Origin of the sequence: Leucobacter triazinivorans (assembly GCF_004208635.1) — a bacterium.
In the GTDB taxonomy this organism is placed as follows: domain Bacteria; phylum Actinomycetota; class Actinomycetes; order Actinomycetales; family Microbacteriaceae; genus Leucobacter; species Leucobacter triazinivorans.
On sequence record NZ_CP035806.1, the window covers coordinates 2,577,165 to 2,634,835 of the forward strand.

Sequence of the window (57,671 nt, forward strand, 5' to 3'; positions counted from 1 at the left end):
GGGGGCGCGAAGAATGCGGGGCTGCTGGCGGCCCGGATCCTCGGCACCGGCGATCCCGAACTCTCCGCGCGTCTCGATGCCTACGCCCGGGAGCTCACCGACATGGTCGATGAGAAGAACACGGCGCTGCAGGCGCGCATCGCCACGGACCGGTAGGTGACGGCCGCGGGCGGGCACGACGCGGCATCGGAGGCGCGGGATCCCCGGGCCGCGGCGGGGAGCCGCCGGTATCGTCGCGCGCTGATCGCCCTGTTCTGCGCGGGCCTCGCGACCTTCGCGCAGATGTACTCGCCGCAGGGGCTGCTGCCCGCCATCGCGACGGAGTTCGGGATCGGAGCGGGGGCCTCGTCGTGGGCCGTGGGCGCCACGACGATCGGTGTGGCGCTGGGCGTGCTGCCGTGGGCGCGCCTCTCGGACCGTATCGGCCGGGTGCGGGCCATGCGCGTCGCAATGTCGGCGGCGATGCTGGTCGGACTGGCCGCGCCGTTCGCGCCGGGCTTCGAGCTCTTCATCGCCGCGCGTCTGCTCGAGGGCATCGCGCTCGCGGGGCTCCCCGCTGTCGCCGTCACGGCGATCGCCGAGACCGTGCGGCCCTTCGCGCTCGGCGGCGCGGTCGGCACCTACATCGCGGGCACCACCATCGGCGGGTTGGCGGGGCGCATCATCGCCGCCGAGGTGGGCGAGCCGTTCGGCTGGCGCTGGGGCATGGCCGCGGTGGCGATGCTCGCCGCGGTGGCCGTGCTCGTGTTCCTGGTGCGCATCCCGCCGACGGCGATGGCGCCGGCGGTGCCGCCGTCGCTGGTCGCCGCACTGTCGGCGAATCTGCGCAGCCCGGGGGTCATGGTGCTCGTGGCGCAGGCGTTCCTGCTGATGGGCGGCTTCGTCGCGGCGTACAACTACCTGGCGTTCCGGCTGCAGCACGATCCGTTCGAGCTGAGTCTGGCGCAGACGTCCTGGATCTTCCTCGCGTATCTCGCGGGAGCCGCTGCGTCGCGCTGGGTGTGGCCGGCGACGCGCCGTATTCCTCCGACGGCGGTGCTGCTCGGGTGCATCGGCATCATGCTCGGGGGGATCGCGCTCACGCTGCTCGCCTGGTTGCCCGCGGTGATCCTCGGTCTCGTGCTCTTCACCGGAGCCTTCTTCGCGGCGCACTCCATTGCGAGCGGCCTCGTCGAGCGCCGCGCGCGCCCCGATGGGCGGAGCCTCGCGCCCCCGCTCTACACGCTCGGCTACTACGCGGGTTCGAGCGTGCTGGGCTGGCTCGGGGGTGTGGCCTTCGGGTGGGGCGGGTGGATCGGCACCGTGCTGATGGTGGTCGGCTCGGCGGTCGCGGCCGGACTGCTGGCGTGGGCGTATGCGCGATCGGCGGGTGGGATCGCCGCGGCCGACTCGCGGTCGTGAGTGGGCCTGGCCCCGGCCCGCGGTCGTGAGTGGGCCCCCGGCCCCGACCCGGGTCCCGCCGGCGCCGGCTCTGCCCCCACATGTCTTCGCGCGTCAGAAGCTGCGGCCATTCTTGGGTTTTGGCGACAACTTGTGACGCGCGTTTGCGGGTGCAGGGGTGGGCGCGCGTCGGCGGGTGCAGGGGTGGGCGCGTTTGCGGGTGCAGGGGTGGGCGCGCTGCGGGTGCAGGGGTGGGCGCGCAGGTGCCGGGTGCCCTCAGAGGTTCGCGTGCATCTCCCACAACTGCCACGCGGCGCCGTACCAGCTGAACCCGCGGCTGCGGTCGCAGGCGAGCACCGAGAGCTGGGCGCGCGCGTCGTCGTCGCGCATCAGGCGCGTGTACTCGGCTGAGAACGCGCCGGCCGTGTCGGCTGCGACGCCGGCATCGAACACGATCTCGGCCGTCGCGGGATGGCCGGCGTGCAGCACGGGAACCGCGGCGCACAGCGCGCCGAGCAGCGCGTAGCCGGTGCCGGCGAATGCCTGCGGCTGCACGAGCAGTGCGGCGCCCGAGAGTACGGCGCCGAGATCGGCGAGTTCGCGAGCGCGCACGGGCAGCACCCGCTCGCGCAGCTCATCCGGCACCGCGGTGGCGCCGGTGTCGTCGCCATCGCGGTCGCGGGGGGAGACCCCGGGATCGAAACCCTCGAGCACCACGAGCGGCGGCAGCGAGGCGTCCAGGCGCATCGCGTCGAAGATCCACTCGAGTCGGCCGTGCTCGCCGCTCATCGCGGTGGTCACCGTGTAGCGCTCGGGCAGCCCCAGCGCGCTGCGTCGCTCCGCAGCATCGGGGCCCTCGCGCAGCTCGGCGGGCGGGGCGAGCTGGATCACCTGCACCGGGAGGTGCTCGCCGTATTGCTGCTGCAGCACCCGCGCGGTGGCGTGGGTGGGGGTGAGGATCACGTCGGCGAGCTTCACCGCGCGGCGGGTGAAGGCGCGGAAGAGTCGCGCCTGCGAGCTGCCGAGCACCGCGGGGGCCTCCCACGCGATGGCGTGGGGAATGGTCACCGAGGTCTGCGAGCCATCGTCCTCTCCGCGGGAGCGCAGGGGCATCATGGGGGTGAGCGCGTGCACGAATTCGCCGTCGAGCGGGCGGGCGGTGGTGCCGCTCTGCCAGACGAGGGGCAGCAGGTTGGCGCGGATCGGCAGGTGTTCGATGCGGATCAGCGGCGACTCGAACGCCGGCGCCTCGCTGCCGCGGCCCACCAGGAATCGGGCGCTGCAGCCACGCGGTGCGGTCGCGGCGATCGCGCGGGTGAGGTCTCGGGCGGCGGCTGATTGGAGATCGGCCTCCCAATCGGGAAACGGTTCGGCGATGAGTGTAAGCGTCGCCATATCGTCCCCCTTCGCAGTCGTGCTTCGGCGCCGCACCCGAATCCGGCCGAAGTTCTGCTGGCACTCATTGTATTGAGTTCGCGCACCAAAAGCCTGGGGGATCGATCCGCACGTTCGGCAACAGCTGATGCTGTGATGCAAATGTGATCTTTGGGTGCCGTCGTCGGATTCGGGATCGGTCCCGCCGTTCTGCGCGGCGACGCCGTTTCGACGGCCTTCGCGCAGATCGTCCAAGTACCCTGTTGCGTATGCGTGTATTGCTGACAGGTGGCGCCGGGTACATCGGATCGCACACCGCACTGGTGCTGGTGGAGCGCGGCCACGAGGTCGTCGTGCTCGACGACTTCTCGAACAGCAGTCCTGAGGCGGTGCGCCGGGTCGAGCAGCTCACGGGATCGCGGATCCCGGTGGTCGAGGCCGATCTGGCCGATCGCGCCGCCACCGCGGCGGCTCTCGACGGCGTCGGCTTCGACGCCGTGATCCACCTCGCCGGACTCAAGGCCGTCGGGGAGTCGGTGGCAGAACCCGCGCGCTACTACCGGGTCAACCTCGATTCGACGCTCGTGCTGCTCGACCTGATGCGCGAGCGCGGGGTGACCGAGCTGGTCTTCAGCTCGTCTGCCACGGTCTACGGCGATCCGCTGCGCTCGCCGATCGACGAGGCGCACCGCGCGGGTGTCGGGCTCACCAACCCCTACGGCTGGTCGAAGTTCATGAACGAGCAGATCATTCGCGACGTGCAGGCCTCGTGGCCCGAGCTGGGTGCGGTGCTGCTGCGCTATTTCAACCCGGTCGGGGCCCACCCGTCGGGCCGGATCGGCGAGGATCCCGCGGGGATCCCGAACAACCTCATGCCGTTCATCGCGCAGGTCGCGGTGGGCAAGCGCGAGCGGCTCAGCGTCTTCGGCAATGCGTATCCGACCGTCGACGGCACCGGGGTGCGCGACTACATCCACGTCATGGATCTCGCCGAAGGCCACGTGGCCGCGCTCGAGCGCCTCTCGGCGGGGGTCGAGACCTACAACCTCGGCTCGGGCACCGGATCGAGCGTGCTCGAGGTCGTGCGCGCGTTCGAGGGGGCCTCGGGCCGCCCGGTGCCCTACGTCGTCGCGCCGCCGCGCGCCGGCGACGTGGCCGAGGTGGTGGCCGATCCGGCGCGCGCCAACGAGCGGCTCGGGTGGCGCACGACGCGCAGCCTCGCAGACGCGTGCCGCGACGCGTGGGCGTGGCAGTCGGCGAATCCGGATGGCTATCGCGCATGAGCCTCGATCTCGAGCGGCCGCTCCGCAACCCGGACACGGGTTCTGCGCCGCTCATGAGCAAGCGCGCCCGGTGGCTCGTGGTGATCGGCTTCCTGCTGCCGGGCAGCGCGCAGGTGCTGGCCGGCAGCCGCAGGCTCGGCCGCTTCGGGCTCGCGGCGACGCTCGTGCTCATCCTGGGCGGCGTCGCGGCCCTGCTCGGGCTGCTGTTCGCGCGCGTGGCCACGCTCTCCGTGTTCACGAACGGCTTCGTGCTGCTGGCGCTGCAGATCCTGCTCATCGCCTACGCGCTGCTGTGGTTGGTTCTGGGGTTCGACACGCTGCGCCTCACGCGTCTCGTGCGCGTGCAGCCCGGCTGGCGCGTGCCGGTCGCGATCCTGTCGGTGCTGCTGACGCTGGTGCCGTCGGCCGGGGCGGCCTGGGCCGCCACCACGGTGGGGGCGGGGCGCAGCCTGCTGGGCGACCTGTTCCAGGGGGCGCCCGCGGTGGAGCCGGTCGACGGCCGCTACAACATCCTGCTGCTCGGCACCGATGCGGGGGCCGACCGCGAGGGCTTGCGGCCCGACAGCATCTCGCTCGTCAGCGTCGATGCCGAGACCGGGCAGTCGGTGATCATCGGACTGCCGCGGGAGCTGGTGCAGATGCCGTTCCCGGAGGACTCGCCGATGCTCGACGTGCACCCCAACGGGTTCTGCGTGGGGCCCAACGCGTTCGGGCCCTACGGCGGCTGCCTCACCGGGTATCTCAACGGCCTGCACGCCGAGCTCGAGCAGACGGCGGAGATCGTCGAGGCCGAGGGGCTGCCCGAGGAGTTCGCGCACCTCTACGACGGGATGTACGCCGATGCGCACTCGCGCGGGTCGTCGCCGGGCATCGAGGCGACGAAGGACGCGGTGACCGGGGCGACGGGGCTGGAGGTGCAGTTCTACGTGCTGGTGAACATGGACGCCTTCTCGAGCCTCATCGACGCCCTCGGCGGTGTCACGATCGACGTGCAGGAGCGCCTGCCGGTCGGGGGCCAGATCGACGAGTACACGGGCGAACTGGTCGGGGTGCAGCAGTGGATCGAGCCGGGCGAGCAGCAGCTGGACGGGTTCGCGGCGCAGTGGTACGCGCGCTCGCGCTACGGTTCGGCGAACGGCGACTACGACCGCATGCAGCGTCAGCGCGAGCTGCAGGCGGCGATCCTCGCGCAGATGAATCCGGCGAACGTGCTCACGAAGTTCCAAGACGTCGCCGCGGTGGGCGGCGAGCTGGTCGACACCGACATTCCGCAGTCGATGCTGGGCCGGTTCGTCGACCTCGCCACGAAGGCCCGCGAGCACGCGCCGGTCAACGTCGAGCTCGTGCCGCCGGCGGTCGATCCCGAGATGCCCGACTACGCCGCGATCCACCGGCTCGTCGCCGACGGGGTGGCGGCCGCGTCGCCGGTCGAGGAGGAGTAGCGCCCGCGGGTTGAGCGAGCGCAGCGCCCGCTGGTTGAGCGAGCGCAGCGTGTCGAAACCGCTCGGCGGAGCATCGACGACGATCCGGGCGCACCCTGGGTGAACCTCGGATGGCGCGTCGGTAAACTTGCGGCACTGTGGGAAGAGACGACGACGCGACGCCGCCCCCCGGAAGCGCGGAGGGGACGGATCGAGCGGCCCCTGCGACCACCCGTCGGGGCGGCCGCTGGGCCTGGGCTGCGGCGATCGCGGTGTTCTGGCTGCTCATGCTGCTCGGCGCCGTGCTGGCGGGCGGCGGGATCTGGGTGCGCCGCACGTTCGGGCTGATTTCGGTGGATCAGCTGCTGATGAACCTCCCCGGTGGCGAAGGCGCGGGCGGCGACGAGCTCGTCCGCGGCGCGGTCGTGGTGATCCTGCTGGTGCCGGCGGCGCTGGTGCTGGTGATGCTGCTGCTCGCCGAGAAGTCGCGGCGCGAGCTGCACCGCGGCGGCGTGCTGCGCGGGCGCGGTCGCTGGGTGCTGCGGGGCATCGCCGCGGTGCTCGCCGTGGCCGTGCCGGTCGGCGGGGTCGCCGTGTTCGGATCGACGATCGGGGCTGCGGAGTACGTGCAGGCGTACGCCCGCGAGGCCGCCGGAGGCACCACCCTGGCCGACTACTACGCGGTGCCGCGCCACGGCGTCGGCGCGAACGCGCAGGGCGGGCCCGGCATGCGCCACGACGGCGGATCCGACGGCGAGCGGCGCAACCTCGTGCTGATCTACCTCGAGTCGATCGAGGACGCGTTCTCCGACGAATCGCTCTTCGGCACGAACATGCTCGCACCGGTGGAGGAGGCCACGGACGGGTGGGACGCGTTGCCGGCACTGCGGCAGTACGACGGGGGCGGCTGGACGATGGCGGGCCTCGTGAGCACGCAGTGCGGGATCCCGCTGCGCACCGCCGGAGCCGTGTCCGATGTCACCGAGCTCAACCTGATCGGTCACGACGAGGGCGTCGACGAGTACCTGCCCGGGGCCACGTGCCTCGGCGACGTGCTGTCGCGCGAGGGCTACCGCAACGTCTACATGGGCGGCGCCGACGCCCGTTTCGCGGGCAAGGGCGCCTTCCTTGAGACGCACGGCACCGACGAGGTGTCCGCGCTGCAGGAGTGGCGTGAGCTCGGCGAGACCGAGATCCGCCCCGATTGGGGGCTCTCGGATCGTCGCCTCTTCGAGCGGGCGAGCGAGGAGGTGACCCGGCTGCACGAGCAGGGCCAGCCGTTCAGCCTCACCCTGCTGACCCTCGATACGCACGAGTCGCCGTTCCGCTACGACTACTGCCCCGACGATGCCGCGGAGCCCATGACCTCGATCACCGAGTGCTCGATGCGCGAGGTCGCGGGGTTCGTCGCTCATCTCGAGCAGACCGGCGTGCTCGAGGACACGGCCGTCGTGCTCATGGGAGATCATCTCAAGTTCGCAGCCGAGAGCAACGGCTTCTGGAACGAGCTGCGCACGCTCGAGGATCGCACGATCTTCAACCGCGTCTGGGTGCCGGACGGTGTCGACTTCGCCCGCGGCGACATCGATCAGTTCAGCATGTATCCCACGCTGATCGAGCTGGCGGGCATCGAACTCGAGGATCACCGGGCCGGCATCGGGGTGTCTGCGCTGGCCGATGCGGCAGACGTGCCCCCGGGCACGATCCTCGATCTCGACGAGCGCGAGTACCGCGCGGTGACGCAGTCGCGCGCGGCCGCCTTCTACCGCGACCTGTGGGGTGTCGGCGCCGCGGGCTAGACTGGGCGGGTTCTGATGCTGAAGGAGTGTGCGCATGCGCGTGACGGCCGTGCTCGTCGCCTACAACCGGCGTGATCTGCTGCGGGAGTCGCTCGCCGCGCTCGCGGCGCAGAGCCGACCCGTCGACCGCCTGGTGGTGGTCGACAACGCCTCGGACGACGGATCGGCGGAGGCGGCGGCCGAGCTGCTCGAGCACTGGGGCGAGCGGGCGCGGCTGCTCCGGCTGACCACCAACACCGGCGGCGCCGGCGGGTTCGCGGCGGGGATCGCGGCGGCCGTCGCCGAGGACGACACCGACTGGGTGTGGGTGATGGACGACGACACCGTGCCCGGGCCGGACGCGCTCGCCGAGGCGCTCGCCGTGCACGAGCGCTACGCCGCGACGGGGCAGGACGATCTTGCGGTGATGGGATCCCGCGTCGTCTGGACCGACGGGGCGGATCACCCCATGAACACGCCCAAGGCGAAGATCCGGGCGTCGGCCGACGAGCGGGCGCGTGCGGCCGAGGTCGGCTGCATGGAGATCCGCTCGATCTCGTTCGTCTCGGCCTTCCTGCGTGCCGCGCGCGTGCGCGAGATCGGCCTGCCGATCGCGGACTACTTCCTGTGGAACGACGACTTCGAGTACTCGGCACGACTGCTGCGCGGGGCGCGGGGCCTCTTCGTGCCCGGCTCGGTGGTCACGCACAAGACCGCGAAGCGCGGGTCGAGCGATCAGGATCCCGGCCCGCGGTTCTACTTCGAGGTGCGCAACAAGCTGTGGGTGTTCCGCCGCAGCCGGGCCCTGCACGGGTGGGAGAAGGCGCTGTACGCGGCTGCGACGGCGCGCCGCTGGCTGCGCACGTTTCTCGCCTCGAGCGACCGCGCGCAGCTGCGCGACTGCCTGCGGCGCGGCTGGTGCGACGGCTGGCTGCGCGCGCCGCGGCCCACGCGCATGGTGCTGCGTGACACGGGAGTGCCCGTCGACGTGATGGTCGAGGTCGAGCGCCTTTCGAAGCTGGAGCGCTAGTGGGGCAGGAGGACGCGGGGGCCGCGGGCGGATCGGGCGGTGCGGGGGCCGCGGGCGAGAGCGCCGATTTCTCCCTGCTGCTGCCCGTGTACGCGGGTGACGATCCCGCGTTTCTGCGGCTCGCCTTCGAGAGCTCGGTCGACGGGCAGACGCTGCGCCCGGCCGAGGCCGTGCTCGTGCAGGACGGGCCGGTGCCCGACGCGCTCGTCGCCGAGCTCGAGCGCATCGAGCGGCGCAGCCCGATCCCGGTCGTGATCGTGCGGCTGCCCGAGAATCGCGGTCTCACCGAGGCGCTCAACGCGGGGCTCGAGGCGTGCGCGCACCCCGTCGTGGCGCGCATGGACGCCGACGACGTGTCGCTGCCCGAGCGCTTCGCGCGGCAGTGGGAGCTGATGCAGCAGGGCTACGACCTCGTGGGCACGGGAATGGTCGAGTTCGAGTCGGATCCCGAGCAGCCGAGCGCCCGCCGCATCCCGCCCGTGGGGTCGGCGCGCATCAGGGACCACGCCCGCACCCACAACCCGTTCAACCACCCGACCATGATGTATCGCGTCGCCGCGCTGGATCGGGTGGGCCGCTATCGGCCGCTCGGCAAGATGGAGGACTATTGGCTCGGGGTGCGCCTGATCGACTCGGGAGCCCGGGTGGAGAACCTGGCCGAACCGCTGCTGGCGTATCGCGTGGGATCGGGCGCGTTCGCGCGGCGGGGCGGTTGGAACGAAGCGCGCACCGAGTGGCGGCTGCAGCGCGAGATGCTGCGCATCGGCTTCATCACCCGTGGCCAGTACCTGCGCAACGTGGTGATGAAGGGCGCGTACCGGCTCATGCCGGCCGGCGTCAAGCGGGTGCTCTTCCGCGGGCTCATCGGGGGCGGGCTGCCGGGGGACCGGGCCGGCGGGTGAGGTGTGCCGCTCTCGGCCGATGCCGCAGCTCCGACCCGATGCCTACTCGGATCGTGCGTAGACGGCAGCGACGCGCTCGTAGTCAGGGCTGCCCGGCTCGGAGAACTTGAATCCGGCCTCGAGTGAGTACCAGGCATAGCCGTTCTGGAACGGCATCGCACGAATCTCGAAGGCCTCGAACTGCCCGCGCGGGAGACCGGCGAGCAAACCCCACGGGCCCTCGGGGCCGCCGGAGCGCTGGTACGCCGAGAGGAACACGCCTCGGGTGAGCCCGATCGCCTCCGCGTTCTGCGAATGCGCCGCGGTGATGATGCCACGTTCGAACTCCTGGACGACCCCGCCGCCGTGGGCGGAGATCTCGCGCTGAGGGCCCGTCGGAGCGCCGAAACCGACCGGGTTGCGGTCGTACACCGTGCTCAACGGATGCAGAATCGGATACTCGGACGTGATTCCCTGCCCGCGCTGAGAGCGCTCGAGGGCCTCGACCGCTTCGCCGATGGGGCCGTCGAAGATGACCCGGCCGTGCTCAAGAACGATGCCTCGTTCGCACAGTCGGAGCACCTGGCCCGCGTTGTGGCTGACGACGAACATCGTCTTGCCTCGCTCGCGGAGCTGCATCATGCGCTCGCTGCACTTCTCGCGGAATGCGGCGTCACCGACGGAGAGCACCTCGTCGACGAGCAGCACATCGAACTCCGTGTGCACGGCGACGGCGAATCCGAGCCGCGCGTGCATGCCGGAAGAGTATCGCTTGACTTCGGTGTCGATGAACTCGCCGATCTCGGAGAACTCGAGTATCTCGTCGAATCGCGCGTCGGTCTCCTCGCGGGACATCCCCAGGATCGCTGCGTTGAGGTACACGTTCTGCCTGCCGGTGAGGTCGGGGTGGAAGCCCGCGCCCACCTCGATCAACCCGGCGATGCGACCCCGGGTGCGCACCCAGCCTCCGTCGGGGGCGAGCACGCCGGAGAGCAGCTTGAGGGTGGTCGACTTACCGGACCCATTGCTCCCCATGAGCGCGACAGACTGCCCATCGGGAACCTCGAAACTCACGCCGTCGACCGCATTGAAATCGGTCGTCAGTTCTTTTCGCTTCAGGGCCGCGATGAACGTTTCCTTGAACGAGTTCGTGTGCTTGATCTTGAACGTCTTCTTGGCGTCGGAGAAGACGATCGCGGGTTTCTGGGCGTTCTCGGGCTCGTGCGAGCGACTAGAGGTTCTGGGCAAAGGACCCCTCCAACCTTCTGAAAACCAGTTGCCCGATGAACAGCGTCAGCAGCGCCAGAACGGCCCCGACGAGAGTGAACGTCAGCAGCCCATCAGGCCGCGGAGACCCGTCTGCGAGCGGCAGCCAGAACGCGTCGTGGAACATCTCCACGGCGACGGTCATCGGATTCGACATGTAGATGTTGTAGAGCCATCCAGGCGTGTGCTCGTAGACCATCGTCCACGAATAGAGCACGGGAGACGCCCACGTAGCGAACATCAGAATGAGATCGACGAAGTTGCGGGCGTCGCGGTAGGCGACGTTGATCGCGCCGAAGAACAGTCCGAGGCCGAGCGAGAAGCACAGGATCACCGCCACCCCGACGATGAACGTGATGACTTGCAGCCATCCGATGGTCCAGCCGCAGAACAGCGCGACGACGAGCAGCAGGAGCGCCTGCGGCAGGAAGTGGATGAGGGCAACGCCGACCGCTGAGACCGGGAACAGGGCGCGGGGGAGATAGACCTTCTTGATGAGAGATGCGTTGTCGGTGATGGCGGTGGTGGTGTTTCTCAGCGCCTCGTTGAAGAGATTGACCGCCACGATGCCCGAGAACAGATAGACGGGGAAGAACTGGATCCCTCGGTTCTGACCCAAGACCAGGCCGATCACGAGGAAGTACATCAGGAACTGGGCGCCAGGCCGAACATACGACCATACCCAGCCGAGCACAGAGCCGTGATACCGGGTGGCGACACCCTTCTTGAGAAGCAGCGAGAGGAGATACCGGTACCTGAAGACCCCGAACAGACCCTTGCTCTTCCCCGGAGTCTCGAACTCCGGGTCGGTGAGCGCCGCTGAATATGACACGTCAGACAAGTCTACTGCGCTTCGCGTGGGGCCGAGACGGATGCCGGGCGGAGCTCCCCCTGAGCCCGCCACCAGGAGACGGCCTCCGCGAGAGTCCCGAGGTCGTCGGGTATCCACTCCGTTCCGGTGAAGAATTCACCCGCGACATAGTGGGCGAGCAGCACATCGGCGAGTGCCCCGTCGTGCCCCGCTCGCTCGATGCCGACGGTGTTCACCCCGGTGACGCGCGGGGGAGTCCCGTAGAGCTTGGCGAACGGCGGCACGTCTTTGGTGACCGGGGTCCCCATGCCCACCATCGCCCCCGTGGCGATCACTCGACGCTGATGCACCACCGCATTCATGCCGATGTTCACCCGATCTCCGATGACGCAGTGGCCGCCGATGCTGACTCCTGCGGACACCGTGGCGTCGTCGCCGAGCTGCACATCATGGGCGAGATATGCGCGATTGAGCACCCAACTCCGTGCCCCGACTGTGGTCGCGCGGTAGCTGCCCTGGTGGATCACGGCTCCCTCGCGGATCACCGCGTGCTCGCGAATGAGTACTCCGGAGTGCTCCAGATCACCTGCCCAGGCCGCATTCTGGCGCAGGTTGCCCATCTCGGGAGGCGCTCCGATCTGGGCTCCCGGGCCGATCCACACGTTGTCCTCGATCGTGGTGGGGCCGAGGATCACGGCACCGGGTCCGATGCAGACGTTCTCGCCGAGCACGACGCCCTCCCCGACGAATGCTGTGGGACTCACCTGGGTGCTCACGACAGGGCCAGGGTCTCGCCGCGCTTGCCGGACTCGATGGCGGTCTCTGCGACGCGAAGGGTCTCGAGCCCCTCGCGCAGGGTCACCGTGTCCGTGCGCGTGCCGAGGATCGCATCGCGGAATGCCTCGTGCTCTGACTTCAGCGGCTCGCGCTTCTCGAGCGCGAATCGGGTGACCTCGCCTTCGCTGACCCCTCTGAATGCGGTGATGGCGTCCCACTCGCCCTCGAACGTGCCGTTCTCGTAGAAGGTGAGATCTGCGGTGATGGTGTCGGCGATGAAGGCGCCGCGTTCGCCGGTCACGATGGTGAGGCGCTCCTTGAACGGGCTGAGCCAGTTCACCAGGTGGTTGACGATGATGCCGTTCTGCAGCTTGCCCGTCATCGCGATCATGTCCTCGTGCTCGCGGCCGCTGCGATAGGTGATCTGCGCGGAGACGGACGCGTAGTGAGACTGGGCGAGCCACGCAGTCAGATCGATGTCGTGACTGCCGAGGTCCTTGACCACGCCCACATCGGCGATGCGCGCAGGGAAGGGGCCCTGGCGCCGGGTCTGGATCTGGTAGACCTCGCCGAGATCTCCGTTGGCGATGCGATTCCGCAGACTCATGAGGGCCGGGTTGAATCGCTCCACGTGGCCGACGGCAGCGATGAGACCCGCGTCGTCGAATGTCTCGACGAGTCGGGTGGCTGCTTCGATATTGTGCGCCACGGGCTTTTCGATGAGCGTGTGCACGCCGGCCTCCGCGAGCGCCAGCCCGACTGCTTCGTGGAACTTGGTCGGCACCGCCACGACCGCCGCGTCGATGCCCGCTTCCATGAGTCCCTGCACTGAATCGTGCAGCGGAGTATCGTTGGCGACGCCGTGGGGGTCGCCCATCGCATCCGCCACGGCGACGAGCTCGATGCCTTCGGTCTCGCGAAGCACCCTCGCGTGATGGCGGCCCATCATGCCGAGTCCGATCAGTCCGTATCGAATGCTCACGGGTACTCCTTCGCGGCCAGCTGGTGCTGATCCGGTGATGTTGACACTTGCGGTTCTAGTGTACGAGTCAGGTGCGTCTAGCCCGTGGCGCAGCCGGTGACGCGGTAGAGCACCGCATCACCCTCTCGGTCGACCTCGGTCACTACTGGCGAGTCCTCGAGATCGGTGATGCCGAGGAACGGGATTGCGCGTGGCGTGTTCTCGAACACGTAGACGCTCCCGAAATCGAGCACGTACTCGGCTCCGAGCTCGTGCGTGATCGCGCAGGCCTCGGGGGTGCCCTCACCGAGCTGTTCGGTGAGCACGGAGATGCGCGGGTCGTAGTTTCCGCCGGTGTGCGGCACGAGCACCGGGATGCCGGTGAGCGCATATGCCAGGGCGCCGCCGTTCCACGGGTTGTTGATGATCACGGCGTCTTCGGGAAGGTGCTCCGGCAACCGTTCGATGAGGGCTCGTTCGTCGTCGCTGAGGAGCGGTGCGTCCGGGCCCGAGGCGTACTTCGTGCTGACGAATTGCACGCCCGCGAAGGCGCCCGCTCCTTGCGTCGACGCGAGCAGGAACACCAGTGCGAGCAGGCTGCAGGCCCGGAAGAAACGGCGAGGCCGCTGCGAGAGCGCGCCCCACCGCACGATGCCCGCGCGCAGCACCGCCCACGCGGCGCGGACCCCGAGGACGAGAAGCGGAAACGCTCCGACCCAGGCGAGCGCCGCGAGACGCCAGGGGTCGCTGTACCAGGGGGAGAGGATCGCAGTGCGCCACGCTGCAGCGGGAAACCCGTCTGCGATGACGTAGACGCCGAGCATGACTGCCGCCGAGAGCACCAGCCACCGGAGTCGGGGCCTTCTCCATGCGATGAGCAGGCCGATGAGCAGCACCACGGTGGCCGGCCAGACGTGGCCCTCCAGATGCGGAGACATTCCCAGAGCGTCGAGCGTCGACCCGAGCACGGTGTGTTTGCCATCCCACGGGTTGTCGCTCGTGCGGCCGATGCGCCAGGCCACCATCACGGCAACGATGAGCGCTGACGGCGCGAGAACGGCGACCGCGAGTCGAACCGGGCGCGACGCTCGCTGCCTCCGCAGCTGACCATCCCAGTTCTGGAACGGCCGCTCGCGGACCACGCGTACCACGAGCGCCACGATGGGGCCGATCAGCCAGAGGAGCAGGATGTGTATCGCGTTGGGGTGGGCGAGCGTCGCCGCCCCCAGCGCGCCGAGGAAGAGGAGCCAGGCGACGCCGGGGGTTGTGACCTCGCTTCTGCGGGCCTGCCCGAGACCGGCGACCTGCATGAACCCGACGAGGACGTAGGGCAAGAGTGCAATCGAGAGAAGGTTCGGGTAGAGAACCCCATAGCCGGCGAGCGCAAGCGGGAAGCTCGGGAGGGCGACCCCCAGCACACCGGCGCTGAGGGTGACGCTCCGGCTCGGCCCGGCAATGGCGCGACCGAAGGCCACCATCCCGATGGTCCAGACGACCGCGCAGACGGTGAATAGCACGGCGTTCGTCGCGAGCGGGATTGTGGTGCCGGTGATCTGCGCGACCAGTGCGGTGAGCCCGTGCCAGAGGGTCGGATAGAAGACGGCCTGGCCCGGTGACGAGAGATCCATGTCTAGCGGCGAGGCCGTACCGCTCTGCAGGATCTGCTGCACCGCGTTGAGATGGAAGTTGGCGTCATAGGTCTGGGAGACCGCGTCTGGCGCCTTCAGGGACATCACGAGCGTCGCCGCCAGCGCGCTACCGCCGATGGCCGCCGCGCCGATCGGGACCCACAGACGGTGCGCGCGAGCGGTCGGGCTGCTCGGGCGCGTTCGAGTAACCCCGAGTGCGGGACGCAGCAGCCGCAAGACTCCCGCGAGCAGAGCGGAGAGAACGATGGGAACCAGGGCCGTCCACGCGACCCCGATGAACGGTGCCGCGAGTGCGCTCAGAGCGAGCACTGCAAAGGCGGCAGGGATTGACACGATGGCCGTCGAGAAACCGCGCAGCCCCAATGCCAGCGCGATCGGTGCACCGAGAAGTGCGAGCAGACCCACCGCGGCAAGGACGGGCAGCAGAAGCGCGAGCCACTGCATCATGCGGATGGCTCCTCAGGTGTCGGATCGTCGAGACCCTTTGTGCTGCGCTCTTCGAGAATGCGGGCTTCCATGAGTGCGACTGCTCGAGCGAGATTGGTGACCCGAGCGTCCGAGCGCGCCTTGGCGCGCACTGTTGCCACCGCGAACAGCAGCGTCATGATGATGAACACGTACAGGAGGAGGTCGGTGCCGCGTCCCACTCCGAAGAAGTGCGCGATCGCGGTGAGCGAGTTCGGAAAGACGATCGCAAAGATCGCAGCGACAACGAACAGAAGTGCGAAGATCCGCTTGAGCGCGAGAGAGCGCTCTCCTGGCAAGAACTTGACGGCGAAGACTCCCGCTGCAACGACTCCGGCGATGAGGAGGAACTGAAAGACTGACATGCTTCTCCTTATCGGATGACGAGGTCGATCAGGATGTTGACCGAGTTCAGCAGAGACTGGCCCTTGGCTCTTGAGTAGTCCGTGTAGAGCACCTCGACGGGCTGTTCTGCATAGGGGAGGCCAGTGCGGCCGAGAAGCACGACGATCTCCGTGCCGTGCGCCATGCGGTCCTGTTTCAGCTTGATCCTGCGGAGTGCATCGGCGCGAATGACGCGCAGCCCGTTGTGGGCGTCGGTGAGTCTCGTGTGCGTCGCCCAGTTTGTGACCGTGACTGCGGTCTTCAGCACGATCTTCTTCAGGATGCCGGGCTTCGTGCGATCGTCGAGAAAACGGGAGCCGTAGACCACGGCGAGGTTCTCGTCTCGAGCGCGGCCGATCATGATCTCCGCGTCTTCGACGCGGTGCTGACCATCCGCGTCGAAAGTGACGACGTAGTCCGCATTTCGCTCGAGGGCGTACTCGAATCCGGTCTGCAGGGCCGCCCCTTGGCCCATATTGATGGGGTGCGTCACCACATGGGCGCCGGCCGCGCGGGCGACCGCGCCGGAACCGTCACTGGAGCCGTCATCGATGCAGACGACGTTCGTGAACACTGGCCGCAGCTGGCGCACCACGTCGCCGATGATCGAGGCTTCGTTGTAGAGCGGGATGACGACCCAGGTATCAAGGTGACCTTGAAGTGCCGAGGCCGACTCGGACGAAGCAGGCATCATGCGTCTATTCTGGCAGACGGTCGCTGCTTTCCCGCCGTTGGTCGTGCGGGCCCTATTGTTTAAGCTGAGGTGGAAGTTTAAGCCGAGGGGGAGTGAATTATGCGAAGCAGCAGCACGAGCGCGGGTCGCTCGGGGCGGTGGGGGTCGACCCTTCGTCGACCGAGAACTGCGGCGCTCGCCCTCTTCGCTGCCTTCGCGATCGCCTTCGCACCCATGGTCGCGCCCGCGCCAGCGCAGGCGAACCCGTCATCGGGTTTCGATCCGAGCAACATCATCTCGGACGCCAATTTCTACCACGGCACCGCGATGTCGGCCGCTCAGATTCAGGTCTTCCTCAACCAGCGCGTACCGCGTTGCACGATCGGGGACCCCGGGCGCGCTGCCGGATCGGTATGGGGAAGCACCCGGATCGCCAGTTCCTGCTTGCGAGACGCCCGCTTTACGACCTCGTCCCGCGCGTCGAACGCCTACTGCAGGGCATATCAGGGAGGGGCGAACGAGACTGCGGCCGCGATCATCGCGAAGGTGGGGCAGTCCTGCGGCATCAGCCCCAAGGTGCTGCTGGTGATGCTCGAGAAGGAGCAGAGTCTCGTCACCGACACCTGGCCGACGGTGCGGCAGTTCGACGTTGCCATGGGGTACGCGTGTCCCGATTCCGGACCGAACAACTCTGCGAACTGCGATCCTTCTCAGACCGGATTCTTCCAGCAGGTGTATCGAGCCGCATGGCAGCTTCAGGTGTACAAGGCGCACCCGAATAGCTACAACTACAAGCCGTTTCAGGCGAACAGGATCCAGTGGCACCCCAATGCGGGTTGTGGTACCTCGCTGGTGACAATCCAGAACTGGGCTACCGCGGCGCTCTACATCTACACTCCGTATCGTCCGAACCAGGCTGCGCTCAACGCGGGATGGGGCACGGGAGACAGCTGTTCGAGCTACGGAAACCGCAACTTCTACAACTTCTACAAGACGTGGTTCGGGAACACACAGTTGCCCTTCCCCGTCGACGGCGGAATCATGAGCTACTGGCAGGCCAACAAGTCTTGGCTGGGCAACCCCGCTGCAGCAGCTGTCACGGTCCCGGCGAACGGTGGGGGCCGTCTGCAACGTTTCGAGGGAGGGAACGTCTACGAGCCCCAGTCCGGGGCAGCCTCGGGTATGACTGCTTCGAGCCCGATTCTCAAGGCCTTCGCAGCCGCCGGTGGCATCGAGGGGAGCTGGGGGTGGCCCATTGCTCCCGCGATCAACCAGGGTGCGTCCGGGCTTACGACCATGCGCTTCCAGGGAGGCACCGTTGCAGAGACGAGAGGCGTCGGAGTATTCATCGTTCCAGAGTCGCTTCGAGCCGAGTGGGAGAAGTACGGAGGGTATTCGGGCAGTATTGGATACCCATCCGCAGCTGCGAAAACAACAGCGAGCGGTGCCGTTGCTCAGGACTTCGCGAGAGGAACGCTCGTCTCTGTGAGCGGCTCCGGGGCGCGTCGGGTGGACCCGGCCTTCCTTTCGGCGTGGCGCGCTGGCGGAGGAGCTGGCAGTGCGACTGGGGTGCCGATCGCAGACCCGGTCGTGAGCACAGCAAATGGTGGTGGGACAACGTACCGCCTGCAGTTTGGGACCATGTACCGCTCGAGCACCGGATCTGCGACAATTCCGGCGGGTGGGTTCAGGAACGCCTATGACGCCGTGGGAGGTGTCAGTGGCAGTCTGGGCTGGCCAAAGAGTGCACTCGACTGCAGCCTGTCCAACAGTGGATGCACGATGGAGTTCCAATTCGGTGGTGGTGTCTGGCGTCCCGGAGGTACTCTGATTCGGCTAGCCCCAAGTACATTTGCCGCGTGGAGGCCGCTTGCGGAAGAACTCGGGTTTCCAGACGGGCCGGCGTCTTCGGTCGGGACCGGCGATGAAGCCGGTACGATCGAGGCGTTCCCCGGAGGCAACATCTACTCCTCGAGATCCGGTGCGTTCGCGCTGCTGAACGGGCCAATCCTGGATGGGTATGTTGCTGCAGGCGGGCCCTCGCAGGCCTGGGGCTGGCCGGCTGGCGCGCACGTCTGCAACTCTGATGGCGCGAAGTGCGTCATGCCTTTCACCGGAGGTGTGGCCTCCTGGGTTTCGGGCGGCGGCCTGGCGTTTGTTGATGGAGAGCCGGGTAGTCGAAACGTGAGGATCAGTGGTTCGGATCGATTTGAGACTGCGGTCGCGATGTCGCAGCACGGCTACTCGACTTCAGCTGGAACTGTCATCGTCGCAAATGGCTTGGACTTCCCAGACGCATTGAGTGCCGGAGCGCTTGGTGCGAAGTGGAAGGCGCCGTTGCTGCTCACCCGCCCGGACACCCTCCCAGCGGCAACTGCGGCAGAGATTGAGAGGCTCCGCCCGAGCCGGATTGTTGTCATTGGCGGAACAGGGGCGGTGAGTGATGCAGTTGTGGCCAAGCTCGAGGAGTTCTCTGAGCGTGTCGACCGGGTGTCCGGTGCCGACCGCTACGCCACTTCTATCGAGATCGCGAAGGCCGGATGGGCCAACGGAACCGCAAGTGACTCCTTCCTCGTGACGGGAGCTGGCTTTCCTGATGCACTCGCCGCTGGTGCTGCAGCGGGGAAGTACGAGGGACCGGTGCTGCTGGTTCCTGGAGATGCTGAGAAGGCGTCGACGCCGATAATGTCTGAACTCTCGCGGCTTGGCACAACGACGGTTCACATCGTCGGCGGGACAGGCGCGGTCTCGTCTGGGATACAGAGCGCGGTTGGGCAGGGACGTGCAGTCGTGCGCTACGCGGGGGTGGACCGATTCGATACTTCGGCGCGGATCGCAAACGGGATTTTCCCAGACGGCACGCGAACTGACACATATTGGGCGAGCGGATACAGCTTCGCCGATGCTCTTGCGGGAGGGGCTCTTGTTGGTGCCAAAGGATCTCCGCTGCTCCTTACTCGGCAAGAATGCGTGCCGGGCAGTGTAGCCGAGGCCAATGCCCGTGTCGTCGGCGTCAACACGTTTCTGCTTGGCGGCTCGAGCGTACTCGGGAATGAGGTGCTCGCCGGCACCCGCTGCGCGCGATAATCTCGGTTCCCGCGGGGAGCATGTGCTGGCGCTCTTCCTGACGAGCGTGCTATTCGGCTCTCGAGCAACTTTCGAGATTTTGATCTCGTATGAACATGTCCATCGATGCGTTCGAGTCAGTTCGGGGCGATGCCTTGGTCGACGGTGAGTCACAGTTCCCGAGTGCGATCTCACGGCGTGCTCGGCTCGGGCACGGTATTCTCGTGGTTGCGTTGACCCAGCGCGCCCGTTTCAGAAAGGTCGCATATCCATGGCACCCGAGTTCATCCCTGCAGCGAAGCCCATCATCGGCGACGAGGAGCGCGCGGCCGTAGATCGCGTGCTGCGCTCCGGCATGATCGCTCAGGGCCCCGAGGTGAAGACCTTCGAGCAGGAGTTCGCCGAGCACTTCGTGCAGGGACGCACCACGGTCGCCGTCAACTCGGGGACCAGCGGTCAGCACCTCGGGCTCCTCGCCGCGGGCGTCGGCCCGGGCGATGAGGTCATCGTGCCGTCGTTCACCTTCGCTGCGACGGGCAACTCGGTCGCGCTCACCGGGGCGAAACCGGTGTTTGTCGACATCGAGCCCGACTTCTTCACGCTCGATCCCGAGGCGGTGCGCGCGGCGATCACGCCGCGCACCAAGGGGATCATGCCCGTGCACCTCTACGGGCACCCGTTCCTGGTCGACCAGATCGAGGCGATCGCGCAGGAGCACGGCCTCGCGATCTACGAGGACGCGGCGCAGGCGCACGGCGCGAGCTGGGACGGCCGTCCGGTCGGCACCCTCGGCGCGTTCGCCATGTTCAGCCTCTACCCGACCAAGAACATGACCTCGGGCGAGGGCGGCATGGTGACCTGCTCCACCGAGGAGATCGCCCGGCAGTTGCGCCTGCTGCGCAACCAGGGCATGGAGACGCAGTACGCGAACGAGGTTATCGGTTTCAACACCCGCATGACCGACATCCACGCGGCCATCGGCCGCGTGCAGCTGGCCAAGGTCGACGGCTGGACCGCGCGGCGCCAGCGGAACGCCGCTGCGTTGAACGCCGGGCTCGCCGAGATCGACGGTGTGCGGACGCCGAAGGTCCACGAGAACGCCGTCCACGTTTACCACCAGTACACCGTCCGCCTCGACGCGGGCGAGCGCGACCGTATCCACACCGCGCTGAAGGAGGAGCACAGCGTGGGCTCGGGGGTCTACTACCCGACCCCGAACCACCGCCTGCCGTCGCTCGCGCACTTCGCCCCGGGGCTCGACCTGCCCGAGACCGAGCGGGCCGCCCGCGAGGTGCTCTCGCTCCCGGTTCATCCGTCGCTCACCGAGGGCGACCTCGAACGCATCGTGACCGCCGTCGCCGCGGTCGTGCGCGCCGGACGGTGAGCCAGCGGCGACCCGTGAGTCCTTTCGCAACGCTGAAATCGCGCGCGCTCCAGGCGCTGACCATGGCACGACTCATGCAACGGGGTGTGCTGAAGCCGGAACCGACTCCGGTGGGCGGGCCCGATGAACGCGTATTCATCGGGCCAGCGAACAGCGCAGGGCAGGGCGATCAGTGGGCTCGAGCGCTCGAACTCGCACGCACCGGGACCCGTGCGACGAGCATGCAGATTGTCTCCGACGACGTGTTCCGGTTCCCGGCGGACCTGACGGTCCACGCGGGGTACGCGGCGTTCTCGAAGGCGTGGCAGCGGCGGCAGTTCGTGGCGCTCTCCGAGTACCGCGCGGTGCTGGTCGAATCGAACCGCGGGGTCCTCGGACGCTTCCGGGGAACCGACGCGCTCGAGCAGGCCGACCTGCTTCAGCGTGCGGGTACGCAGGTCGGGCTCATCTTCCACGGCAGCGATATCCGGGATCCTGGGACCCGGATCCGTGCCGACCGCGATTCCTACTTCGGCGCCGACGCAGAGTTCACCGCGACCATGTCCGGGGTCACGAAGCGCAGCCGGCGGCTCATCGAAGAATCCGGGCTCCCGGTCTTCGTCTCTACGGTGGATCTGCTGACCGAAGTGCCGCACGCAAGTTGGCTCCCGGTCGTCGTCAGCCCCGAGGACTGGGCCGGCGCGCCGGCTCCGCTCTCGCACGGCGGCGTGCCGCGGGTCGTGCACGTGCCGTCGAAGTCTCTGATCAAGGGCACCGACCTGATCGAACCGCTGCTGAACGAGCTGCACGCCTCCGGCATCGTCGACTACCGGCGGGTGACCGGCGTGCCGCACGCCGAGATGCCCGAACTCTACCGGGGCGCAGACATCGTGCTGGATCAGTTCCGCGCCGGTCCGTACGGAGTTGCGGCGTGCGAGGCGATGGCCGCAGGACGGATCGTGATCTCTCACGTTCCGGACCTCGACCGGCAACGGGTCGCGGAGCTCACCGGGCATCGCTTGCCGATCGTCCAGGCGCGGCACGACGACCTGCGCGACGTGCTGACCGCGGTACTGACCGACCCTGCTGAGGCACTCGCACGCGCGGCCGCAGGGCCAGAATACGTGCACCGCATCCACAACGGCGACCGCAGCGGTCGGGTGCTGGCCGATTGGCTCGACCGAGGAGAACGATGAAAAGTATCTGGACGACCCTGCGGAAACTGTTCACGGTCTTGCCCGAGGGCGCGAAGTCCTATTACGTCAGGTACTCCATCGCGACGGGGCTGCTCGCGATCCTCGACACGCTGGCGCTCGCGCTCATCGTGCTCGTGGTGACGCCGCTCGCCTCCGGGAAGCCGATCGAGCTCCCGCTGCTCGGCGTCATGCCGCAGAATGCCACGATCTGGATCGTGGTCGCGATCTGCGTGCTCTTCATCTTGAAGGGCGTCTTCGCCGTGGTCCTGCACTGGTTCGCGACTCGGCGCTTCGCGCGCTACGAGCTCTACGTCGGCGACCAGCTTTTCCGCGGATACACGCGCGCGAGCTGGGAGAAGCGCTCCCAGATGAGCACCGCCGAGGTGACGCGTGTGGTCGACAGCTCGATGGCGAACACGAACATCGGCTTCATCCTTCCGCTGTCGCAGATCCCAGGCAACGCGCTGACCTTCGTCTCGGCTCTCGCGGTGCTCGTCGTCGCGCAGCCGTTCACCGCGCTCATCGCGTTCGTTTACCTGTCGCTGGTCTCCGCGTTCATGTTGTTCGTCGTGTCGCGGCGTTCTCAGCGGGCCGGTCGGAACAACCGGAAGTACGCCTACCGGGCGGCGACGATCATGACCGAGATGGTCGACGCGCTCAAGGAGGTCGTGTTGCGCGACAAGCTCGACGAGATCGGTCGTGTGGTCTCGAAGAACCGCTCCGTCGCGACGCGCGCCCGTGCGAACATCTCGTTCCTGGGGATCGTACCCAAGTACGCCTTCGAATCGGCGCTCATCGGTGGGTTCCTTATCATCGGCGGCGCCGCGTACCTGCGAGGCGGCTTCTCCGAGGCCCTCGTCGCGATCTCGCTGTTCGCCGCGAGCGGCTTCCGCATGATGCCCGCGATGAACGCGGTGCAGGCGAGCTTCACCTCCGCCGCGGCGAACCAGGTTTACGCCCAGGACGTGATCCGGGAGCTCACCGATCTGCGGAGCGGCACCGGTATCCAAGAGGAGCATCAGGACGTCGCCGAACTCCCCACGGGACCACAGAGCCTCACCCTCGAGAACGTCCACTTCCGGTATCCGGGCGCCGCCGACGACGTGCTGTCGAACGTGAGTTTCAAGGTGCCCTTCGGCTCGAGCCTCGCGATCGTCGGTCCGTCGGGTTCCGGGAAGTCGACGCTCATCGATCTGCTGCTCGGTCTGAGCGTTCCGACGAGCGGGTCGATGCGGATCGATGGCGCGGAGTTGCGCGACGTCATGCGGCAGTGGCGGAATCGTGTTGGGTACGTTCCGCAGCGCGTCGCGCTGTTCGACGCCTCGATCGCGCAGAACGTCGCGCTCACCTGGGAGTCCGACTACGACTCCGAACGCGTCATACACGCGCTCCAGCGCGCGCACCTCGGAGAACTTGCCGACCGCGGCGCGGGCATCGAGGAGCGCGTGGGCGAGCGCGGCGCGTCCATTTCTGGCGGGCAGCAGCAGCGTCTCGGGATCGCCCGCGCACTGTACTCCGATCCCTTCGTCATGGTGATGGACGAGGCGACGAGCGCCCTCGACACCGCGACCGAGAACCGCGTCACGGAATCGATGCGCGAGCTGCAGGGCGAAGTGACCTTCATCACGGTCGCGCACCGACTCGCCACGATCCGCGAGTACGACCAGGTCTGCTATCTCGACCGGGGCGAGATCCTCGGCAACGGAACCTTCGAGGAGGTGGTCGAGCAGGTTCCGGAGTTCCGGCTCCAGGCCGAGCTCGCCGGACTGCTATGAACGCCGCATCGCGCAACGGCGCCAAGCCGACACTGCTCGTCCTGTCCTTCACCGAGATCGTGCACGACGCGCGGGTAAAGAAGCAGGCGCTGCTCTTCGCAGAGGACTTCGAGGTCGTGACCTGCGGGTACGGGGAGGCGGTCCGACCCGACATCGAGCACATCCGACTCGACCCCTCGGTGCCCGTTGCCGCGAAATACCTCGAGGCGGCTCTCGTGCGCAGCCGCCTCTACGGGGTAGCGTTCGCCACGGACTTCCGCTCACGGCGAGCGGCCGACCTGCTGCGCGGGCGCCGATTCGACACGGTGATCGCGAACGAGCTCGAGACGCTGCCGCTGGCCTACCGGCTCGTCGTGCCCGAGCGCGTGCTCCTCGACCTGCACGAGTTCTACCCGGGTCTGCACGACGACATCCCCGTCTGGGTGCAGGTGCGCAAGCCCTACCAGGAGTGGCTACTGCGGCGCGGAACGCGGGCCGGCGCGGCCACGACGGTCTCCGACACGATTGCCGAGCGCTACCGCTCGGAGTTCGGGATCCCCTGTGGAGTGGTGCGCAATGCGGCTCCCTATCGAGAGGACCTCGCGCCCGGCGCCGTCGGCGACACCATCCGGCTCGTGCACGCCGGAGTCACAGCCGCGAACCGGCGCCCGGAGGTGATGATGCGGGCGGCTGCGCGATCGCGAACCGACCTTACCCTCGATCTTTATATGACCCAACAGGACACCCCGTTCGGGCGGGAGTTGCAGGCCTTGGCGGCAGAGCTGGGGCCGCGGATTACCCTGCACCCGCCGGTACCGCACGCTGAGTTGGTGGAGACGCTGAACCGCTACGATGCTGGTCTCCACGTGCTGCCGCCGACGAATACGAACATTGAGCTCGCTTTGCCGAACAAGTTCTTCGATTCGGTGCAGGCGCGGCTCGGCATGGTGATCGGGCCGACGGCCGACATGGCGAAGCTGCTCCGCGAATACAACCTCGGCTCCGTGGCGGAGGGCTTCGACGAGGACGCCGTGGTCGCGGCGCTTGACGCGCTCGAACCCTCTACGGTCGCCGCGTGGAAGGCAAACGCCGACGTGCACGCGCGCGAGCTCAGTGCGCAGGCGCAACAGCGTGCGTGGCTGGAATTGGTCGCCGGCCTGCTGGCCGCCTGATCAGAGGTACCAACAGCGGTATCGGACCGACCCGCGTATCAGTCCCAGGTTCGTTCCGATACCGGCGTACGCGGCGTTTCGGCGCGACTCGTCGCGAGCGGCCAGGATCAGTTTCACGGTGTTTGTTGCGAGGACGATCGGCGCGAGGAACCGGCTGCGGCGGGGCATGCCCTGCGAGCGGAACTTCGCGTAGAGCTGCGTGCGGCTGAGCCCCCACCCCATGCGCTGGTGCATGATCTCCCGCCCCGTTGGGCGGGAGTAGTAGGAGAAGCGGGCCTCGGGGGCGAACACCACCCGGTGCCCGGCGAGCTGGGCGCGGTAGAAGAAGTCCACGTCCTCCGCCGCGCCGGCGAACGTCTCATCGAGCCCGCCGAGTGAGTCGAACACCGAGCGGGCGAAACCGGCCTGGCCACCGCCGACCGTGAATCGGCCCGGCCATGCGGCGTCGCTCAACGCGGAGATCTCTTCGAGTACCTCGCCGCTCTCGGCAGTACGCACGATTGTGCAGGCGACGATGTCGGCGCCTTCGCGGAACTTCGCGGCGAACGCGGCGGCCCAGCCCGGCTGCACCTCGTCGTCGGCTCCGCAGAGCATCACGTAGTCGCCGGTGCTGGCCCGCACACCGTCGTTCTGGGCGAAGACCGGGCCCTGGCCCCGGCCAGCGAAGATGTAGCGCACGCGTTCGTCTCGGTCGGCGTATGCCTCGATCACCGCTTTTGTGCCGTCGGTCGACATGTTGTCGGCGACGACGATCTCGCGGAGCACGTCTGAGTCCTGCGCGAGCAGAGCGTCAAGCTGGCGCGGGAGCGTGCGCTCACCGTTGAAGCACGGGATGACCGCCGAGAGCCGCGGAGCAGCGCTCATGATCGGGCTCGCTTCCGTCGCGTCTGTGAGCCGCTGAACTCGATGGCGGCCGCGGCCCGGCGCGCCGCGGCCCGCATGGAGACGTGCTGATCGGCCCACTCAGAGAGGCCTGGGCGGGACTCGGGAAGAACGGGACGCTCCGCGACCGTGCGCATCGCTTCGGCAATCGCCTCGGGACTGTAGTTGACAGCGGTGCCGACCGGCGCTGTCGAGCTCGCGGCGTCCAGGAACGCGCCAGTTGGACCGGGGCCGGCGAATATCACCGGGCATCCGCTCGCCAGCGAGGAGTACGCCTTCGTTGCGAAGGCGAACTCGTAGCCACCTTCGGGCAGCAGCGTCGCCAGCGAGGCCGCAGCGCCGGACAGTTCGCGCGCGAGCTCCGCCGGTTCAACCGGCTCGTCGAACACGATCGAGTCCGAAACGCCGAGCTCTTCGGCGCGCGCCGCGATCGCGGGGTGCTCGGTGCCGTGGCCGATGAAGCGGAGCAGGTACTCGGGGTGACTGCTCGAGAACTCGGCGAACGCATCGATCAGGACAATCGCTCCGTGCCACGCGGAAGCGCTGCCCGCGTAGACAAACTCGGTGCGGAGCGGCGCGGGGGAGTAGTGGAACTGGGCGGTGTCCGCCCCGCGGCCGGTGACATCGACGGGCTTCCGGATGCCCCAGGCCTTGATGCGGTCGGCGACTGATGTCGAGATGGTGATCACCCGGTCGGCGCCGCCGATCGCCCAGCGCTCCAGACGCTCGAGAACCCGCAGCACCAGCGATGATGATGTCGCGTGCGCGGCGGCGACCGACCAGAGATCGGCGGCGTCGTAGACGTAAGGGATTCCGCGCAGACGACAGATCGCGCGCACGACGGCCCCAGTGGTGGGCGGCGGTTCGACGACGACTACGTCGGGCCGCTTGCGGAAGAGAAGCCGGAATGCCAGGGGTACGTCGAAGCTGAGGTACTGCAGATACCCGCGTACGTAGCCGCTTCGGTCGCGGAGCACGGGGAACAGGCGCAGGGCCTCCGGGCGCTCGGGGACCACGTAGCCCTTCGGCGGTCGAACGGTGAGCACCGTCACGTCGTGGGAGCGATCCACCAGCTCGGCCGCGAGCGTGCTCAGGAAGAATGACGCGGCGGACGGCTCCGGAAGGTAGATCCGCGAGACGATCACGACCTGCAAACCGGGGCTCCTCACGACGCGAATCGGCTCTCGACTCGGTTCCGACGAGTCTACCCGGTGGCTCGGTGTGCGGCCGCCGACCGTTACCGCGAGCAGTCCACGGTACACTCGCGGCGTGACGAGTACCGCGAAACAGATCCTCTGCACCTCGCTGACCCCGATCGAGCGTGACGCCCGCGTGCTGCGGCAGATCAGTCTGCTGGCCGAGCTCGGAGAGGTTACCACGATCGGCTTCGGCGATGCACCCGCGGGCGCAACCCGGCACATTCGGGTGCCGGACGGTCTGTCGACTCTACCGCAGACCGCCGGCGGCGTCGCGAAGCTCGCTGTGCGCGCGCACCGGGCCGCCGAGTGCTCGGCCCCGGCCGCGCGATACGTGCTCGAGCAGGGCATCATCGGCCCCTGGGACCTCGTCGTCGCGAACGACGCGCGCGTGCTCGACCTCGCGTTCCGACTGGCCGGCGACGCGCCCGTCTGGGCCGATCTGCACGAGTGGGCGCCCGAGGAGCGGACGCACATCCTGTCCTGGCGCCTGCTCGTCGCGCCGCTCATGGTGCATCTCTGCGAGACGTACCTGCCGCGGGCCGCGCTCGTCACGACGGTGTCTCACGGGATCGTCGAGCTCTACCGCGAGCGCTTCGGCGTCGATGCGCGACTCATGACGAACGCCGGACCGTTCCGCGATATCCCCGTGCGAGCCGGGGACGCGGCGGACGAGACTATCCGATGCGTGCACAGCGGCGCGGCGATCCACGGCCGCGGGCTGGAGACCATGGTCGAGGCCTTCACGCAGCTGCCCGAGCGGTTCACCCTCGACCTCTACCTGGTGGCTGCCGGCGACGGCGGTGCGCACCTGCGCGAGCTGCAACGGATCGCCGGAGGCAGCGAACGGATCCGCTTCCGGGATCCCGTCGCGCCGGCGGAGCTGCCGTCGACCCTTTCGGCGTTTGATCTCGGCGTATTCTGGATCCCGCCGACGCACACTAACGCCCGCCTGACTCTCCCGAACAAGTTCTTCGACTACGTCCAGGCGAGGATCGGCATGGCGATCGGGCCGAGCGAGGAGATGGTGCGCGAGCTGGAGCGGTACGGGCTTGGGGCGGTCAGCGAGTCCTTCGAACTCGCAGACCTCGTGCGATCGGTCGCGTCGCTCTCCCGTGCGCAGATCGATGAGTGGAAGCGCGCAGCCGATCGTGCAGCCCACGAACTGAGCTTCGAGTCGCAGAGCGCCGGGATCCGGCAGCGGCTCGAAGGACTGCTCGCCGTCTGAGAACGGTCCCATCAATTCCGGCCGAGCGCCGGTAGACTCTTCACTCGTGAAGATCGTAGTAGTCGCAACCGGCAAGATCGGCCTCCCGCTCGCCACGCAGTACGCCTCCATGGGGCACGACGTGGTCGGCGTCGACGTCAACCAGGCGCTCATCGAGTGCATCAACCGCGGCGAGGAGCCGTTCCCCGGCGAGGCAGGCCTCGCCGAGAAGCTCGCCGAGCTCGTCCCTTCGGGCAAGCTTCGCGCGACCACGGACTACGCCGACGCCATCCCCGGCGCCGACGCGGTCGTGCTCGTGGTGCCGTTGCTCGTCGACGAGGAGACCTGGCAGCCCGACTTCAAGTGGATGGACGCCGCGACGCAGTCTTTGGCGGAGCACCTGACCCCGGGCACACTCATCTCGTACGAGACCACACTGCCCGTCGGCACCACTCGCACGCGCTGGAAGCCGCTCATCGAGCAGGTCTCGGGCCTCCGCGAGGGCACCGACTTCCACCTCGTCTTCTCGCCCGAGCGCGTGCTCACAGGCCGCGTGTACGCCGATCTCAAGAAGTACCCGAAGCTCGTCGGCGGCCTGAACGAGGCCGGGACGCGCAAGGCGATCGAGTTCTACGAGGCCGTGCTCACCTTCGATGAGCGTATCGACCTCCCCCGCCCGAACGGCGTCTGGGATATGGGCACGGCCGAGGCCGCCGAGATGGCGAAGCTCGCGGAGACCACCTACCGCGACGTCAACATCGGCCTCGCGAACCAGTTCGCGCGTTTCGCCGACACCGCGGGCATCGACGTCTACAAGGTCATCGAGGCCTGCAACTCGCAGCCCTTCAGCCACATCCACCGGCCAGGCATCGCCGTCGGCGGCCACTGCATCCCCGTCTATCCGCGCCTCTATCTGTCGACGGATCCCGACGCTGACATCGTGCGCACCGCCCGCAACTACAACGCGACGATGCCCGCCTACGTCGTGGATCGCGTGCAGCAGACCATCGGCGACCTGTCGGGCCAGCGCGTTGTCGTGCTCGGCGCCGCCTACCGCGGCGGCGTCAAGGAGACCGCGGTCTCGGGCGTCTTCCCGACCGTCGAGGAGCTCACCGCTCGCGGCGCGATCGTGACCGTGCACGACCCGCTGTTCTCGGATGAGGAACTCGCGGGCTACGGCTTCACCGCTCACTCCATCGGCGACCCGGTCGACGTGGCGATCCTGCAGGCCGACCACGCCGATTACCTGGCGCTCGGACCCGCCGACTTCCCTGGTATCAAGCTCTTCGCCGACGGACGCAATGCCACCGACGCTGCGAAGTGGACGGGCGTCCCGCGCGTCGTGATCGGCGCATAGAGCACCTCTGCCGGCGCATGTGCTCCGGCGCAGGCCTCGGTCTGGGGCCCAAGAAGGATTCCGGGCTTCGGATTCTTCTTCGGGCTACTGGAGATCGGCGATCACCTGCTCGAGGCGGGGTTCCAGCACACCGATGCCGCCGACCAAGGTAACTCGCTGTGAGCCCCTACCGTTCAGCAGCGCGTTCGTTGTCGGCGACGTGAGCGCTGTGGGGCGCGAGAGAAGCAGCGGCGAGCCAGTACGCCCAGCGAGGACACCGGCTGCGAGTCCGTCGGGGAAGTCCATTCCGGGGGCAATGTATGCGTATGCCGTCTTGCCGAAGTAGGTCAACCCAATCTGCTCCGCAGTGTCGAAGCGGTCGGACCCGACAATTGAGCGTGTCGGTTGCAGGCCGGCCGCGCGAAGCGCGGTCAGGGCCGGGCCACCGAGAGCGTCGACGGATCGCGCTTCGAGGTACGCCTTCGCGGTGCGTGCCGCGGCGGTGTCGTCGTAGAGCACGATCGCGCGCTTCGTCATGACCGCCGCCGGTACAGCAGCGATGGCGTCCGCGAAGTCTCGTCCCGTTGCCGCGAATGTATCACGCGGAGTCCCTCCAAGCTCAGCTTCGAGACGTTCCGCCACCGCGACGGAGGTCTCGTAGCGGTTCGAGCCCTGGGGTCGATGCGGGTCGAGCGAAACGCCAGGTGGCAGTTCCCCTGCGATTGCATCGGGAATCGCGCCGGTCCCACCCACAGGGAGCGCCTTGGTCGCGCCGAGCCGGGCAATCTCCGCGACGGTGTCGGGCGTAAGCCGGCCGTCGGGCTTGGCGAGCAGGATGGGAGCGTCCAACGCTGCGGCAAGCGGCCCGGCCGAGAGCGCATCGGCGAAGTCATCCCCTCGTGCGAGCACCACTGTGCTCGCACTTCCGTACGTTTGCCGGGAGACTGCGACAGCCGTAGCGTACCTGTCGACGCCCGCGACGCGAGTCGGGACGCGCGGGGTTCCCTGCTCCGCGATGCCGGCAATGCCGTTTGCGCCGGCCCCGACATATGCGATGCGCTGGGTGGTGGAAGGCGTGTCTGGGATCGAGATGAACGATGGAACGATGCTGGTACCGAAGTCACGAATGTCCGTGAGGATCGCGCCGGAACGAGAGACTCCGATCTGCTGAATCGTCGATGAGATGTACATCGCAAGATAATCCTGCGAGCCCTTCATCGACCGGATTGGGCCTTCAACCTGCTGCTTCCAGAGGACCGCGCCCGTGTCTGGATCCAGACCAAAGAGCCACCCTTGCGCCCCGGTCGTCGGGTCCGCGGCCACTATGAGCTGGCGACCGGACTCGTCAGCAGTGAGGTGGACCCCGTTGACCTTTGTGACTTGCACCGGAAGGGTCGTGCTCCAGACCACGGTCCCTGTCTCGTCGTCACCGTCGGCCTGCCAGCGCAGCACTCGCGCGCGTTCGTTTGGCAGCGCGGGCTGCGCCTCGCCGATTGTCGAGGTTCCGAGGAAGAGATCGGTGTCGCCTGGTTCGATGGCTGAGACTTGGTGGCGGCCTACTGGTGCCGTGAAGACTTCTGGGATCGAGCCTGGGGCTCGGGAGACGAGGCTCACGCCTCCTCCGTAGTTCCCGTAGGTGGGCCCCGTCGCAACGACGAGCTTGTCGAGCCCTGGACTGTAAGCGATCGCAGCAGGTCGCATTTGCCCTTTCCCCAACATCGCCACCTTGCTCACATTGAGTGAGGAGTCGAGCTCGTAGACCGAAGCAGATGGATAGATTGCCGAGTAGAGTTTGTCGCCGACGACGACCTGTGCCTTGGGTTCACCGGGGATGCGAACTTGCTGAACTGAGGGATCCCCGTGCACTTGGTAGCGCCAGTGGCCCCCCACCAAGAGACGATTCCCGAACTCGACGACACCCTGTGGAATTGCGTCGCGCAGTTCCTGGTCGGCGGGGATCAGCTTTCCGCCGGGCAGCACGCTGTCGGTGGACGGGTCAAAGATCCACAATTCGCTCGTGCCAGTCACCCCCTGGACCATGCCATCGATCACTTGGAGGGAGCGGGTCTCGCTGCCTGGCTCGGGAACCCCGCGCGCGACCGGCGTCGAAGCGGGGTCGTCGAGGTCAAGTGAGTATAGCGACGCCTCTGGGCGGACCGTAAACCATGCCCGCGCATTCGCTGTGTCGATGACGATCCGATCAATCGTCATGCCATCGACCGGCAGTAAGAGTCGTCGCGCCGGGGGCGAATCACTACCCGGAGGAGAACCCACAAATAGAGAGGCCTCGGCTTCCGAGCCGATGATGACGGTCGGGGCGGAACCGTCGGCAGGGCTCGTCGCCGCCGCTGAGTAAGCGATTGATCGTCCGTTGAGCGCCTGCGTGGCCTCGGACCACATGTGGAGCTGTTGCGAAGCCCGATCGAGTCGCCAGACCGCAGCGGGGTTGCCGAGCCCGATCGTAAGGCCCGTTGCGTCCGCGGCGAGGGAGCGGACGTAGCGAAATGACCTCCAACTTGTCGCGGGCGTGTAGTCGATCGCGTTGCCCGTTTTCAGGTCGACGCGGAACAGCTTGGCTCCAGCGGCGTCGTATGTTCCTGCCCAATACCAGCGGCCGTTGTCTGGCGCTGCAAGTACGGTGTCTTCGATGATGCTCATCACGATGGACGACTTTGGGAGGATCGCAGAAGCCGTGAATGTTGAGGTCTGCGTGTCGAAACCGAGCACCTGGGTTGACCGCTGGCTCGTCGGTGCACTGGTGCCGACCGCGAGCATCGTACCGCTGAGCGCCATGTCCCATGAACCCGTACCGAAGGGCAGATCGTGCGCTATCGTTGCTGCTTCGCCGGTTGGGTCGGCGGCGTAGAGCCGTGCAGGCGAGGCAGAACGGGTCGCGGCGTAGGCACGACCGGAGGCGGGGTCGATGGTCGTCGCGGTTACTGCGTCGGTCGTGACTGGCACGCCCGGAAGGGCCAAGCGGGCGTCGTTGGCTGCGACCGGTGTATCATCCGGTTCGATCATCCCCTCGAGCAGCGGATCGCCAGTTGGTGCTGCGGGCTGCGGGTCTTCTGGATCGGACGAGCCCGGCGCAGTCGACTCTGCCGGCGCATCTTGCGAGGGCTGCTCACCACGATTGAAGGCCGCAGCGGGAGTGAGAGTGCCGGCAAGTGCAGCGGCGGTGGCGAGGAGCGCGCCAACCGCGGCCAGGCGTGCCCTATGGCCTGGTGAACGGAGGCGTGATGCTACCAAGAGGAACTCCCTTCGAACTCCTCGCGGATCCGGTGGCCGCACCGCGGATTCGCATCAAAGTGCTCTAAGTGAAGTTCCCTTGAGTGCTGAACTTCATGGGCAATGTTTGGGCCGCAGTGCGGGCCGAAGAAGTCATCGAGCACTGGATGCCTCAGTTCGAGGCTCGCCGGTAGCGGGCGTCGTTCGGGAATCGCGGTTGCGGATTGAACTTCCGTCCGGCCCAGAGCGCGCGACGCATCTGCTTCTTGACGCCCTTCGCCACGTTCCCCTGGCGCATCTCTACGATCACGCGTCGCACATAGCTGATGTAGGAGAATCTGCCCTCGTAGTGGTAGCGGTATGAGGCTTGATTGCGGGTGCCCTTCGAGAACTTCCAGAGGTTGTCAGCATTGACCTGACGGTAATTCACCCCGGCGTTCACCCCCATGTCGTGCACCACCGTGCTGTCGAGGCAGATGATCCCGGGGCCGTAGGCGCGCGTGAGGCGCTTCGTGTACTCCTTGTCATCGAACCAGATGAAGTACTCGCCGAGCGGAAGCCCCGCTTCCTTGAGCGCCCAGCTCGGCACCAGCACGGAGACGAAGGTGCACTCTGTGACGAGCAGTGAGTTCAATCCGGCGAGGAATGTGCGCGGCCAGTCCCAAGTGGTGATGGGATTGTTCATCTCGCAGAGCGACCCGTCGACGAACTTCACGAGCGAGCACGCGAACGGCACCTCGTGCTCGAGCACCTTCGAGGCGCGATCGCGCTGGTCGAGCAGCGTCTCGAGAGCGCTGGGGTCCGGATAGCAGTCATCGTCCATGATCCAGACGTAATCGGCACCGAGGTTGACGCCCTTCGCCATTCCATGCTCGAACCCGCCGGCACCCCCGAGGTTCTCGGCGAGGTGCATGACGACGAGCCTCGGATCGTCGAGGCTGTCGAGATAGTCCTGAGTGCCGTCGCTCGAGTTGTTGTTGACGACGACGACCCATGCAGGCGCGTGCGACTGGGCGAACACCGACTCGAGGGTCTTGGGGAGTTTCGCTAAGCGGTTGAAGGTGACGATGACCGCGGCGACCTGAGCGGTCGGCCCATCCTGCGATAGCGAAGCCCCGACGATAGGAATCGGATGGGTGTTCGGATGCGTCTCGTGGAACGATTCGGCCATGGTGCGCTGTTCTCTCCCTGGGGTTACTTCGCTGTTGGCCCGGGGCCACCGGGTGTGAGCTGGGCTTCGATGATGTCGAGCATCTCGGCGACGCGAAGGCTGTCGCGACGGTACTCGTCGAGTTCGCGTTCGAGCTGGTCGATGCGGGCGTGCAACTCTGCGTTGGGCCTCGAGGGGAAGATATTCAGGACACGGCGGGCGAGTCGCTTCAGGCGCTGAATCATGAGTTCTCCTTGGGCTTCGTGGCGGTGCGGATATCTGGTGCCAATGAGAAGCGGACCCCGTACGGCGCTCGGCGCTTCTCTTCCGAGCGTGGCTTCAACTTGACGATCTCAGCGTCCAAACCGAAGTGAGCGGCGCGTTCGACGAACCAGGCCGGAGCGATCGCCCAGCCCATAGGGTCTCCGTGCGGTCGGTTGAGGTCCCGTCGCCCGTACAGCGTTGCGACGGCTGAGCCGCCTGACCGAAGCGCCATGCGCGCAATTCGGAACCCTTGGTTCAGCGCGTGCCGGCCGAGGCTCTCGAAGAGGTGGTTCCCGATGAGGTCGAACGGACCATCGATCCCGGCCTGCCTGGGGAGTGCGAGCGATTGGGTGCGGAAGAGGTTCACATGGTGCACCGAGAACCGGTCGCATCGCTGCTCGGCCGCTCGCTCGAGCGCGTAGGGCGAGTAATCCGCAGCGATGACCTTGCGCGAGGCATTCAAAGCCGCGAATTCCGCACCGAGCCGTCCCGTGCCGCAGCCGAGGTCTACGAGCCAAGGCGCTCGTAGGCTCTCGTGCTGCGCAAGGATCCATTCGGCGCCAGTGCGCCAGAGGGTGTCATCGTCCACACCGAGAAGCCGGTAGTGGTCGTTCCAGAAATCGCGGCTCTGGTGGAACGAACCGAACCAGTTCTGAAAACGCCGGACGGTATCGATCGGGGTCGCCAGACGATACCCCGGGATCGGCGTGCGCCAATTCTCGTCATAGTTGATCACGAGCCAGCTCTCTGGATCGGCCGGTGCCGGGAACTCGCGTCCTTGAATGGTGACGGTGGAGAACGGCAACATCTGGTCGGGTCGCATTCGTCCGCGTACATGGAACGGTTGATTGATGCACCCGTCCTCGCTGAAGAACGCTGCGAACACGTCGACGTAGTGATCGAGGGCGCCGAACTCGTCGCGGAAGTACAGTTGCATGTGGGTGGCGCTGTGGCGCACGATCTCGTATCCCAGGCTCTCGAGGATATGGCCGACCTCGAACCCCTCCCTGGCTACATCCACTGGGTTGGTGTGCTCCGAGAGATACGCGACGTCGGCGTCGTCATCATGGGGGAGCAACGACTGATCGCGCACTCCTCCGAGAAGTGTGCCTCCGACGACGAAGGGGCGAAGCCCGATTTGGGTGAGATGAGCGATCACTTCTTCAGTTCGATCGAGGATGCGAAGCTGAACGCCTGAATTGCCTCGCTCCAGAGTCTTTCCCAGCCTTCCCCACTTGTTTATGGCGAGCGGAATGCCGTCGGCGTCTCGTACTCGGGTGACTGTGTCGGCATCGCTGAATCGAGCCTGAACTTCTGCGATCCGCTCGCCTGTTCCTGAATCTCGAAGTGAGACTTCGGTAGCACCGACGAGATAGGGGACAATGGGGGCAGGCCAGGCGTATTCGCCCTTGCGCAGAGCCGGTGGGGCCAAGAGATCGATCGACCACACGCGATCCTCTCCGAAGAAGATATCGACCGAGCGCACGCGTTCGGAAAGCACGGGTATGCTGATCCCCGTCTTCGAGACCGTGATTGACATGCGCCCCTTGCCAGTGTGTGGACCGATTTCTTACCGGCCTATACTCTCATGCTGCGCGGTATCAAGCTGGAAGGCGCAGGGCGTGGGCCCCGGGACACGTGACACGGGAGAGCTTCGAAAGTACCCATAGACTGGTGCGCATGGATCTTCTCGTCGTCGGATCAGGTTTCTTCGGGCTCACCATCGCCGAGCGCGCCGCGAGCGCCGGCAAGCGAGTCGTCGTGATCGACCGCCGCCCGCACATCGGCGGCAACGCCTATTCCGAGGCCGAGCCCGAGACCGGGATCGAGGTGCACCGGTACGGTGCGCACCTCTTCCACACCTCCAACGAGACGGTGTGGGAGTACGTCAACCGGTTCACGACGTTCACGAACTACGTGCACAAGGTGTACTCGAACTTCAAGGGAGAGGTCTACCCGCTGCCGATCAACCTCGGCACCATCAACCAGTTCTTCCGCGCGGCATACGGGCCCGACGAGGCGCGGGCGCTGATCGCCCAGCAGGCCGAGGAGTTCGACACGAAGGCGGCGAAGAATCTCGAGGAGAAGGGCATCTCGCTCATCGGGCGCCCGCTCTACGAGGCCTTCATTCGCGACTACACGTCGAAGCAGTGGCAGACCCCCACGACCGAGCTGCCCGCCGAGGTGATCTCGCGGCTGCCGGTGCGGTACACCTACGACAACCGCTACTTCAACGACACGCACGAGGGCCTGCCGACCGACGGCTACACGGCGTGGCTCGAGCGGATGGCCGACCACCCCAACATCGAGGTGCGGCTCGACACCGACTTCTTTGACGAGTCGCAGCCCCTCAACAAGCGGGCCACGGTGGGCACGGTGCCCGTGGTGTACACGGGCCCGGTGGATCGATACTTCGACTACGCCGAGGGCGAGCTCGGCTGGCGCACCCTCGACTTCGAGCAGGAGGTGCTGCCGACCGGAGACTTCCAGGGCACGAGCGTCATGAACTACGCGGGATCCGACGTGCCCTACACGCGCATCCACGAGTTCCGCCACTTCCACCCCGAGCGCGAGTATCCGGCCGACAAGACGGTGATCATGCGGGAGTACTCCCGTTTCGCGTCGCGCGACGACGAGCCGTACTACCCGGTGAACACGCCGGAGGATCGCGAGCGACTGCTCAAGTACCGCGCGCTCACCGAGGCCGAGGATCGGGTGCTGTTCGGCGGGCGCCTCGGCACCTACCAGTACCTCGACATGCACATGGCGATCGGGTCGGCGCTGTCGATGTACAACAACAGGCTCGCCGAGCTGCTCTGAGGAGCTGCTCCGAGGAGCCTGGTCGCGCGGCCCCACGGTGGATTCTGCGACTGCGCGCAGAATGACGGACTGGCCGATCGTCGTCCTGCGCGAGCGTGCGAGTCGCAGGATCCACGCGCCCTGCGACCGCTCGTCGGGCTAGCGGCCCTCGAAGGTCCGCTTCCACTCCTCGACCGAGGCGATCCGGGGCAGCGCCGCACGGTATTCGCGCGCGAGTCGATCCCAGTTCTTCTCGATCTCGCGCGTGAGCGCGCGCGACTCGCGCAGCAGCCGGCGGAACTTCGCCCGGTCGTGCCGGTACCACATCTTCCCCGCTCCGTCGGCCGACCCCACGATCACGCTGCTGTGGTGCGGGATCTGCCACCACGTCGCGTCGAGCTTCGGGTACTCGAGCTCGGGCGCCTGCATGTCGCTCTCGTTGCTCGCGCGCAGCCAGTGCCGGGGGAGCATGCGGGCGGTGAAGAGCGCCAGGCGCAGGCCGGTGGGGCCCTTCGGCTCGTCGAGCAGCGGCAGCGCCCGCCCGCCGCGGGAGACGGGGGTGTCGGCGTCGCCGGCGCGGTACACGCGCGTCTCCGGGAAGTCGGCGGCCCGGGCGCGCGCCTGCGGCATGTCCGTCGCGATCTCGTCGTGCATGCCCCCGGGGCCGCGCAGCACCGAGCGCATGCCGTCGACCGCCAGCTGCACGGCGTAGTACTGCATGTTGAGCAGCTTCTTGATGTCCTGCCGGCCGCTGTTCTGCAGCAGCGTGCCGCCCGCGGGCCGATCCGAGTGCAGCAGACCCGCGACGATGCGATTGCGCGTGTGGAAGAACGCCTGCCAATCCTGCGAGTCGTCCTTGTCGATCCACGACACGTGCCACAGCGCCACACCCGGCAGCGACACCGTGCGGTAGCCGGCGGCCTTCGCGCGCAGCCCGTACTCGGCGTCGTCCCACTTGATGAACGCGGGCAGCGACAGGCCGATCTCGGCGATGACGCTCTTCGGGATCATGCACATCCACCAGCCGTTGTAGTCGGCGTCGAGGCGGGCGTGCATCCACTTGGTCTGGCGCAGATTGCGCGTTCGGAAGTCGTGGCGGTGCTGCTCCTCGAACGAGGGCCCCCACATGAACGGGCCGGGCCGCACCACCTCGGCCCAGGCGTGCAGCACGGGCTTGTCGAGCAGGTCGAACATGTGCCCGCCCACGAGCACCGGGGTGCGGCTGAAGCGGCCGAACTGCAGGGCGCGCAGGGCGCTCTCGGTCTCGAACTCGACGTCGTCGTCGAGCAGCAGCAGGAAGTCGGTGTGCTCGCGCTCGAGCGTCTCGGCCATCGAACGCGCGAAGCCGCCGGAGCCGCCGAGATTGCCCTGCTCGATCACCCGCAGCTTCTCGCCCAGGCGCTCGGCGACGGCGTCGAAACCGGCCTCGTCGCGCACCTGGCGCGTGCCCTGGTCGACCAGGAAGATGCGGTCGATGCCGTCGAGCAGCGCGGGGTCGTCGGCGATGTTCCCCAGCGTCGCCACGCAGTAGTCGGGCTTGTTGTAGGTGGTCATCCCGAGGCTCAGCTTGCCCGTGGCGACGGGATCGGCCTCGGTGTTCCACGATCCGCTCTCCAGGATCAGATCGTCGGTGCTCGCGATGAGATCGAACCAGTACCAGCCGCCGTCGCTGAATGCCGTGAGGGGCAGCTCGAAGACGCTCTCGGCGCTGCCGTCGACCCGGCGCGAATCGACGCGCTGCTGCACGCCCCGCGCATTGGAGCGGTAGACGATGATCGTGCCCGGTCCCTGCGTGCGCAGCGTCAGCGCGACCCGGTCCACCACCGTCCACCGCTGCCAGTACGAGGCCGGGAAGGCGTTGAAGTAGCTCGCGAACGAGACGCGCTGCCCCGAGCGCACGCGTGCGCTGCTGCGCGAGAGCACGTTGTCGATGTGCGCATTCTGGCTCAGGCGCACCGGCCGGCCGCGCACGGCCGTCCAGGTCTCGGCGTCGGCGTACAGCGGCAGCACATCGGGATCCTTGGCCAGCGGGAAGACGATGTTCTGAAGCGTGGTGGGCATCGAAGGCGCGCCTCTCTTGACGAACGGGGCCGGGATCCTCCGGCGCTTGCGACGCCCACAGTCTACCGACGGGGCACTCGGGGCTCGCCGATAGCGGCGGAGGTGTGCTTCGCCCGACCGACCGGGCGGATGCCCGACTCGTCAGTCCACGTCGAGGTCGTGGCTCACCCGCCACACGGCGAGGGTGAGCTCGGGCACCCCGGCGGCGATCTCGCGCAGCAGCTCGAACTCCACGCGATCCGCGTTGCGGCGGTGCTCCCGCGCGTCGGGACCGCCCGAGCGCGCGGCGAGCCGGGCGAGGCCGAACTCGGCCAGCCGGCCGCGATCCTCGAGCATCTCGTCGCGCAGGGCGAGCACCACCAGCTCGTCGACGTCGGGCACCTCCGCGACGGCGACGGCCGGATCCTCGCCGTCGCGCATGCGGTGCTCGAGAATCGTGTCGCGCTCGAGGCGCGCCTCGGACCGCAGGCGCTGCAGCCGCTCGGTCGTCATCAGCACGGCATCACCGACCGCTCCGTGCCGTGGGCACCGGGATGGGCCCGGTGTGGCGCGGGATCGGCACCCGCCTCCAGGGCAGCTTCGTCGGTTCGGCATCGAGCGAGGGGAGCTGGAAGTCGAAGCGCGACTTCACCGCGAGCAGGATGAGCAGCAGCCAGTTGCCCTCGATGAGCAGCCGGCTCTCGGTGAGCGACTGCACGAGCAGCGCCACCATCACGAGGAACGGCCACAGTGCGCTGGTGGCGTAGGGCAGCGGCTCTCCGAAGCCGCGACGGGGCGGATCCACCGCACGGAACCAGACGCGCCACATCGTGAGCACCACGATGGGCGCGAAGGCGAGCACGCCGATGATGCCGAGCTGCAGCCAGACGTCGAGCCACGCGTTGTGCGCGCTCATGACGGTCACGCCGGCCTTCTCGTCGAGCGATGCGAACGGCTCGACCCACGGGGCCCAGTAGCTCACCCAGCCCCAGCCGAACCACGGGCGCTGCTCGGCGAGCGCGATCACCGCGTCCCAGGTCTCGAGGCGGCCCGTCATATCGGCGCTCTTGCCGAGGAGTCCGAAGACGAAGTCGCGCGCGAAGAGCACCAGCGACACCGCGACCACCACCAGTGCGGTGCCGGTGAGGTACAGGGGCACCCGGCGTTCGGGGCCCAGCCGGCGTGCCCAGAGCGCGAGCACCAGGGCGACCATCGCCGCGAGCAGCGCCACCCACACCGTCGCGCCGCGGGTCAGCAGGATCGTGGCGAGGGCCGCACCCACCCAGAACCAGCCGGTGGTGGGGCGCACCAGTCCGGCCCGCAGCTGGATCCCGAACACGATCAGCCCCAGCAGTCCGATGAAGCCGAACAGCACGGAGCTGGCCACGATGCCCTGGATCGGCCCGCCGGTGAACAGCAGATCGCGGCTCCAGTAGAGCAGTTTGGGCACGGAGCCCGATTCCGGGGCCTCGGCGATGGGCTGCAGCACGGGCTCGCGCACCACGAGCGCCACCCAGAGCTCGAACAGGAACGAGACGCCGATCAGCCAGCGCAGGGCCGAGCCGAGGGTGCGCAGCACCTCGTGCCAGGTGAGCACGAAGGCGAGCACGACCGCGAGCAGCGTGGTCGCCAACTGGGCGACGACCCCGAGCACGCTCTCGAGGCGGTACTGCGACCACGCGATCGAGAGCACGGCGAGCGTCAAGAACCAGTAGACCGGCGAGGGGAGGCGGTACCAGCGGAAGCGCTCGGGCTTCAGCCGCACGAAGAGCACGACCCCCCACACCGTCAGCGCCGCGGCGACCGCGAGGAAGCCCCACCAGCCCAGCAGATTGCGCACCCCATTGCTGCCGAGCGTGACGATGAAGACGCAGATCGCGTACGCGCTCACGCCGAGTCTGGTCTTGCTCTCCGCCATAGTCGGTATGGTAGAGCATGGCCCCCGGGGCGAGCTGCGCGGGCGAGGCGGTCGAAAGGGATGGGCCCGATCCGGCGGTCTCGATCGAGCGCCCCGTGTCGACCGTCGGAGGAGTGACGTGCTGATCTTCATCGAGAACACCCCTCGCGCCTACGCGTGGGGCTCCAGGGACGCACTGCCCGACATGCTCGGCACCGCGCCCAATGGTGAGCCCCAGGCCGAACTCTGGCTCGGCACCCATCCCGGCAGCCCGGCGCACGTGGCCAAGGCGACGCCTCAGGCGCACACCCTGATCGACCTCGTCGAGAGCGATCCCGAGCGCTACGGGGTGGACGGCGGGCCGCTGCCCTTCCTGCTCAAGGTGCTGGCCATCGGTGCGCCGCTGTCGCTGCAGGTGCACCCCGATTCGGGGCAGGCCGAGGCGGGCTTCGCCGCCGAGGAGGCCGCCGGGATCCCGCGCGACGCGCGGCACCGCAACTACGGCGACCGGCGCCACAAGCCCGAGCTGCTCGTCGCGCTCGGCGACGTCACGGCGCTCAGCGGGTTCCGTGCGCTGCCCGCCGTGCGCCGCGACCTCGCGCTCCTCGCGGCTGCGGTGCGCCACTGCGACGACCGCGTCGATTCCGGCGCCGGCGGGGAAGCGGGCGAGCGCGCCGAGCGCGCCGAGTACGGTGGCGCGGATGCGCTGGACCGGGTGGCCGACCGCCTGGCGGGAGACGACGGCGAGCGGCGGCGGGAGTTGCTGCAGTGGGCGTTCAGCGGCGATCCGGTCGTGGGCCGAGCACTGCGTGCGCTGCAGCGGGTGATCGCTGAGGGGGACGCCGAAGCCGCCGGCCTCGATCCCGAGCGCGCCGCCGCGCTGCGCGAGCTGGTCGCCGCGCACCCCGGCGACCCCGGGGTGCTGGTGTCGCTGCTGCTGCACCTCGTGCACCTCGCACCCGGTGAGGCGATCTTCCTGCGAGCCCGCCAGCTGCACGCCTATCTGAGCGGGATCGCGGTCGAGGTGATGGCCTCCTCCGACAACGTGCTGCGCGCGGGGCTCACCGAGAAGCACGTCGACGTGGCGGAGCTGTGCCGCATCGTCGACACCGACGAGCTCGACGATCCGCGCTTCCCGTGCACCAGGTCGGCGCGCGGGCTCGTGGCCTGGTGCCCCGACGTGCCCGACTTCCGGCTGCTGCGCGCGCGGCTCTGCGACCCCGACGACGACTCGCTCGCGCGCGTCGACGACGGCGCGCCGCTCGTCGAGGTGCCGGCGGAGCACCCGCTGGTGCTCGTCGTGACCGCTGGGCGCGTGCGGGTGGAGCGGGCCGCGGCAGACGCCGAGGCGCTCGCCGAGGTGGCCACCGCCCGGCGCGGGCAGTCGCTCTACGTCTCGGCGGGCGAGCCGGTCCGGCTGACGGGGCACGGCGAGGTGTTCCTCGCGACCGTCGGCGGCTGAACGCGGGATCCGCGCGCGCAGTGATCCGCTCGCGCAGGTGATCCGCGCGCACATGAGATCCGCGCTCGCAGGGGGTCCGCTCGCGCAGGAGCCCCAGCCGACTCCGTCCTGTTTGAACGCTGAACTCCTGCACGAGCGGCGAGCCCGCACCGGAGGTCCCACTGCGCCGTGCGAGTACACTGGTGCGCGTGTCGAACGCCGATCTCCGCGAACCCCGGGACCCCGCTGCATCACCGGACGCGCCCGTCGACCGGCTCGGGGGGCTCGGGCGAGTGCTCATCACGGTCTACATCGTGCTGGCGATCGCGGCCACATTCCGCTCGATCTACCAGATCATCGCCAAGTTCGACGAGGCGCCGCTGGCGTACTCGCTCTCCGCGGTCGCGGGGCTCGTCTACATCGTCGCGACGGTCGCCCTCATCAAGCGCCGGGGCGCCTGGCGCACGGTCGCCTGGTGCGCCCTGCTCTTCGAGCTCTGCGGCGTGCTGATCGTCGGAACGCTCAGCCTGCTCGCCCCGCAGCTCTTCGCGCACCCCTCCGTCTGGTCGCACTTCGGCAGCGGGTACCTCTTCATCCCGCTCGTGCTCCCGGTGCTCGGCCTGATCTGGCTGCGCCGCGTCGACCGCGCCGCGCGCGGGATCGAGGAACCCGCCTGATGCGCGTGATCGACCGGCTCGAGGCGATCCGCCCCGAGGAGTTCCCGCACGGCAGCTGCGTCGCCATCGGCAAGTTCGACGGCCTGCATCGCGGCCACCAGGCGATCCTGCGCAGCGTGCGGGAGTCGTCGATCGCGGAGGCGCGCCGATCCGTCGTGTTCACCTTCGCCAACAATCCCCTGAGCTATCTGCGCCCCGAAGCGTGCCCGCAGCCGCTGATGAGCCGTGAGCAGCGCCTGGAGGCCTTCGAGGCCGCGGGGATCGACGTCTGCGTGATGCTCGAGTTCGATGCGGCCCTCGCCTCGATCCCCGCCGACCGCTTCGTCAGCGAGGTGCTCGTGGAGCGGCTGCGGGCACGCCACGTCGTCATGGGCTCCGACTTCCGCTTCGGGCACCGCGGCGCGGGCGACGGCGCGCTGCTGCGCACCCTGGGCGCGCAGCACGGGTTCGAGGCCGACGTGCTCGCCCTCGTCGAGGACGGCGATACCGGGCAGGTGTCGTCCTCCCGGGTGCGCGAAGCCGTGCTCGCAGGCGACGTCGACGCGGCGGCCCGCATGCTCGGACGCCCGCCCGCGGTGCGCGGCGAGGTGGTGCACGGGGACGCGCGCGGCCGTGAGATCGGCTTCCCGACGGCCAACCTCGGCGGCGAGATCGAGGGTCTCGTGCCCGCCGATGGCGTCTACGCCGGCTGGGTCGTGGTGCACGGGCGGCGCAGGGTCGCCGCGATCTCGGTCGGCGCCAACGTCACCTTCGACCCCGAGGGCGAGCCCCGCGTCGAGGCGTTCGTGCTCGACTTCGATCGCGACATCTACGGAGAGCGCCTCGAGGTGCAGTTCGCGCTGCGGCTGCGCGGCATGGTGCGCTTCGACTCGCTCGACGCGCTGCTCGCGCAGATGCGGGCCGACGTCGACGCGACGCGCAGCCTGCTCGCGGGATGATCCAGCACGCTCCCTGCAGCGGATGATAGGATCGTGACCACGGTCGCGCGAACGCTTCACGAGCCCCATGCCGCGCATGAGGTCAGGCTCGGAACCCGCGAGCGGCCTGCGCCCCGGTACACGCGCCGGGATCGCACCACGCTGATCAGGAGATCCATTGGCAACCACCACTGCCACGCGTCAGTCCGCTGCGAAGGGCAAATCGGGCAAGTCGGCCCAGCCGCGGGACACCGGCGCCGCATCGCGCTCGAACGGCCGCCGCAAGCACACGCACAACGAGGGCATCATCCCGCTGCTGGCGCGCGCCGTGCGCGAGGTCGAGGCCTCGGCGCAGCGCGGCAAGGCGAGCCCGGCCGGCCGCACCAAGTTCCACGTGATCGCGCTGCTCATGCGCGAGGAGCGCGCGCGAGTCAAGACCGATGAGTCGGTGAGCGACTCCGAGCGCGCCGAGACGCTGAAGCGCCTCGACGGCGTGGCGGCGATCCTCGCCAAGACCGCGGCCCGCGATACCAGCCTCATCACGCTGCTCGAGCCGACCGCCCCCATCACCGAGGCGACGCGGCTGCTGAAGCGCAAGATGCTCACGCAGGCCGGCATCGTGCTGCCCGAGGAGGAGAAGGCGGCGCCCGAGCCGGCGCAGACCTTCGTGCCGCCCGAGCTCGCCGAGCGCCAGGTCGAGCCCGCCGGCATCGATGCCCGCATGCTGGCGAACCCGTTCCTGGCACCCGACCTGGCTCCGCCGCGCACGCCCACGCCGGTGGTGCGCCTGGCGAACTGGGAGCTGCTGGGCCCGCTGCTGAAGTCGTTCGAGCAGGGGGGCGGCGGATCCGCGTGCATGGATCTGCCTGCGCCACCGGTGCCGGATCGCCTCGCGCCCGCCGGGCGAGAACTGATGCCGCACCAGGCCCGATTCCTCGCGAGCGTCGCGGACGGGCATCGCAGCTTCCTGCTGGCCGACGAGCCCGGGCTCGGCAAGACCGCGCAGTCCGTGCTCGCCGCGAGCGTCTCGGGGAGCTACCCGCTGCTCGTGGTGGTGCCCAACGTCGTCAAGATGAACTGGGCGCGCGAGGTGGAGCGGTGGACGCCGCAGCGCCGCGTCACCGTGATCCACGGCGACGGGCAGGACATCGACGCCTTCGCCGACGTGTTCGTGGTGAACTACGAGATCCTCGACCGGCATCTGAGCTGGATCTCGCGCTTCGGCTTCAAGGGCATGGTGGTCGACGAGGCCCACATGATCAAGAACGTGCAGTCGCAGCGCTCCCGCAACGTGCTCGCCATCGCCGAGAGCATCCGCGAGCGCACCCCGGGGGTCTCCCCGCTGCTCATCGCCCTCACGGGCACGCCGCTCATCAACGACATCGACGACTTCCGCGCCATCTGGCGCTTCCTGGGCTGGACCGAGGCCGACCGGCCCGGCGCCGAGCTCATGGCGCGGCTCGAGAGCAACGGGTGGACGCCGGCCGATCCCGCGTTCTACCCCGAGGCTCGGCAGAGCGTGGTCGACATGGGGATCGTGCGCCGCCGCAAGGTCGACGTGGCCGCCGACCTGCCCGCGAAGCGGGTGGTGGATCTGCCCGTCGAGCTGGATGACGAGATGGGGCGCGGGATCCGCGACGCCGAGGCGCAGCTGGCCCGCAAGCTCGTGGACCGCTTCACGGCGGTCAAGAACGGCAAGCTGGGGCAGAAGCTCAGCGACGAGGCCATCGTGCGCATGGTCTGCGCGCAGGAGCTCGAGGAGTCGAACGCGTCGGCCGACGGCATGAACGTCTTCACGATGGTGCGGCAGATCGGGCAGGCCAAGGCCTCGCTCGCCGCCGACTACACGGCGCAGCTCGCGCGCTCGGTGGGCAAGGTGGTGTTCTTCGCCAAGCACATCGATGTGATGGACCGGGTGGAGGCGCAGCTCGCCGAGGCCGGCCTGCGCACGGTCTCGATCCGCGGCGATCAGACCGCGACGTTCCGACAGCAGCAGATCGACGCGTTCAACAAGGATCCCGAGGTGGCGGTGGCGGTCTGCTCGCTGACCGCGGCGGGAGTGGGCGTCAACCTGCAGGCCTCGTCGAACGTGGTGCTGGCCGAGCTCTCGTGGACCGACGCCGAGCAGACGCAGGCGATCGACCGCGTGCACCGCATCGGGCAGGACGAGCCGGTGACGGCGTGGCGCATCGTCGCCGCGCAGACGATCGACGCGAAGATCGCCGAGCTCATCGACGGCAAGGCCGGGCTCGCGGCGCGCGCGCTCGACGGTGCAGCGGCGCCCGCCGAGGACGCGGACTCCGTGCAGCTGCTCGCGCTCATGGGCGTGCTGGAGCGGGCGCTGGCGCAGCAGGCGAACGCGTAGCCCGGAGACCCGGCCGAGACCGAGTCGATTGTGCGACCACGAGCGATTTCTCGCCGCTGGATGGATCGGTCTCGCACAACGGGCTCGGTTTCGAGCCGCGGGATCCCGAGGCACCCCGCGCCTGCGGCGCACCTGGCCGGTTCCGTGTCGAACTTGGCGGAAATGCCCATGTTCGTGACGATCCGGCCAACGCTACGATGGGGGCGACGCTCCGGCGATCCCGCGTGCTCGGGAACCGCCGCGTGAAACGGACGAGGAGGCCTTGATGCGCATCGGTGTGCTCTGCTCCGGCGGCGACAGCCCCGGCATGAACGCCGCGATCCGGGGCGCCGTGCTGCGCGGCGTCGAGGTGCACGGCTTCGAGATGGTCGGCTTCATGGACGGCTGGCGAGGATTCCACGAGGCGGATCTCGTGCCGCTGGATCGTTCGGCCGTGCGGGGCATCTCGCCGCTCGGCGGGGTGATCCTCGGCACCAGCCGCGTTCCGCCGTTCGCGAGCGGCGACGGTGACGCCGCCGAGTGGCAGGCGATCCGGGCCCGCATGGCGGAGTATCGACTCGACGGCTTCCTCCTGATCGGGGGCAACGGCACGCAGACCGTCGCGAAGCTGCTCACCGACGCCGGGATCCGCGCCATCGGTCTGCCCAAGACCATCGACAACGACCTCGGCGGCACCGACTACACCTTCGGATTCGACACCGCCGTGTCCATCGCCTCGGAGGCGATCGACCGGCTGCGCACCACCGGCGAGTCGCACAGCCGGTGCATGGTGCTCGAGGTGATGGGGCGCAACGCCGGGTGGATCGCGCTGCACGCGGGCATGGCGGGCGGCGCGCAGGTGACGCTGATCCCGGAGCATCCCGAGTCCATCGAGCAGATCTCCGAGTGGGTGCTGAGCGTGCGGGATCGCGGCCGCTCATCGCTCGTGGTCGTCGCCGAGGGCTTCACGCTCGAGGGCGCCGACGGCGAGGTGACCCGCGAGGGGCTCGACGGGTTCGGGCGGCCGCGGCTCGGCGGCGTCGCCGAGATGCTCGCTCCACTCATCGAGGAGCGCACGGGGATCGAGACGCGCGCGACCGTGCTGGGGCACGTGCAGCGCGGGGGATCGCCCACGGCCTTCGACCGGGTGCTCGCGACTCGCACGGGGATCGCCGCCGCCGACGCGGCGCACGCCGGGAGATGGGGCACGATGGCCGGGCTGCACGGCGACCGCATCGATCTCGTGCCGCTCCACGAGGCCGTCGGTCGGCTCAAGACGGTGCCGGATGCCCGCTACGAGGAGGTCCGCCTCAACTTCGGGTGATGCTCCGCTCGCTCAGCCGGCGGTGGCTAGCCGAGCCGGGCCTGCACGTCGCGCAGCGAGGGGTTCGTCGCCGTGGTGCCGTCGGGGAAGACGAGCGTCGGCACCACGGCGTTGCCGCCGTTGACCGACTTCACCAGCTCCTCGGTGCCGGGCGTCTGCTCGATGTCGACCACGGTGTAGCCGATCCCCGTCTTGTCGAGCATCAGCTTGAGGCGCTTGCAGTAGCCGCACCAGGCGGTGGAGAACATGGTGACCGCTCCCTGCTCGGGAACGAAGTCGTTCAGATCCGCTGCACTCATGCCGCCTCCTCGGTCGTCGATGTGCCGCCAGCCTATCGTCGGCGGCAGGGAGCGAGCCGAGCGCGGGGGCCGTGAGACTGAGGATCCGCCCGCACCTGCTCCAGGGGCGCCCGCCAGAGTAAACGGAAGGTGAACGAGGGGGCCTCGGCTTGACCTGCCGGAGGCGAGGTGAAACCATGATTACGGCGCGCCAGCGGTCATCGGCGAGCACCGGATGATCGGTGAACAACAGGTGACTTCGCGGGTGTTCCACGGACCTCTGCTCCCGAACGAAAGACGCCGGTGGAAATCACCCTCATCGTGCTGCTGGTCATCGCACTGGCGCTGTTCTTCGACTTCACCAACGGCTTCCACGACACGGCCAACGCGATGGCGACGCCCATCGCGACCGGGGCGCTCAAGCCGAAGACCGCGGTGCTGCTCGCCGCGATCCTCAACCTCGTCGGCGCATTCCTCTCGACCGAGGTGGCCAAGACCATCTCGGGTGGTCTGATCAACGAGGGCGACGGCGGGGTGCTCATCACCCCGGAGATGATCTTCGCCGGCCTCATCGGCGCGATCGTCTGGAACCTGCTGACCTGGCTCTACGGTCTGCCCTCCAGCTCCTCCCACGCGCTGTTCGGCGGCCTCATCGGCGCGGCGATCGTCGGCGCGGGCATCAACGCCATCAACGGCGGGGTCTTCCTCTCGAAGATCCTGATCCCGATGCTCGCCGCCCCGCTCACCGCGGGCATCGTCGCGTTCACGGCGACCCGGGTGGCCTATGCGATCACGCGCCGCCACGACGGCAAGAAGGACGGCCGCGGCCGTTTCCGCTACGCCCAGATCGCCTCGTCCTCGCTCATCGCGCTGGCCCACGGCACCAACGACGCTCAGAAGACGATGGGCGTCATCACGCTCACGCTCGTCGCCGCGAACCTGCAGGAGCCCGGCACCGGCCCCCACTTCTGGGTCATCGCGGCGTGCGCCTTCGCGATCGCGCTCGGCACGTACTCGGGCGGGTGGCGCATCATCCGCACGCTCGGCGCGGGCCTCACCCAGGTCAAGCCGGCGCAGGGCTTCGCGGCCGAGACCAGCACGGCCGCCACGATCCTCGCCTCGAGCCACCTCGGCTTCGCGCTCTCGACCACGCAGGTCGCCTCGGGCTCGGTCATCGGCTCGGGCCTCGGACGACGCGGATCGAGCGTGCGCTGGCGCGCGGTCGGCCGCATCGGGCTCGGCTGGCTCTTCACCCTGCCCGCCTCGGGCGCCGTTGCGGCGGTCGCGGCGCTGATCGCCCACATCGGTCCCGTGGGCATCGTGATCGACGCGGTGCTCGGCTTCGGCTTCATTCTGGTGATCTTCTGGCGCTCCCGGCGCAACAAGGTCGACCACTCCAACGCGATCCCCGTGCCCGACGTGGCCGAGTCGGGGTACGCGGTGCGCATCCGCAAGGGGAAGGTCAAGCCTCTGAAGACCAAGACCGGCACGATTCCGCCGCTCACCCCGGTGGCGCAGTCGGCCGTGCGCGACGATCTCGCCGCGCGCGAGGCCGAGAAGGCGGCGCGCGAGGCGCAGGCCGCCGATGAGGCAGCCGGCTCCGAGGACGCCGAGCGGGGGAGTGCACGATGAACATCGACTGGATGGCCTTCCTCATCGTCTTCGTGGCGGCGCTGCTCTCGGCCGTGTTCGTGGTCGCGCTGTACTCGCTCGGGATCCGGTTCCTCGCCACCCCCGCTCCGCCGGTGCGGCTCGACGATGGCACCTTCGCGCCCGACGGCCCGTCCCGCGACGACGAGGACGACGACGTCGACGCTCTCGGGAGGCCCCGCTGGGCCACCGTCGCCGCCAACGTGTGCTTCGCGCTGTCGGCGCTCGCGGTGCTGATCGGGATCTTCCTGATCGTTCCCGCCCTGCACTTCTGGTGAGCGGACCCGATTGAGGGAGCGCAGCGCACTTCCCGCCGCTTGGGCGAGCGCAGCGAGTCGAAACCCGTACTCGCGGCGCTCGACCCCGCGGTGCCTCGCTGCTCCGGCCGCGCCCGGCCCGCGGAGAGGCAGGCCCAGTAGGGTGGGCGCATGAGCGAGCACACGGATCGGATCCCAGGCCTCGTCGCCGGACTGCGGCACGGTTTCGAGCGCGGCGTCACCCGCCCGGAGTCGTGGCGGCGCGAGCAGTTGCACCGCCTCCGCGCCCTGCTGCTCGAGCGCGGCGACGACTTCGAGCGCGCGCTGCGCGAGGACCTCGGCAAGTCGGGCACCGAGGCGCAGCTCACCGAGATCGGCTTCCTCGTCACCGAGATCGACTCCGCGCTGCGCCACCTCTCCCGCTGGATGCGCCCCGAACGTGTCGCGGTGCCGCTCGCGGCGCAGCCCGCGTCGGCGAGGATCGTGCCCGAGCCGCTGGGCGTCGTGCTGGTCATCGCCCCCTGGAACTATCCGCTGATGCTCGCCCTGTCGCCCGTGATCGGCGCGCTCGCGGCGGGGAACGCCGTCGTGATCAAGCCGAGCGAGCTGGCTCCCGCGACCTCGTCGCTTCTCGGAAGGCTTGTTCCCGACGCGCTGGATCGTCGCGCTGTGGCGGTGGTCGAGGGCGGCGTGCCCGAGACCACGGCGCTGCTCGAACAGCGCTTCGACCACATCTTCTACACCGGCAACGGGCGCGTCGGGCGCATCGTGGCGCGCGCTGCAGCCGAGCACCTCACCCCGATCACGCTCGAGCTCGGCGGCAAGTCGCCCGTCTACGTCGACGAGACCGCGCCGCTCGCCGAGACCGCGCGTCGCATCGCCTGGGGCAAGTTCATGAACGCGGGCCAGACCTGCGTGGCGCCCGACTACGTGCTGGGCCGGCCCGAGGTGCTCCGCGAGCTGGCGCCGGCGCTGGAGGCGGCCGTGCACGAGCTCTACGGCAACGCCACCGCGCGCAACCCCGACTACGGGAGGGTCGTCAACGACGCCCAGTTCGAACGCCTCGTCGGCTACCTCGACGACGGCGCGGTCGAGGTCGGCGGCGGCTTCGACGCCACGATCCGCCACATCGCGCCGACGGTGCTCTCCGGAGTGCCCCGGGACGCGCCCGTCATGCGCGACGAGATCTTCGGGCCGATCCTGCCGCTCGTCGAGGTCGCCGACCTCGACGACGCGCTCGACTTCGTCGCGGCACGGGACAAGCCGCTCGCCGCATACGTCTTCAGCGAGCACCCCGCCACGCGGAAGCGGTGGGAGCAGGAGACGAGCTCGGGCGCCCTCAACTTCGGCGTGCCGGTGCTGCACCTCGTGGCCCCCGAGCTGCCGTTCGGCGGGGTCGGCGAGAGCGGCATGGGGGCCTACCACGGCGAGCGCTCGTTCCGTGTCTTCAGCCATGAGAAGCCGGTGCTCACGAAGCCCTTCGCGCCCGACACCCTCGGGTCCACCATCATGCCGCCCTACACGGCGCAGAAGAGTCGCCTCGTGCGCCGCTGGTTGCGCCGCCTCATGTGAGCGGGCGGGTATCACCGAACCGACATGCTGTCGTGAGTAGGATTGTGCCGTGGATGAGCCCAGAAGCGAGGCCCCGAGCCGCGCACCGCACCCGGCCGACGACGCCGCGCACGAGCTGCCGCTCGGCGTGCGGGTCGCGGCCGCCTGGTCATGGCGCCTGATCCTCATCGGGCTCGCCCTGGCCGGCTTCCTGTGGCTCGTGGTGCAGGTGCGCATCATCGTGATCCCGCTGCTCATCGCGATCCTGCTCACTGCACTGCTCGCGCCGGTCGTGCAGTGGTTCGAGCGGCAGGGAGCGCCCCGCTGGCTCGGCGTGGTGACAGCGCTCGCCATCTTCGGCGTCGCGGTGTGGATGCTCATCACCCTCATCACGACGCAGCTGCGCAACGGATTCGAGGACGTCGCCCGGCGCTCCGAGGAGGTCTGGTGGGAGGCTCTGCACTGGGCGGAGGCGACGTTCGGGATCTCGGCAGCCGAGATCGAGACCTTCACCGGGCAGATCTGGAAGACCATCGAGGGGCACCAGTCCGAGATCTGGAGCGGTGCGCTCGGCGTCGCGACGACCGCCGGCCAGTTCATCACCGGGGCGCTGCTGACGGTCTTCTCGCTCATCTTCATGCTCATCGACGGCAAGCGGATCTGGTTCTGGGTGGTCGGCTTCCTGCCCGCGAAGGCGCACGCTCCCGTCGACGCGGCCGGGCGCGCCGGGTGGATCTCGGTCGGCCAGTACGTGCGCGTGCAGATCTTCGTCGCCTTCGTCGACGCCGTCGGCATCGGCGCGGGCGCGGCGCTGCTCGGCGTGCCGCTCGCGATCCCGATCGCGATCCTCGTCTTCCTGGGATCGTTCATCCCGTTCCTCGGCGCCATTACCACCGGCGCCCTCGCCGCGTTCATCGCGCTCGTCTACAACGGGCCCGTGAACGCGCTCATCATGCTGGGCGTGGTGATCCTCGTCAATCAGATCGAGGGCCACGTGCTGCAGCCGTTGGTCATGGGCAGCGCCGTCAAGGTGCACCCGCTGGGCGTGGTGCTCGCCGTCTCGACGGGTGCGCTGCTCGCGGGGGTGCCCGGCGCGCTCTTCGCCGTACCCATCGCGGCCTCGGCCAACTCCATCGTCAACACGCTGGTCAGCAGGCAGTGGGAGGTGGGATCCGATCCCGTCGCCGACTACCACCGGCGAGAGAAGACTCACCACCGGGCCCGTTACCGGGCCCGCGCGCTCGCCAAGCGGCAGCGCAAGGAAGGACACTCATGACCGAGGCTCAGCCGGCACTCGTGCTGGAGGACTTCGAACGCGCACTCGATCTCGTGCACCGCGTGACGCAGCGCACCCCGCTCGAATCATCCCGCTACCTCGCGGAGATTCTCGGGGTGCCGAAGGTCTACCTGAAGTGCGAGAACCTGCAGCGCACCGGAGCCTACAAGCTCCGCGGCGCATACAACCGGCTCACGCAGCTGTCCGACGCCGAGCGGGCGCGAGGGGTGGTGGCCGCCTCGGCCGGCAACCATGCGCAGGGCGTGGCGTTCGCGGCGCGCGAGCTCGGCATCAAGGCCACCATCTTCATGCCCCTCGGCGTCGCGCTGCCCAAGCTGCAGGCGACCCGGGGCTACGGCGCCGAGGTGGTGCTCGAGGGATCGACGTTCGACGAGACCAATCGCGCGGCCCAGCAGTTCGTCGCCGAGACCGGCGCGCTCTTCGTGCCGCCCTTCGACGACCCCGCGGTGATCGTGGGGCAGGGCACGGTCGCGCTCGAGATCCTCGAGTCGGCGCCAGAGGTCGAGACGCTGATCGTGCCCATCGGCGGCGGCGGGCTGATCTCGGGCGTCGCGGCGGCGGCGAAGCAGCTCGCCGCGCGCGAGGGGCGACCGATGCGGGTCATCGGCGTGCAGTCCGAGAACGCGGCGCCGTTCAAATCGTCGCTCAAGGTGGGGCGGCCCGTGACCGTCGAGACGCGGCCGACGATCGCCGACGGCATCGCCGTCGCGCGGCCGGGCGAACTCAACTTCGACATGGTGCAGGAGTACGTCGACGAGGTCGTCACGGTGAGCGACGACGACATCGCGCGCGCCATCGTCATGCTGCTCGAGCGCGCCAAGCTCGTCGTCGAGCCGGCCGGCGCGGCCGGTGTCGCGGCGATCCTCGCGGGCAAGGCGCGCGCCAGCGGCGTCACCGCGACCATCCTCTCCGGAGGCAACATCGATCCGCTGCTGCTGCAGCGCGTGATCGGGCACGGCCTCGCGGCGTCGGCGCGCTACCTCAAGCTGCGCATTCTGCTGCCCGACGTGCCGGGCCAGCTGGTGCGCACGGCCTCGATCGTGGCGTCGCAGAACGCCAACGTCGTGGAGGTGATCCACACGCGTCACGCGACCGAGCTGCCCGTCAGCGAGGTGGAGCTCGAACTGCACATCGAGACGCGCGGGCACGAGCACGGCGATGCCGTCGCGCAGGCGCTGCGCGACGCCGGGTACACGGTGCGGGTGGGCGAGCGCTACTGACGCGGGCCGCCGGGGTCTGCGGGCCTGTCTGGGGTTCGCCCGGGCCGTGCGGCGCGACTCACGCGGTGAGCGCGGCGCCCGCCTGCTCGGCGAAGAGCCGGATCGCGCGATGCGCGTCGGCGACCGTGATGCTGCCGCCCGCCACGATGTGCAGGCCGTAGGCGTCTTCGAGCGCCACGAAGTTCATCGCGATGTCGTCGAGCGCGCCGGTGAGCCGGAACTCGCCGGAGGCCGAGCCCTGTTCGAGGATCCCGCGGTAGAGCTCGAGCTGCTCGCGATAGAGCCGCTGCACCAGCTCGTCGTGCAGCGGGGATTTGCCCGCGAGCACATCGAACTCGTAGAGCAGTCGCATGAGCGCGTCGTCGGGCCCCTCGGGCAGGCCCGCGGTGATCGCGGTCTCGAGCTTCTGCGCCGCGCCCTCCTGCAGTGCGACGAGCGCCGCTCGCTCTTCGCCCACCCGACGCATGCCGGCCGCGTGGGCCTCGACGAGGATCGCGTCGAGATCCTCGTAGTAGTAGAGCAGCGCGCCCCGGGTCACGCCGGCCTGGTTGGCCACATCGGTGAGCGAGAGGTTGCGCAGGCCGTGCTCGGCCGCCGCGGCGAGGGCGGCGTCGACGACTTCTCTGCGGCGCTGCTTCTGCGTGCTCGGTCGGGCCATACGGCCAGTATGCCAGCCGCGGCCGGCCGCCCTGCGCGCGGTCTGAGTTGCGCCCGCTCGCCACGCGCCCGCTCGCCACGCGCCCGCTTGCCACGCGCCCGCTCGCCACGCGCCCGCTCGCCACGCGCCCGCCTCTTCCCAGCTGAGACCGACCCCACTGTTCGAACACGATGCCTTCGGCGCCGATAATTCGAGCGGTTTGGAACACTGGGCTCGGTTTCGGCAGCCAAGGGGCGGATCCGGGGCCGGGACGGGCGGCGGCAGGATCGGCCGGCCGGCGGTTTCTTGACATCTGAGTAAATTAATTTACTCTTGAGTTAAAGAACTCGCCCGCCGCACGATCGCGCGCCCGATCCCCTGGAGCTGACATGGCCGTCGACACCCTCTTCACCGGAGGAATGATCCGCACCTTCGATCCCGCGCAGCCGTGGGCGGAGGCGCTCGGCATCACCGGCGATCGGATCAGCTACGTGGGCCCTGCGGCCGAGGCGCCCGCCGCCCGCCGAACCGTGCAGCTCGAGGGCCGCCTGCTCACCCCGGGCGTGGCCGACACGCACAACCACCTCCTCCTCGGCTTCGACGATCTCGCCGTGAGTCTCGACCAGGTGCAGAGCCTCGACGTGGTGCGATCCCGCATCGCGGAGTTCGCCGAGACCCACCCGGATCTCGACTGGATCTGCGCCGAGAACGCCCTCTACTCGGTGGTCGAGGGCCGCCGCCCCAACGCCGACGACCTCGTGGGGGTCACCGATCGCCCGGTCTTCATCACGACGTACGATCAGCACTCGGTCTGGCTCAACCGCCCGGCGCTCGCGAAGCTCGGCATCCTGAACGGCGGTGATATCGCCTGGGGCAATCCTGAGATCGACACCGCCACCGGCGAGCCCACGGGGTGGATCACCGACTTCTACACGAGCGCGATGACCATCGACGGCCTCGCCGAGCTGCAGCGCGATATCCCCATGTACTCGCCGGATCGCCGCTACCGCAAGATCGTGAACAGCCTCGACATGGCGGCCCGATCCGGGATCACGACCGTGGTCGAGCCGCAGGTGCCGCTCGCCGAGCTCGATCTCTTCGCCCGCGCTGAGCGCGAGGGGCGGCTCACGAGCCGCACCATCGCCGCCATCTACCATCCGGTGGGCGCCGACGGCGATTTCCGGGCCCGCATCACCGAGGCGATCCGCGAGACCCCGCAGCACGAGCGCTTCAGGCTCGGCCCGGTCAAGCTCTACGCCGACGACGTGATCGAGCCGCACACCGCCGCGATGCTCGAGGACTACGCGAACCGCCCGGGGCACCGCGGGCACACGAGCCTCGAGCCGACCGAGTTCACCCGACTGTTCGTGGAGCTCGACCGGCTGGGATACCAGGTGCACACCCACGCCACGGGCGACTGGGGGATCCGCCTCACCCTCGACTCGATCGAGGCCGCGCAGCGCGCGAACGGTCGCGTCGATGCGCGGCACGGGATCGTGCACGTCGAGTGCCTCGCCCCCGAGGATCTGCCGCGCTTCGCCGAGCTCGGCGTCGTCGCCGCGATGCAGCCGCGGCACGCCTCGCCCGACCTCGTGGCCGGCACCTGGATGGAGAACGTGGGCGAGGCCCGCTGGGATCGCGCCTGGCGCTTCCGCTCGATGATCGACTCGGGCGCGCGCGTCACCTTCTCGAGCGACTGGCAGGTGGGCGAGATGGATCCGCTCGTCGGACTCTACAGCGCCATGACCCGCGCCCGCCTCGACGGGCACGACGCCTGGACTCCAGGCGAGCGGCTCGACCTCGACCGCGCGCTCGAGGCCTACACGAGGGGCGGGGCCGAGGCCTTCCACCACGAGGAGGCGCTGGGCGTGCTGCGCGTCGGCGCGCTCGCGGACGTGGTCGTCTGGTCGGGCGATCTCTACGCCATGGAGGCCGCCGAGATCCTCGAGCAGAGCGCCGAGCTGACCGTGGTCGGCGGCAGCGCGATCCATGACGCGCGCGGCGAGATGGACGGCGCTCCGGCCGCCGCGAACGTGCAGGATCCGGCCGGCGCCGGGCAGAGGTGCGACGAGCCCGCCGAAGAACACCACTGCCACAGCCACTGACACCGCCCCGTCATGCTGCGTGCGCGAAGCGGATCGCAGGATCTCCACCGAGCAGCCGCGATCCTGAGACTCGCCGCGCGAGCGGAGCGAGTCGCAGTATCCGCACCAGCTCCGTCCCACAACGAAGTGAAGAAGTGAAGGAGATCACATGTCCACGCTCCCCGCCCGCTCCGGCGTCGCTGCCGGCGATGACCAGATCGCGCACGCGATCGCCCACGAGGCCGGCACGCTGAAGCGCTCGCTCAAGCTGCGCCACCTCGTCTTCATCGGCCTCGCCTACATGGCGCCGATGGCGGTCTTCGACATGTTCGGGATCGTCGCCGAGGAGACCAACGGCCACGTGCCGCTCGCGTACCTCGTCGTGATGGTCGCGGTGCTCTTCACCGCGTTCAGCTACTCGCGCATGGTGCGCTTCTTCCCGATCGCGGGATCGGCCTACACGTACGCCAAGGAGGCGATCAACGCGCACCTCGGCTTCCTCGTGGGCTGGGTGGCCACGCTCGACTACCTCCTGCTGCCGATGATCAACGCGATCCTCTCGGGCATCTACATGGGGGCGGTGTTCCCCGAGGTGCCGTTCTGGGTGTGGGTGCTGCTCACGGTCGGGATCTGCACCGTGCTCAACCTGGTCGGCGTGAAGCTGGCGGCGAGCATGAACGTGATCCTCGTGTCGATCCAGCTCGTCGTGGCAGTGGTCTTCGTGGTGCTGACGATCGTGAACATCGTCAACGGGGCGAACGGCGCCGAGTTCACGATCGCGCCGTTCATCTCGGGCGACGTGCAGCTGGTGTCGATCGCCGCCGGTGCGGCGATCCTCGCGCTCTCGTTCCTCGGCTTCGACGCGGTATCGACGCTCGCCGAGGAGGCCGAGCGACCCGAGCGCGACATCCCCCGGGCGATCTTCATCATCGTGCTCGTCGCCGGAGCGTTCTTCATGACCGTCACGTACGTGATGCAGGTGCTGTTCCCGGATGTCACGCAGCTGGCCGACATCGTGGGGGCCTCGCCCGAGATCGCGAAGTACGTGGGCGGTGCGGCGTTCCAGGCGATCTTCGTGGGCGGCTACATGATGGCCGTGCTCGGCTGCGGCATCACGCAGCAGATGAGCGCCGCGCGCTTGCTCTACGCGATGGGCCGCGACGGAGCGCTTCCGAAGCGCCTCTTCGGCCGGGTGAACAGCACCGGCGTGCCGGTGGGCAATGTGCTGCTCGTCGCGGCCGTCGCGCTGACGGCGCTGTTCGTCGATCTGGATCAGGCCGCATCGATGATCAACTTCGGCGCCTTCATCGC

46 protein-coding genes (2 of these 46 cut by a window edge) are annotated in these 57,671 nt (G+C 68.6%); 27 read left to right on the forward strand and 19 right to left on the reverse strand.

What is annotated here, in order from left to right; translation table 11 throughout:
• Window positions 1-156, forward strand: partial view of a 5-(carboxyamino)imidazole ribonucleotide mutase gene (gene purE / locus EVS81_RS11630; RefSeq protein ID WP_130110534.1) — the 3' end only. It extends 363 nt beyond the left edge of the window; 156 of the gene's 519 nt are visible here — the last part of the coding sequence; the start codon falls outside the window, past its left edge; its stop codon occupies window positions 154-156.
• A complete protein-coding gene (locus EVS81_RS11635) occupies window positions 157-1,401 on the forward strand; it encodes an MFS transporter (RefSeq protein ID WP_240739828.1) in 1,245 nt (414 codons plus the stop codon).
• Between the two features lie 255 nt (window positions 1,402-1,656).
• Here EVS81_RS11635 and EVS81_RS11640 read toward each other — a convergent pair whose 3' ends face one another.
• Entirely contained in the window at window positions 1,657-2,775 is a 1,119-nt protein-coding gene (locus EVS81_RS11640; RefSeq protein ID WP_130110535.1) for a glycosyltransferase family protein, read from the reverse strand.
• A gap of 248 nt (window positions 2,776-3,023) precedes the next feature.
• On the opposite strand from EVS81_RS11640, the gene galE reads away from it, so the two are divergent.
• The 5 genes from galE to EVS81_RS11665 all read left to right on the forward strand — a co-directional run bounded on the left by galE (window position 3,024) and on the right by EVS81_RS11665 (window position 9,168).
• Complete coding sequence (gene galE / locus EVS81_RS11645; protein ID WP_205879328.1) at window positions 3,024-4,037, forward strand: UDP-glucose 4-epimerase GalE; 1,014 nt, start codon at window positions 3,024-3,026, stop codon at window positions 4,035-4,037.
• The gene (locus tag EVS81_RS11650; RefSeq protein ID WP_130110536.1) at window positions 4,034-5,479 is read left to right on the forward strand and encodes an LCP family protein; all 1,446 of its coding nucleotides are present in this window, start codon (window positions 4,034-4,036) and stop codon (window positions 5,477-5,479) included. The genes galE and EVS81_RS11650 overlap by 4 nt, the downstream gene beginning before the upstream one ends.
• A 137-nt stretch (window positions 5,480-5,616) precedes the next feature.
• The gene (locus EVS81_RS11655) at window positions 5,617-7,257 is read left to right on the forward strand and encodes a sulfatase-like hydrolase/transferase (RefSeq protein WP_130110537.1); all 1,641 of its coding nucleotides are present in this window, start codon (window positions 5,617-5,619) and stop codon (window positions 7,255-7,257) included.
• Between the two features lie 34 nt (window positions 7,258-7,291).
• Window positions 7,292-8,266, forward strand: a complete 975-nt coding sequence (locus EVS81_RS11660) for a glycosyltransferase (RefSeq protein ID WP_130110538.1) — start codon at window positions 7,292-7,294, stop codon at window positions 8,264-8,266.
• Entirely contained in the window at window positions 8,266-9,168 is a 903-nt protein-coding gene (locus EVS81_RS11665; RefSeq protein WP_130110539.1) for a glycosyltransferase, read from the forward strand. The genes EVS81_RS11660 and EVS81_RS11665 overlap by 1 nt, the downstream gene beginning before the upstream one ends.
• Window positions 9,169-9,210: 42 nt before the next feature.
• Here EVS81_RS11665 and EVS81_RS11670 read toward each other — a convergent pair whose 3' ends face one another.
• The 7 genes from EVS81_RS11670 to EVS81_RS11700 all read right to left on the reverse strand — a co-directional run bounded on the left by EVS81_RS11670 (window position 9,211) and on the right by EVS81_RS11700 (window position 16,154).
• Window positions 9,211-10,395, reverse strand: coding sequence for an ATP-binding cassette domain-containing protein (locus EVS81_RS11670; protein ID WP_205879329.1), 1,185 nt, complete (start codon window positions 10,393-10,395; stop codon window positions 9,211-9,213).
• Window positions 10,379-11,245 (reverse strand): ABC transporter permease, encoded by an 867-nt coding sequence (locus EVS81_RS11675; RefSeq protein WP_130110540.1) that lies wholly within the window; start codon window positions 11,243-11,245, stop codon window positions 10,379-10,381. Before EVS81_RS11675 ends, EVS81_RS11670 begins: the two co-directional genes overlap by 17 nt.
• Window positions 11,246-11,256: 11 nt before the next feature.
• Window positions 11,257-12,000 (reverse strand): DapH/DapD/GlmU-related protein, encoded by a 744-nt coding sequence (locus tag EVS81_RS11680; protein WP_130110541.1) that lies wholly within the window; start codon window positions 11,998-12,000, stop codon window positions 11,257-11,259.
• Window positions 11,997-12,950, reverse strand: coding sequence for a Gfo/Idh/MocA family protein (locus EVS81_RS11685; protein ID WP_240740075.1), 954 nt, complete (start codon window positions 12,948-12,950; stop codon window positions 11,997-11,999). The genes EVS81_RS11680 and EVS81_RS11685 overlap by 4 nt, the downstream gene beginning before the upstream one ends.
• Before the next feature lie 110 nt (window positions 12,951-13,060).
• Window positions 13,061-15,058 (reverse strand): DUF6541 family protein, encoded by a 1,998-nt coding sequence (locus EVS81_RS11690; RefSeq protein WP_130110543.1) that lies wholly within the window; start codon window positions 15,056-15,058, stop codon window positions 13,061-13,063.
• Window positions 15,055-15,441 (reverse strand): DUF2304 domain-containing protein, encoded by a 387-nt coding sequence (locus EVS81_RS11695; RefSeq protein ID WP_130110544.1) that lies wholly within the window; start codon window positions 15,439-15,441, stop codon window positions 15,055-15,057. Before EVS81_RS11695 ends, EVS81_RS11690 begins: the two co-directional genes overlap by 4 nt.
• A gap of 8 nt (window positions 15,442-15,449) precedes the next feature.
• Complete coding sequence (locus EVS81_RS11700) at window positions 15,450-16,154, reverse strand: glycosyltransferase family 2 protein (RefSeq protein ID WP_130110545.1); 705 nt, start codon at window positions 16,152-16,154, stop codon at window positions 15,450-15,452.
• Window positions 16,155-16,367: 213 nt separating this feature from the next.
• Here EVS81_RS11700 and EVS81_RS11705 point away from each other — a divergent pair, with 213 nt between their 5' ends.
• The 5 genes from EVS81_RS11705 (at window position 16,368) to EVS81_RS11725 (ending at window position 24,684) form a co-directional block, all read left to right on the forward strand.
• Window positions 16,368-19,220 carry a cell wall-binding repeat-containing protein gene (locus EVS81_RS11705; RefSeq protein ID WP_165384256.1) on the forward strand — a complete coding sequence of 951 codons (2,853 nt, stop codon included), beginning with the start codon at window positions 16,368-16,370 and terminating at the stop codon, window positions 19,218-19,220.
• Between the two features lie 250 nt (window positions 19,221-19,470).
• Window positions 19,471-20,583 carry a DegT/DnrJ/EryC1/StrS family aminotransferase gene (locus EVS81_RS11710; protein WP_130110547.1) on the forward strand — a complete coding sequence of 371 codons (1,113 nt, stop codon included), beginning with the start codon at window positions 19,471-19,473 and terminating at the stop codon, window positions 20,581-20,583.
• Between the two features lie 62 nt (window positions 20,584-20,645).
• Complete coding sequence (locus EVS81_RS11715) at window positions 20,646-21,758, forward strand: glycosyltransferase family protein (RefSeq protein ID WP_130110548.1); 1,113 nt, start codon at window positions 20,646-20,648, stop codon at window positions 21,756-21,758.
• A complete protein-coding gene (locus EVS81_RS11720; RefSeq protein ID WP_130110549.1) occupies window positions 21,755-23,533 on the forward strand; it encodes an ABC transporter ATP-binding protein in 1,779 nt (592 codons plus the stop codon). Before EVS81_RS11715 ends, EVS81_RS11720 begins: the two co-directional genes overlap by 4 nt.
• Window positions 23,530-24,684 (forward strand): glycosyltransferase family protein, encoded by a 1,155-nt coding sequence (locus EVS81_RS11725; protein ID WP_130110550.1) that lies wholly within the window; start codon window positions 23,530-23,532, stop codon window positions 24,682-24,684. Before EVS81_RS11720 ends, EVS81_RS11725 begins: the two co-directional genes overlap by 4 nt.
• Here EVS81_RS11725 and EVS81_RS11730 read toward each other — a convergent pair whose 3' ends face one another.
• Window positions 24,685-25,548 carry a glycosyltransferase family 2 protein gene (locus tag EVS81_RS11730; RefSeq protein ID WP_130110551.1) on the reverse strand — a complete coding sequence of 288 codons (864 nt, stop codon included), beginning with the start codon at window positions 25,546-25,548 and terminating at the stop codon, window positions 24,685-24,687. It abuts the gene before it with no gap.
• Window positions 25,545-26,711 carry a glycosyltransferase gene (locus EVS81_RS11735; protein WP_240740076.1) on the reverse strand — a complete coding sequence of 389 codons (1,167 nt, stop codon included), beginning with the start codon at window positions 26,709-26,711 and terminating at the stop codon, window positions 25,545-25,547. Before EVS81_RS11735 ends, EVS81_RS11730 begins: the two co-directional genes overlap by 4 nt.
• 124 nt (window positions 26,712-26,835) lie before the next feature.
• Between EVS81_RS11735 and EVS81_RS11740 the strand changes: the two genes are divergently transcribed.
• Window positions 26,836-27,990: a glycosyltransferase family protein gene (locus EVS81_RS11740; protein WP_130110553.1), complete on the forward strand. Its 1,155-nt coding sequence runs from the start codon at window positions 26,836-26,838 to the stop codon at window positions 27,988-27,990.
• Window positions 27,991-28,036: 46 nt separating this feature from the next.
• A complete protein-coding gene (locus EVS81_RS11745; protein WP_130110554.1) occupies window positions 28,037-29,326 on the forward strand; it encodes a nucleotide sugar dehydrogenase in 1,290 nt (429 codons plus the stop codon).
• An 84-nt stretch (window positions 29,327-29,410) separates the two neighbouring features.
• Here the strand turns inward: EVS81_RS11745 and EVS81_RS11750 are convergent, their stop codons facing one another.
• The 4 genes from EVS81_RS11750 to EVS81_RS11765 all read right to left on the reverse strand — a co-directional run bounded on the left by EVS81_RS11750 (window position 29,411) and on the right by EVS81_RS11765 (window position 35,487).
• Entirely contained in the window at window positions 29,411-32,554 is a 3,144-nt protein-coding gene (locus tag EVS81_RS11750) for a cell wall-binding repeat-containing protein (RefSeq protein WP_130110555.1), read from the reverse strand.
• 151 nt (window positions 32,555-32,705) lie between these two features.
• Window positions 32,706-33,704, reverse strand: a complete 999-nt coding sequence (locus tag EVS81_RS11755) for a glycosyltransferase family 2 protein (protein WP_130110556.1) — start codon at window positions 33,702-33,704, stop codon at window positions 32,706-32,708.
• 23 nt (window positions 33,705-33,727) lie between these two features.
• Complete coding sequence (locus EVS81_RS11760; RefSeq protein ID WP_130110557.1) at window positions 33,728-33,928, reverse strand: DUF6752 domain-containing protein; 201 nt, start codon at window positions 33,926-33,928, stop codon at window positions 33,728-33,730.
• A complete protein-coding gene (locus tag EVS81_RS11765) occupies window positions 33,925-35,487 on the reverse strand; it encodes a methyltransferase domain-containing protein (protein ID WP_130110558.1) in 1,563 nt (520 codons plus the stop codon). The genes EVS81_RS11760 and EVS81_RS11765 overlap by 4 nt, the downstream gene beginning before the upstream one ends.
• A 140-nt stretch (window positions 35,488-35,627) precedes the next feature.
• Between EVS81_RS11765 and glf the strand changes: the two genes are divergently transcribed.
• Complete coding sequence (glf, locus tag EVS81_RS11770) at window positions 35,628-36,767, forward strand: UDP-galactopyranose mutase (RefSeq protein WP_205879330.1); 1,140 nt, start codon at window positions 35,628-35,630, stop codon at window positions 36,765-36,767.
• 138 nt (window positions 36,768-36,905) lie between these two features.
• On the opposite strand, the gene EVS81_RS11775 is transcribed toward glf, so the two are convergent.
• The 3 genes from EVS81_RS11775 to EVS81_RS11785 all read right to left on the reverse strand — a co-directional run bounded on the left by EVS81_RS11775 (window position 36,906) and on the right by EVS81_RS11785 (window position 40,704).
• Entirely contained in the window at window positions 36,906-38,807 is a 1,902-nt protein-coding gene (locus tag EVS81_RS11775; protein ID WP_130110560.1) for a glycosyltransferase, read from the reverse strand.
• A 141-nt stretch (window positions 38,808-38,948) separates the two neighbouring features.
• On the reverse strand, window positions 38,949-39,299 hold the full coding sequence (locus EVS81_RS11780) for a hypothetical protein (protein ID WP_130111441.1): 351 nt from the start codon (window positions 39,297-39,299) through the stop codon (window positions 38,949-38,951).
• A gap of 10 nt (window positions 39,300-39,309) precedes the next feature.
• Window positions 39,310-40,704 carry an O-antigen ligase family protein gene (locus EVS81_RS11785; RefSeq protein ID WP_130110561.1) on the reverse strand — a complete coding sequence of 465 codons (1,395 nt, stop codon included), beginning with the start codon at window positions 40,702-40,704 and terminating at the stop codon, window positions 39,310-39,312.
• 118 nt (window positions 40,705-40,822) lie between these two features.
• Here EVS81_RS11785 and manA point away from each other — a divergent pair, with 118 nt between their 5' ends.
• The 5 genes from manA (at window position 40,823) to EVS81_RS11810 (ending at window position 47,386) form a co-directional block, all read left to right on the forward strand.
• Window positions 40,823-42,145 (forward strand): mannose-6-phosphate isomerase, class I, encoded by a 1,323-nt coding sequence (manA, locus tag EVS81_RS11790; protein WP_130110562.1) that lies wholly within the window; start codon window positions 40,823-40,825, stop codon window positions 42,143-42,145.
• Window positions 42,146-42,417: 272 nt separating this feature from the next.
• Window positions 42,418-42,801, forward strand: a complete 384-nt coding sequence (locus EVS81_RS11795) for a hypothetical protein (protein ID WP_205879436.1) — start codon at window positions 42,418-42,420, stop codon at window positions 42,799-42,801.
• On the forward strand, window positions 42,801-43,739 hold the full coding sequence (locus tag EVS81_RS11800; protein WP_130110564.1) for a bifunctional riboflavin kinase/FAD synthetase: 939 nt from the start codon (window positions 42,801-42,803) through the stop codon (window positions 43,737-43,739). The genes EVS81_RS11795 and EVS81_RS11800 overlap by 1 nt, the downstream gene beginning before the upstream one ends.
• A 157-nt stretch (window positions 43,740-43,896) precedes the next feature.
• Window positions 43,897-46,083, forward strand: coding sequence for a DEAD/DEAH box helicase (locus EVS81_RS11805; RefSeq protein ID WP_420813216.1), 2,187 nt, complete (start codon window positions 43,897-43,899; stop codon window positions 46,081-46,083).
• A gap of 265 nt (window positions 46,084-46,348) precedes the next feature.
• Window positions 46,349-47,386 carry a 6-phosphofructokinase gene (locus tag EVS81_RS11810; protein ID WP_130110565.1) on the forward strand — a complete coding sequence of 346 codons (1,038 nt, stop codon included), beginning with the start codon at window positions 46,349-46,351 and terminating at the stop codon, window positions 47,384-47,386.
• 26 nt (window positions 47,387-47,412) lie between these two features.
• Here the strand turns inward: EVS81_RS11810 and EVS81_RS11815 are convergent, their stop codons facing one another.
• Complete coding sequence (locus tag EVS81_RS11815) at window positions 47,413-47,685, reverse strand: mycoredoxin (protein WP_130110566.1); 273 nt, start codon at window positions 47,683-47,685, stop codon at window positions 47,413-47,415.
• 282 nt (window positions 47,686-47,967) lie between these two features.
• On the opposite strand from EVS81_RS11815, the gene EVS81_RS11820 reads away from it, so the two are divergent.
• The 5 genes from EVS81_RS11820 to ilvA all read left to right on the forward strand — a co-directional run bounded on the left by EVS81_RS11820 (window position 47,968) and on the right by ilvA (window position 53,639).
• Entirely contained in the window at window positions 47,968-49,296 is a 1,329-nt protein-coding gene (locus EVS81_RS11820) for an inorganic phosphate transporter (protein ID WP_130110567.1), read from the forward strand.
• The gene (locus EVS81_RS11825; RefSeq protein ID WP_130110568.1) at window positions 49,293-49,592 is read left to right on the forward strand and encodes a hypothetical protein; all 300 of its coding nucleotides are present in this window, start codon (window positions 49,293-49,295) and stop codon (window positions 49,590-49,592) included. Before EVS81_RS11820 ends, EVS81_RS11825 begins: the two co-directional genes overlap by 4 nt.
• Before the next feature lie 150 nt (window positions 49,593-49,742).
• The gene (locus EVS81_RS11830; protein WP_130110569.1) at window positions 49,743-51,143 is read left to right on the forward strand and encodes an aldehyde dehydrogenase family protein; all 1,401 of its coding nucleotides are present in this window, start codon (window positions 49,743-49,745) and stop codon (window positions 51,141-51,143) included.
• Window positions 51,144-51,192: 49 nt separating this feature from the next.
• The gene (locus EVS81_RS11835) at window positions 51,193-52,398 is read left to right on the forward strand and encodes an AI-2E family transporter (RefSeq protein WP_130110570.1); all 1,206 of its coding nucleotides are present in this window, start codon (window positions 51,193-51,195) and stop codon (window positions 52,396-52,398) included.
• The gene (ilvA, locus tag EVS81_RS11840) at window positions 52,395-53,639 is read left to right on the forward strand and encodes a threonine ammonia-lyase (protein ID WP_130110571.1); all 1,245 of its coding nucleotides are present in this window, start codon (window positions 52,395-52,397) and stop codon (window positions 53,637-53,639) included. Before EVS81_RS11835 ends, ilvA begins: the two co-directional genes overlap by 4 nt.
• Window positions 53,640-53,697: 58 nt before the next feature.
• Here ilvA and EVS81_RS11845 read toward each other — a convergent pair whose 3' ends face one another.
• Window positions 53,698-54,297, reverse strand: a complete 600-nt coding sequence (locus EVS81_RS11845; RefSeq protein WP_130110572.1) for a TetR/AcrR family transcriptional regulator — start codon at window positions 54,295-54,297, stop codon at window positions 53,698-53,700.
• 368 nt (window positions 54,298-54,665) lie between these two features.
• Here EVS81_RS11845 and EVS81_RS11850 point away from each other — a divergent pair, with 368 nt between their 5' ends.
• Both EVS81_RS11850 and EVS81_RS11855 read left to right on the forward strand, forming a co-directional pair.
• Window positions 54,666-56,381 carry an amidohydrolase gene (locus EVS81_RS11850; protein ID WP_130110573.1) on the forward strand — a complete coding sequence of 572 codons (1,716 nt, stop codon included), beginning with the start codon at window positions 54,666-54,668 and terminating at the stop codon, window positions 56,379-56,381.
• Window positions 56,382-56,529: 148 nt separating this feature from the next.
• Window positions 56,530-57,671 carry the 5' portion of an APC family permease gene (locus tag EVS81_RS11855; protein ID WP_130110574.1) on the forward strand. The gene runs 268 nt beyond the window's last position, so only the first 1,142 of its 1,410 coding nucleotides appear in the window; its start codon is at window positions 56,530-56,532; its stop codon lies beyond the right edge, outside the window.

What these genes read in the sequence shown, in the direction of transcription:
- EVS81_RS11830 (WP_130110569.1), top strand. Translation starts at nt 49,743, where the DNA reads ATGAGCGAGCACACGGATCGGATCCCAGGCCTCGTCGCCGGACTGCGG.
- ilvA (WP_130110571.1), top strand. Translation starts at nt 52,395, where the DNA reads ATGACCGAGGCTCAGCCGGCACTCGTGCTGGAGGACTTCGAACGCGCA.
- EVS81_RS11730 (WP_130110551.1), bottom strand. Translation starts at nt 25,548, where the DNA reads ATGAGCGCTGCTCCGCGGCTCTCGGCGGTCATCCCGTGCTTCAACGGT.
- galE (WP_205879328.1), top strand. Translation starts at nt 3,024, where the DNA reads ATGCGTGTATTGCTGACAGGTGGCGCCGGGTACATCGGATCGCACACC.
- EVS81_RS11660 (WP_130110538.1), top strand. Translation starts at nt 7,292, where the DNA reads ATGCGCGTGACGGCCGTGCTCGTCGCCTACAACCGGCGTGATCTGCTG.
- glf (WP_205879330.1), top strand. Translation starts at nt 35,628, where the DNA reads ATGGATCTTCTCGTCGTCGGATCAGGTTTCTTCGGGCTCACCATCGCC.
- EVS81_RS11705 (WP_165384256.1), top strand. Translation starts at nt 16,368, where the DNA reads ATGGTCGCGCCCGCGCCAGCGCAGGCGAACCCGTCATCGGGTTTCGAT.
- EVS81_RS11825 (WP_130110568.1), top strand. Translation starts at nt 49,293, where the DNA reads ATGAACATCGACTGGATGGCCTTCCTCATCGTCTTCGTGGCGGCGCTG.
- EVS81_RS11715 (WP_130110548.1), top strand. Translation starts at nt 20,646, where the DNA reads ATGGCACGACTCATGCAACGGGGTGTGCTGAAGCCGGAACCGACTCCG.
- EVS81_RS11815 (WP_130110566.1), bottom strand. Translation starts at nt 47,685, where the DNA reads ATGAGTGCAGCGGATCTGAACGACTTCGTTCCCGAGCAGGGAGCGGTC.
- EVS81_RS11760 (WP_130110557.1), bottom strand. Translation starts at nt 33,928, where the DNA reads ATGATTCAGCGCCTGAAGCGACTCGCCCGCCGTGTCCTGAATATCTTC.
- EVS81_RS11650 (WP_130110536.1), top strand. Translation starts at nt 4,034, where the DNA reads ATGAGCCTCGATCTCGAGCGGCCGCTCCGCAACCCGGACACGGGTTCT.
- EVS81_RS11780 (WP_130111441.1), bottom strand. Translation starts at nt 39,299, where the DNA reads ATGACGACCGAGCGGCTGCAGCGCCTGCGGTCCGAGGCGCGCCTCGAG.
- EVS81_RS11785 (WP_130110561.1), bottom strand. Translation starts at nt 40,704, where the DNA reads ATGGCGGAGAGCAAGACCAGACTCGGCGTGAGCGCGTACGCGATCTGC.
- EVS81_RS11725 (WP_130110550.1), top strand. Translation starts at nt 23,530, where the DNA reads ATGAACGCCGCATCGCGCAACGGCGCCAAGCCGACACTGCTCGTCCTG.
- EVS81_RS11775 (WP_130110560.1), bottom strand. Translation starts at nt 38,807, where the DNA reads ATGCCCACCACGCTTCAGAACATCGTCTTCCCGCTGGCCAAGGATCCC.
- EVS81_RS11800 (WP_130110564.1), top strand. Translation starts at nt 42,801, where the DNA reads ATGCGCGTGATCGACCGGCTCGAGGCGATCCGCCCCGAGGAGTTCCCG.
- EVS81_RS11810 (WP_130110565.1), top strand. Translation starts at nt 46,349, where the DNA reads ATGCGCATCGGTGTGCTCTGCTCCGGCGGCGACAGCCCCGGCATGAAC.
- EVS81_RS11765 (WP_130110558.1), bottom strand. Translation starts at nt 35,487, where the DNA reads ATGTCAATCACGGTCTCGAAGACGGGGATCAGCATACCCGTGCTTTCC.
- EVS81_RS11720 (WP_130110549.1), top strand. Translation starts at nt 21,755, where the DNA reads ATGAAAAGTATCTGGACGACCCTGCGGAAACTGTTCACGGTCTTGCCC.
- EVS81_RS11850 (WP_130110573.1), top strand. Translation starts at nt 54,666, where the DNA reads ATGGCCGTCGACACCCTCTTCACCGGAGGAATGATCCGCACCTTCGAT.
- EVS81_RS11640 (WP_130110535.1), bottom strand. Translation starts at nt 2,775, where the DNA reads ATGGCGACGCTTACACTCATCGCCGAACCGTTTCCCGATTGGGAGGCC.
- EVS81_RS11845 (WP_130110572.1), bottom strand. Translation starts at nt 54,297, where the DNA reads ATGGCCCGACCGAGCACGCAGAAGCAGCGCCGCAGAGAAGTCGTCGAC.
- EVS81_RS11710 (WP_130110547.1), top strand. Translation starts at nt 19,471, where the DNA reads ATGGCACCCGAGTTCATCCCTGCAGCGAAGCCCATCATCGGCGACGAG.
- EVS81_RS11690 (WP_130110543.1), bottom strand. Translation starts at nt 15,058, where the DNA reads ATGATGCAGTGGCTCGCGCTTCTGCTGCCCGTCCTTGCCGCGGTGGGT.
- EVS81_RS11700 (WP_130110545.1), bottom strand. Translation starts at nt 16,154, where the DNA reads ATGATGCCTGCTTCGTCCGAGTCGGCCTCGGCACTTCAAGGTCACCTT.
- EVS81_RS11755 (WP_130110556.1), bottom strand. Translation starts at nt 33,704, where the DNA reads ATGGCCGAATCGTTCCACGAGACGCATCCGAACACCCATCCGATTCCT.
- EVS81_RS11685 (WP_240740075.1), bottom strand. Translation starts at nt 12,950, where the DNA reads ATGATGGGCCGCCATCACGCGAGGGTGCTTCGCGAGACCGAAGGCATC.
- EVS81_RS11695 (WP_130110544.1), bottom strand. Translation starts at nt 15,441, where the DNA reads ATGTCAGTCTTTCAGTTCCTCCTCATCGCCGGAGTCGTTGCAGCGGGA.